52 protein-coding genes and 6 pseudogenes (2 of these 58 cut by a window edge) are annotated in these 57,516 nt (G+C 59.6%); 20 read left to right on the forward strand and 38 right to left on the reverse strand.

Going from position 1 to position 57,516, the window contains the following annotated elements:
* The 7 genes from NN484_RS21540 to NN484_RS21570 all read right to left on the reverse strand — a co-directional run.
* Positions 1 to 97: the 5' end (the start) of a sigma-70 family RNA polymerase sigma factor gene (locus NN484_RS21540; RefSeq protein ID WP_215500102.1), read on the reverse strand. It extends 419 nt beyond the left edge of the window; only the first 97 of its 516 coding nucleotides appear in the window; it begins with the start codon at positions 95 to 97; its stop codon lies beyond the left edge, outside the window.
* A gap of 91 nt (positions 98 to 188) precedes the next feature.
* A complete protein-coding gene (locus tag NN484_RS21545) occupies positions 189 to 1,367 on the reverse strand; it encodes an aminotransferase class V-fold PLP-dependent enzyme (protein ID WP_274657834.1) in 1,179 nt (392 codons plus the stop codon).
* A gap of 14 nt (positions 1,368 to 1,381) precedes the next feature.
* The gene (locus NN484_RS21550; RefSeq protein WP_274657835.1) at positions 1,382 to 2,626 is read right to left on the reverse strand and encodes an MFS transporter; all 1,245 of its coding nucleotides are present in this window, start codon (positions 2,624 to 2,626) and stop codon (positions 1,382 to 1,384) included.
* 13 nt (positions 2,627 to 2,639) lie between these two features.
* Positions 2,640 to 4,490: an IucA/IucC family protein gene (locus NN484_RS21555; RefSeq protein WP_274657836.1), complete on the reverse strand. Its 1,851-nt coding sequence runs from the start codon at positions 4,488 to 4,490 to the stop codon at positions 2,640 to 2,642.
* 36 nt (positions 4,491 to 4,526) lie between these two features.
* Entirely contained in the window at positions 4,527 to 5,687 is a 1,161-nt protein-coding gene (locus NN484_RS21560; RefSeq protein ID WP_215500106.1) for an NAD/NADP-dependent octopine/nopaline dehydrogenase family protein, read from the reverse strand.
* 28 nt (positions 5,688 to 5,715) lie between these two features.
* Positions 5,716 to 6,759 (reverse strand): PLP-dependent cysteine synthase family protein, encoded by a 1,044-nt coding sequence (locus tag NN484_RS21565; protein ID WP_215500107.1) that lies wholly within the window; start codon positions 6,757 to 6,759, stop codon positions 5,716 to 5,718.
* A gap of 14 nt (positions 6,760 to 6,773) precedes the next feature.
* Positions 6,774 to 8,168, reverse strand: coding sequence for a Y4yA family PLP-dependent enzyme (locus tag NN484_RS21570; protein WP_252191448.1), 1,395 nt, complete (start codon positions 8,166 to 8,168; stop codon positions 6,774 to 6,776).
* Positions 8,169 to 8,784: 616 nt separating this feature from the next.
* Between NN484_RS21570 and NN484_RS21575 the strand changes: the two genes are divergently transcribed.
* From NN484_RS21575 to NN484_RS21600, 6 genes and pseudogenes are all read left to right on the forward strand, one after another.
* Positions 8,785 to 9,675 (forward strand): HpcH/HpaI aldolase/citrate lyase family protein, encoded by an 891-nt coding sequence (locus NN484_RS21575; RefSeq protein WP_274657837.1) that lies wholly within the window; start codon positions 8,785 to 8,787, stop codon positions 9,673 to 9,675.
* A gap of 25 nt (positions 9,676 to 9,700) precedes the next feature.
* Positions 9,701 to 10,102, forward strand: a complete 402-nt coding sequence (locus NN484_RS21580) for a ParB N-terminal domain-containing protein (RefSeq protein ID WP_215500109.1) — start codon at positions 9,701 to 9,703, stop codon at positions 10,100 to 10,102.
* Between the two features lie 110 nt (positions 10,103 to 10,212).
* Positions 10,213 to 12,453, forward strand: coding sequence for a TonB-dependent receptor (locus NN484_RS21585; RefSeq protein WP_127647403.1), 2,241 nt, complete (start codon positions 10,213 to 10,215; stop codon positions 12,451 to 12,453).
* A gap of 66 nt (positions 12,454 to 12,519) precedes the next feature.
* Positions 12,520 to 12,888: a fe2+ zn2+ uptake regulation protein gene (locus NN484_RS21590; protein ID WP_127647401.1), complete on the forward strand. Its 369-nt coding sequence runs from the start codon at positions 12,520 to 12,522 to the stop codon at positions 12,886 to 12,888.
* 81 nt (positions 12,889 to 12,969) lie between these two features.
* Positions 12,970 to 14,829, forward strand: a complete 1,860-nt coding sequence (locus tag NN484_RS21595) for an ABC transporter ATP-binding protein (RefSeq protein ID WP_274657838.1) — start codon at positions 12,970 to 12,972, stop codon at positions 14,827 to 14,829.
* A gap of 31 nt (positions 14,830 to 14,860) precedes the next feature.
* Positions 14,861 to 15,061: pseudogene (locus NN484_RS21600) on the forward strand (winged helix-turn-helix transcriptional regulator); the annotation flags it as partial.
* Here NN484_RS21600 and NN484_RS21605 read toward each other — a convergent pair.
* Positions 15,041 to 15,916 carry a LysR family transcriptional regulator gene (locus tag NN484_RS21605; protein WP_274657839.1) on the reverse strand — a complete coding sequence of 292 codons (876 nt, stop codon included), beginning with the start codon at positions 15,914 to 15,916 and terminating at the stop codon, positions 15,041 to 15,043. The pseudogene NN484_RS21600 and the gene NN484_RS21605 sit on opposite strands and share 21 nt — an antisense overlap.
* A 102-nt stretch (positions 15,917 to 16,018) precedes the next feature.
* On the opposite strand from NN484_RS21605, the gene NN484_RS21610 reads away from it, so the two are divergent.
* From NN484_RS21610 to NN484_RS21620, 3 genes are all read left to right on the forward strand, one after another.
* On the forward strand, positions 16,019 to 16,954 hold the full coding sequence (locus NN484_RS21610; protein WP_274657840.1) for an NADP-dependent oxidoreductase: 936 nt from the start codon (positions 16,019 to 16,021) through the stop codon (positions 16,952 to 16,954).
* 32 nt (positions 16,955 to 16,986) lie between these two features.
* The gene (locus NN484_RS21615; protein WP_274657841.1) at positions 16,987 to 17,856 is read left to right on the forward strand and encodes an NmrA/HSCARG family protein; all 870 of its coding nucleotides are present in this window, start codon (positions 16,987 to 16,989) and stop codon (positions 17,854 to 17,856) included.
* A gap of 468 nt (positions 17,857 to 18,324) precedes the next feature.
* Positions 18,325 to 18,759 carry a GNAT family N-acetyltransferase gene (locus NN484_RS21620; protein WP_274657842.1) on the forward strand — a complete coding sequence of 145 codons (435 nt, stop codon included), beginning with the start codon at positions 18,325 to 18,327 and terminating at the stop codon, positions 18,757 to 18,759.
* 114 nt (positions 18,760 to 18,873) lie between these two features.
* Here the strand turns inward: NN484_RS21620 and NN484_RS21625 are convergent, their stop codons facing one another.
* The gene (locus tag NN484_RS21625; RefSeq protein WP_274657843.1) at positions 18,874 to 19,494 is read right to left on the reverse strand and encodes an NADPH-dependent F420 reductase; all 621 of its coding nucleotides are present in this window, start codon (positions 19,492 to 19,494) and stop codon (positions 18,874 to 18,876) included.
* A gap of 15 nt (positions 19,495 to 19,509) precedes the next feature.
* Positions 19,510 to 20,475, reverse strand: coding sequence for an SDR family oxidoreductase (locus tag NN484_RS21630; RefSeq protein WP_274657845.1), 966 nt, complete (start codon positions 20,473 to 20,475; stop codon positions 19,510 to 19,512).
* Here NN484_RS21630 and NN484_RS21635 point away from each other — a divergent pair.
* A complete protein-coding gene (locus NN484_RS21635) occupies positions 20,474 to 20,629 on the forward strand; it encodes a hypothetical protein (protein ID WP_274657846.1) in 156 nt (51 codons plus the stop codon). The genes NN484_RS21630 and NN484_RS21635 overlap by 2 nt on opposite strands.
* 47 nt (positions 20,630 to 20,676) lie before the next feature.
* Positions 20,677 to 21,129 (forward strand): winged helix-turn-helix transcriptional regulator, encoded by a 453-nt coding sequence (locus NN484_RS21640; RefSeq protein WP_274657847.1) that lies wholly within the window; start codon positions 20,677 to 20,679, stop codon positions 21,127 to 21,129.
* Between the two features lie 101 nt (positions 21,130 to 21,230).
* Here the strand turns inward: NN484_RS21640 and NN484_RS21645 are convergent, their stop codons facing one another.
* The 5 genes from NN484_RS21645 to NN484_RS21665 form a co-directional block, all read right to left on the reverse strand.
* Positions 21,231 to 22,133: a bestrophin family protein gene (locus NN484_RS21645; RefSeq protein ID WP_274657848.1), complete on the reverse strand. Its 903-nt coding sequence runs from the start codon at positions 22,131 to 22,133 to the stop codon at positions 21,231 to 21,233.
* A gap of 180 nt (positions 22,134 to 22,313) precedes the next feature.
* On the reverse strand, positions 22,314 to 23,270 hold the full coding sequence (locus NN484_RS21650; protein ID WP_127647389.1) for a 2-hydroxyacid dehydrogenase: 957 nt from the start codon (positions 23,268 to 23,270) through the stop codon (positions 22,314 to 22,316).
* Between the two features lie 31 nt (positions 23,271 to 23,301).
* A complete protein-coding gene (locus NN484_RS21655) occupies positions 23,302 to 24,066 on the reverse strand; it encodes an SDR family oxidoreductase (protein WP_127647387.1) in 765 nt (254 codons plus the stop codon).
* A gap of 45 nt (positions 24,067 to 24,111) precedes the next feature.
* Positions 24,112 to 24,804: a fumarylacetoacetate hydrolase family protein gene (locus tag NN484_RS21660; protein ID WP_274657849.1), complete on the reverse strand. Its 693-nt coding sequence runs from the start codon at positions 24,802 to 24,804 to the stop codon at positions 24,112 to 24,114.
* 99 nt (positions 24,805 to 24,903) lie between these two features.
* Complete coding sequence (locus tag NN484_RS21665; protein ID WP_127647383.1) at positions 24,904 to 26,253, reverse strand: MFS transporter; 1,350 nt, start codon at positions 26,251 to 26,253, stop codon at positions 24,904 to 24,906.
* Between the two features lie 592 nt (positions 26,254 to 26,845).
* Between NN484_RS21665 and NN484_RS21670 the strand changes: the two genes are divergently transcribed.
* Complete coding sequence (locus NN484_RS21670; RefSeq protein WP_215500382.1) at positions 26,846 to 27,778, forward strand: helix-turn-helix transcriptional regulator; 933 nt, start codon at positions 26,846 to 26,848, stop codon at positions 27,776 to 27,778.
* Between the two features lie 93 nt (positions 27,779 to 27,871).
* Here the strand turns inward: NN484_RS21670 and NN484_RS21675 are convergent, their stop codons facing one another.
* From NN484_RS21675 to NN484_RS21735, 13 genes and pseudogenes are all read right to left on the reverse strand, one after another.
* A complete protein-coding gene (locus NN484_RS21675; RefSeq protein WP_274657850.1) occupies positions 27,872 to 29,161 on the reverse strand; it encodes a carbohydrate porin in 1,290 nt (429 codons plus the stop codon).
* A 104-nt stretch (positions 29,162 to 29,265) separates the two neighbouring features.
* Positions 29,266 to 31,674 (reverse strand): glucose/quinate/shikimate family membrane-bound PQQ-dependent dehydrogenase, encoded by a 2,409-nt coding sequence (locus tag NN484_RS21680; RefSeq protein ID WP_274657851.1) that lies wholly within the window; start codon positions 31,672 to 31,674, stop codon positions 29,266 to 29,268.
* 188 nt (positions 31,675 to 31,862) lie between these two features.
* Positions 31,863 to 31,967 (reverse strand): annotated as a pseudogene (locus NN484_RS21685) (sensory protein TspO); the annotation flags it as partial.
* A 75-nt stretch (positions 31,968 to 32,042) separates the two neighbouring features.
* Positions 32,043 to 32,195 (reverse strand): annotated as a pseudogene (locus NN484_RS21690) (DUF3833 family protein); the annotation flags it as partial.
* Positions 32,196 to 32,280: 85 nt separating this feature from the next.
* A pseudogene (locus NN484_RS21695) lies at positions 32,281 to 32,967 on the reverse strand (oxidoreductase); the annotation flags it as partial.
* A 145-nt stretch (positions 32,968 to 33,112) separates the two neighbouring features.
* Positions 33,113 to 34,018: an amino acid ABC transporter substrate-binding protein gene (locus NN484_RS21700; RefSeq protein WP_274657852.1), complete on the reverse strand. Its 906-nt coding sequence runs from the start codon at positions 34,016 to 34,018 to the stop codon at positions 33,113 to 33,115.
* Positions 34,019 to 34,066: 48 nt separating this feature from the next.
* The gene (potE, locus tag NN484_RS21705; protein WP_274657853.1) at positions 34,067 to 35,407 is read right to left on the reverse strand and encodes a putrescine-ornithine antiporter; all 1,341 of its coding nucleotides are present in this window, start codon (positions 35,405 to 35,407) and stop codon (positions 34,067 to 34,069) included.
* Between the two features lie 164 nt (positions 35,408 to 35,571).
* On the reverse strand, positions 35,572 to 36,492 hold the full coding sequence (locus NN484_RS21710; RefSeq protein ID WP_252191449.1) for a cation:proton antiporter domain-containing protein: 921 nt from the start codon (positions 36,490 to 36,492) through the stop codon (positions 35,572 to 35,574).
* Between the two features lie 62 nt (positions 36,493 to 36,554).
* Complete coding sequence (locus NN484_RS21715) at positions 36,555 to 37,256, reverse strand: VIT1/CCC1 transporter family protein (RefSeq protein WP_274657854.1); 702 nt, start codon at positions 37,254 to 37,256, stop codon at positions 36,555 to 36,557.
* 3 nt (positions 37,257 to 37,259) lie between these two features.
* Complete coding sequence (locus NN484_RS21720; RefSeq protein WP_215500383.1) at positions 37,260 to 38,258, reverse strand: FAD:protein FMN transferase; 999 nt, start codon at positions 38,256 to 38,258, stop codon at positions 37,260 to 37,262.
* Positions 38,248 to 40,428 carry a PepSY domain-containing protein gene (locus NN484_RS21725; RefSeq protein ID WP_215500124.1) on the reverse strand — a complete coding sequence of 727 codons (2,181 nt, stop codon included), beginning with the start codon at positions 40,426 to 40,428 and terminating at the stop codon, positions 38,248 to 38,250. Before NN484_RS21725 ends, NN484_RS21720 begins: the two co-directional genes overlap by 11 nt.
* Positions 40,429 to 40,453: 25 nt before the next feature.
* The gene (locus NN484_RS21730; protein WP_215500125.1) at positions 40,454 to 40,924 is read right to left on the reverse strand and encodes a DUF2271 domain-containing protein; all 471 of its coding nucleotides are present in this window, start codon (positions 40,922 to 40,924) and stop codon (positions 40,454 to 40,456) included.
* Between the two features lie 86 nt (positions 40,925 to 41,010).
* Positions 41,011 to 41,334 (reverse strand): PepSY domain-containing protein, encoded by a 324-nt coding sequence (locus tag NN484_RS21735; RefSeq protein ID WP_215500126.1) that lies wholly within the window; start codon positions 41,332 to 41,334, stop codon positions 41,011 to 41,013.
* 131 nt (positions 41,335 to 41,465) lie between these two features.
* On the opposite strand from NN484_RS21735, the gene NN484_RS21740 reads away from it, so the two are divergent.
* From NN484_RS21740 to NN484_RS21760, 5 genes are all read left to right on the forward strand, one after another.
* Complete coding sequence (locus NN484_RS21740) at positions 41,466 to 42,125, forward strand: response regulator transcription factor (protein ID WP_274657855.1); 660 nt, start codon at positions 41,466 to 41,468, stop codon at positions 42,123 to 42,125.
* Positions 42,122 to 43,453, forward strand: a complete 1,332-nt coding sequence (locus NN484_RS21745; RefSeq protein WP_127647355.1) for a sensor histidine kinase — start codon at positions 42,122 to 42,124, stop codon at positions 43,451 to 43,453. The genes NN484_RS21740 and NN484_RS21745 overlap by 4 nt, the downstream gene beginning before the upstream one ends.
* A gap of 141 nt (positions 43,454 to 43,594) precedes the next feature.
* Entirely contained in the window at positions 43,595 to 44,218 is a 624-nt protein-coding gene (locus NN484_RS21750) for a Spy/CpxP family protein refolding chaperone (protein WP_274657857.1), read from the forward strand.
* An 81-nt stretch (positions 44,219 to 44,299) separates the two neighbouring features.
* Positions 44,300 to 44,662, forward strand: a complete 363-nt coding sequence (locus NN484_RS21755; RefSeq protein ID WP_274657858.1) for an ABC transporter permease — start codon at positions 44,300 to 44,302, stop codon at positions 44,660 to 44,662.
* Between the two features lie 68 nt (positions 44,663 to 44,730).
* The gene (locus tag NN484_RS21760) at positions 44,731 to 47,013 is read left to right on the forward strand and encodes a heavy metal translocating P-type ATPase (RefSeq protein WP_274657859.1); all 2,283 of its coding nucleotides are present in this window, start codon (positions 44,731 to 44,733) and stop codon (positions 47,011 to 47,013) included.
* A 9-nt stretch (positions 47,014 to 47,022) separates the two neighbouring features.
* Here NN484_RS21760 and NN484_RS21765 read toward each other — a convergent pair whose 3' ends face one another.
* From NN484_RS21765 to NN484_RS21775, 3 genes are all read right to left on the reverse strand, one after another.
* Positions 47,023 to 48,231: an acetate/propionate family kinase gene (locus NN484_RS21765; RefSeq protein WP_274657861.1), complete on the reverse strand. Its 1,209-nt coding sequence runs from the start codon at positions 48,229 to 48,231 to the stop codon at positions 47,023 to 47,025.
* An 89-nt stretch (positions 48,232 to 48,320) separates the two neighbouring features.
* Positions 48,321 to 49,286 (reverse strand): ribose-phosphate diphosphokinase, encoded by a 966-nt coding sequence (locus tag NN484_RS21770; RefSeq protein ID WP_274657862.1) that lies wholly within the window; start codon positions 49,284 to 49,286, stop codon positions 48,321 to 48,323.
* Positions 49,287 to 49,324: 38 nt separating this feature from the next.
* Positions 49,325 to 49,891 carry a phosphoribosyltransferase family protein gene (locus NN484_RS21775; RefSeq protein WP_127647343.1) on the reverse strand — a complete coding sequence of 189 codons (567 nt, stop codon included), beginning with the start codon at positions 49,889 to 49,891 and terminating at the stop codon, positions 49,325 to 49,327.
* On the opposite strand from NN484_RS21775, the gene NN484_RS21780 reads away from it, so the two are divergent.
* The 3 genes and pseudogenes from NN484_RS21780 to NN484_RS21790 all read left to right on the forward strand — a co-directional run.
* A complete protein-coding gene (locus NN484_RS21780; protein ID WP_274657863.1) occupies positions 49,884 to 50,081 on the forward strand; it encodes a hypothetical protein in 198 nt (65 codons plus the stop codon). The two genes, NN484_RS21775 and NN484_RS21780, sit on opposite strands and share 8 nt — an antisense overlap.
* Positions 50,082 to 50,246: 165 nt before the next feature.
* Positions 50,247 to 50,954 carry a phosphoribosyltransferase gene (locus NN484_RS21785; protein WP_274657864.1) on the forward strand — a complete coding sequence of 236 codons (708 nt, stop codon included), beginning with the start codon at positions 50,247 to 50,249 and terminating at the stop codon, positions 50,952 to 50,954.
* A 7-nt stretch (positions 50,955 to 50,961) separates the two neighbouring features.
* Positions 50,962 to 51,104: pseudogene (locus NN484_RS21790) on the forward strand (alpha/beta hydrolase); the annotation flags it as partial.
* Here the strand turns inward: NN484_RS21790 and NN484_RS21795 are convergent.
* The 7 genes and pseudogenes from NN484_RS21795 to NN484_RS21825 form a co-directional block, all read right to left on the reverse strand.
* Positions 51,086 to 51,634: pseudogene (locus NN484_RS21795) on the reverse strand (erythromycin esterase family protein); the annotation flags it as partial. The pseudogenes NN484_RS21790 and NN484_RS21795 overlap by 19 nt on opposite strands.
* Positions 51,635 to 51,654: 20 nt before the next feature.
* Entirely contained in the window at positions 51,655 to 52,647 is a 993-nt protein-coding gene (locus NN484_RS21800; protein ID WP_127647335.1) for a LacI family DNA-binding transcriptional regulator, read from the reverse strand.
* Positions 52,648 to 52,722: 75 nt separating this feature from the next.
* On the reverse strand, positions 52,723 to 54,225 hold the full coding sequence (locus NN484_RS21805) for a glycoside hydrolase family 32 protein (RefSeq protein ID WP_215500136.1): 1,503 nt from the start codon (positions 54,223 to 54,225) through the stop codon (positions 52,723 to 52,725).
* On the reverse strand, positions 54,222 to 55,367 hold the full coding sequence (locus NN484_RS21810) for an ABC transporter ATP-binding protein (protein WP_274657866.1): 1,146 nt from the start codon (positions 55,365 to 55,367) through the stop codon (positions 54,222 to 54,224). Before NN484_RS21810 ends, NN484_RS21805 begins: the two co-directional genes overlap by 4 nt.
* A gap of 27 nt (positions 55,368 to 55,394) precedes the next feature.
* Complete coding sequence (locus NN484_RS21815) at positions 55,395 to 56,237, reverse strand: carbohydrate ABC transporter permease (RefSeq protein WP_274657867.1); 843 nt, start codon at positions 56,235 to 56,237, stop codon at positions 55,395 to 55,397.
* Positions 56,234 to 57,196, reverse strand: coding sequence for a carbohydrate ABC transporter permease (locus NN484_RS21820; RefSeq protein WP_215500139.1), 963 nt, complete (start codon positions 57,194 to 57,196; stop codon positions 56,234 to 56,236). Before NN484_RS21820 ends, NN484_RS21815 begins: the two co-directional genes overlap by 4 nt.
* A 21-nt stretch (positions 57,197 to 57,217) precedes the next feature.
* Positions 57,218 to 57,516: the end of an ABC transporter substrate-binding protein gene (locus NN484_RS21825; protein WP_215500140.1), read on the reverse strand. Its footprint extends 976 nt past the window's final position; only the last 299 of its 1,275 coding nucleotides appear in the window; its start codon lies off the right edge, out of view — the gene reads right to left on this strand; the stop codon is at positions 57,218 to 57,220.

Consider the following 57,516-nt stretch of genomic DNA (forward strand, 5'->3'; position numbering starts at 1 on the left):
TTCTCAGCGTCGCGTACAGCCAGCCGTGATGGCCGCTGTACAGGGCTTCGATCGCGCGCAGGTGATTGTCGTTATTCGCGGGAAGGGTTTGGCTCATGGCTGCAGATTTTCATGCAATTGAGAAGTATTCCCAATGCTAGTTTACAAACTGGCTATGACGCAAGCGCCGATTGGTGTCCTGTTCAGACTCATGGCCGTTGGCGCAGGGCGGCAATCATCACGTCGATTTCTGCCTCGGTGTTATACGCATGAAGGGACGCGCGACTGACTGCCAGCAAGTCTCGGTGTTGCATGTCGAGCAGGGTTGAACGAAAGGTCGAGGTTGAGACGTTGATGCGTTTCCCCTGAGCCGCCAACCATTGCTGTACCTGCAGCGCGCTGCTATCGCGATGAGTGAAGGTCACGATGCCGGATTTGACCGCGCCCAAGTCTCGCAGCGTGACGCCCGGAATGTCCGCCAGTCGCTGGCGCAGATATTGCGCCAGATGCTGAATCCGCAACCAGATTGGTTCGATACCTTGAGCCAGCGCATATTCCACCGCGGCCCCCAGGCCCAGCTTGGCGGCCACATTGCATTCCCAGTTTTCGAAACGCCGCGCGTCGGGGCGGATATTGAACGTATCAGCGGTTTGCAAAGACGCCGCATGCAGATCGAGAAACGCCGGTTCCAGGCTTTGACACAGCGCTCGTTCAACATACAGAAATCCCGCACCGCGCGGCCCGCGCAAGTATTTGCGGCTGGTGGCTGCGAGCATGTGACAACCGATTTTCTGCACATCGATCGGCATCTGCCCGACACCCTGGCAAGCATCCAGCAGAAACAGCACGCCGGCAGCGCGGGCGAGGGCGCCAATCTGTTCGATGGGTTGCACTGGCCCGCCGTTAGTGGCGATCACGGGCAGAGAGATCAGTGCAACCCGATCATCGTCGAGCATCTCCTTGAGGGCCGATAACGAGACCTGGCCGTGTTCGTCATTGGCAATGACGCGAATCTCGATGCCGCGCTGCTGCTTCAATTGCAGGTAAGGAATGTAATTGCCGGCGTATTCGGTGGTTGAGGTCAGCACCACATCACCGGGTTGCAACGGCAGCGAATAGAACGCCATGTCCCAGGCACGAGTGGCGTTTTCGATCACCGCGATTTCATCGGGTTGCGCGTTGATCAACCGCGCAATGGCGCCATAGACATTGTCCACTTCGGTTGACCGCGCTGCGGCCGCTTCATACCCGCCCAGGCTCGCTTCGAGCTGAATGTGGCGGGTCATGGTCTCGATGACCGGCGTGGGCATCAGCGCCGCGCCCGCATTGTTGAAGTGGATCAGTTGCGCGACGGCGGGTGTATCGGCACGCAGTTGTTCAATGTTCAAAGGCTACTCCTTGATCAGTCCCCGGGCGGGGCCGGACTCGGTTGCAGGACCGCAGGCCGGTAACGCAGCGCGACAATCGGGATCAGCGCCACCACGTAGGCCAGGCAAACGAAGAGATAGGTGTACTGCAAGCCGTAGACCTGACTGAGCAGACCACCGGCTGAAATCCCTGCAATGGAAGCAAATTGCGCCGTGCCCTGGGCAATTCCCAGTACGTGACCTTGCTGTGAGCTGTCAGCGGTTTTCGAGATCAGCGCCATCAACACCGGCGTCGTCGCGCCCAGCAATACGCCCCAGATGAAGTAGACAGTGACGAACATCACCGGATTGCGCGTGATGCCCGCCACGCCCGTCAGGGCGATGCAACCCAGTACGACGTAAGTCAGGCGATGCAGGGTTTCCTGTTGGCTGCGGTGTTCGAAATAACGCGACCAGGCCGTGGCTGACAGAATGAAACCCAGCGCCAGCAGGCCGTAGCACAAGCCGACCACCGAGTTGCTGACCTCGAACACCGAGCTGACATACAGCGAGAAGGAGGTCTGCGGCAGCATCCGCGCGAGCAACAGAATGCCCATCACACCGAGCAGCGGCAGCAGCGGCGAGCCTTGCCAGGGGCTGCCTGAACGGTCGGCAGGGATGGCCTTGTCGGTGACCGGGGTTTTCTTCACCGGCGGGACGTCCGGCAAGGTCACGGCGGCGATCACGGTGCACACCGCACACAGCGCCGAGGCGATGATGTTGATCCAGAAGAACGTCGCGTAATCAAGGATCAAGCCGCCGACCACGGCACCGAGCAACGAGCCGACGTTGGTCGAAATCTGCAGGATGGCAAACAGTCGAGCCCGCCGCGAAGGGGCTTCGATGCTCACGCCATAGGCCTGCGCCGGGGCGATGTAGCCGGCGAAAGCGCCTTGCAGGAAACGCAGGATCAGAATGACCCAGATGTCACTGAACAAGGCCAGCCCAAGTTGGGTCAACGACAAACCGGCGAGGGCACGGATCATCATCAACTTGTGGCCGTAACGGTCACCGATACGGCCCCAGAGTGCACTGGTCAGAATAATGCCCAGCATCGGCCCGACGTACACGGCAATGCTGGCGAAGCTGAAAAGCGACTCGGACGTCGTCAGCCCACGCAGGTGGACAGGCCAGAACGGCCCGCTCATTTCCATGGCGCCCATCGATACCAGCTGGATCGCAAATAGAAGATAAATCAGGATTCGTACGCTTGAACCCTGGATGACACCTGCATGGGACATGAGTCTGCCTCGGTTAAATGCTAGCGAGCGGGTTGGTCAGGGTGTGTTGCAAACGATAGTTGCTGTATTGCATCAAGTGCATGCGCAGCAACGAGCGGGTTGGCCATGGATCTTCGACGAACGCCTGGTGTTCGGCCTCCCACAACGTCGGCGAGACACGATCGCGCACAGCCTCGAAAGCCAGGTCGGTTTCCTCGCGCAATACTTGCCACAGCCGCGCATTGTTCAAGTCGTATTCCTTGGTCAGCCACAGCGCGATCTCGTGCAGATGCGTGAGGAACGCGGCATCGAGCACAAACATGCGCACCGGCTCGATATCCCCCGCGAACACCGTTGGCAGAATACCCGGCTGTACATGCGGTTGCAGGCTGTAACCCCGGCCTTCCAGCAATGGCGCGTACGTACGGCCATCACCGAAGTCGCGGATCAGCAGGCTGCGTGCCATGCCGTCGGGGGAGAACAGCACCATGGTGTTCTGTTGATGGGCTTCAAGGCCGATGCCATACATCAGGTAGATCGCCACCACCGGGTGGGTGACCACTTTGGCATATTCGCGGAACCAGTTTTCCACCTGGATCGCGCTGGCCCGCACGCCGTCACGTTCGATCAGATCAGTGAACAACGGACGACCGCTGCCCGGCAAACGGGTGAACAATGATGCCACGGTAATCGGCAGATAATCGTCGTTGCGCTCGAACGCAGGTTTGCTGGCGCGATAGACCACCGACAGATGGCGGCCCGGATGATCGTCTTGAGTGACCGCGTTCTTGTAGCGCACGCCGATTTCTTCCGGGAAGATTTCCAGTCGCTGGTCAAAGCCGTTTTCAGTTTCCAGAATCCGCGTAATCACCGTGCTGATGCGCGGCCCCATGTGAATCGACTTGGCTTGCAGGCTGCGCAGTTCGCTGGTCATCCACACGGCGATTGGCAGTTTGATCAGCGGTGCACAGTCGTCCAGCAGCGGCATCATGGTGCGATAGGACATGGTCGGCAGGGTGGTGATGTCCGGGCCGTCGGTGATCAGAATGCCTTCTTCGATTTCCGTCGCGAAGGTCTTCAGCACGTAGGCTTGCAAGTGCCAGCCGTGAATCGGCAACGGTAGCCACTGGCGCTCGTCCAGGCCTTTGCGGTTGAGCGAAGCTTTCCATTGTTCCCATTGCGCCGGGAAGTTGCTGGCGAACCAGTCGTGATAACTGGTCACGTGCGGCATGCTCTCGCTTTTGGCGTGGTCGGCACGCAACGAGGCGATACGCAACGGCACTTGCGCGTTGAACTCGGGCGACAGTTGTTCGACTTCCTCATCGCCAAGGCCAGGCCGGGCTTTCCATGTCGGGTAGTACGGATGACCTTCCAGCGAACCCCACTGATCAAGCAGGATCGCCGCATCTTTGGTTTTGGCGTGCTGGCGCAGGTAGTCAGTGAAGCTGTCGAGGCCCTGTTCCCGGGCGGCCTGTTGCAGCCGGGCATTCCAGTGCTGGCGATGCTGACGGGCGTGCGCGTCGTTGGTCAGGCTGTTTTCCATGTCTGACTTGAGCCCGGCCACACCTTCGTCGGTGGGCTCGAAGTCGAAACTGTCACGCAGCACATCGAGCATGTCCTGGTGACTGGTGATGATCTGGCGTACGCCTTCGTCGGTGACCAGCACCACGTCGCCGTCGTTGACCACAGTCTCGGCCGGGCCTTTGGCGATATCGGAAAAAGCCAGATGCGCGCGGCCGCCCTTGAGCGGGTAAGTGGCCTGGTTGCCCTCCACGGAGAAGCTCAGGGCCGAGCGGTCGAGAATGTTTTCTGCAAAAAGGCAGCGGATCAAGCGGCGCATGGCGTTTTTGCGCGAATAGGCGATCAGTGTCTTGAAGTCATCCATATCAGTGGTCTGCTCGTCGAAAAGTGAATAAAGAGATCACGCGGCGGCGTTTGTCATGCGTGGCCAGTGGCTCGGGAAGTAGTCGAGTGCCGAGTCGCGCAGGCCTTGCATGTAATCAACGCTCCACTGCAGGACTTCTTCGATATAGGGCACCTTGAGGTCGAAGCGCCTGGCCATTTCCACCAGTAGCACCAAGCCGTAGGCGACGTCTTCGTTGAAGGCACGGCTCTCGCGTTCGATCACATAGCCGGCGCGGTTGTCGGCAGCGGGCACCATCGGTGCGAGGATGTCGTTGTAAGCCTGATTGGTGCGCAGAATCGAGAGCATGCTGCTCGGGTCGCGGATCTGCTCGCCGTAGGCTTCGACGATTTCCTGTTTCAGCGATTTGACCGAGGACAGGTCAATGCCCATGCGCTGGCTGATGACTGCGCACAGGTCCTGGCTTTCCTGATCCATGCGTTCGAGGAAATAGGCGCCCAGTTCCGGGCACTCGGTCCACCAGCACATGCGCTGCGGGAAAATCTTGCGGTGCCATTGGCCGTAGGGACCGATCAACCCATAGATCACCGAGCTGTGCATGATCGGGTTGCCCGGCGTCAGGGTGATTTCCAGATAGTTTTCCAGCAGCGTCACGCAGGGGCCGTACAGCCGGGTGAGTATTTTCTCCAACTGACGTCGGGCGGTTTGCGGCTCCCGGGCATGGGTGGCCACATACAGTTGGCTTTTGCCGCCGCCCATTTTGATCGACCGCCCCGGCGTCAGCTCGAACGCGGTGTGCGGCACATCCTTCATGCCCCAGATCACCAGGTTGGGGCGGTCGGGCAGGGTGGCTTCGGCCAGCCAGTCGAAACCGCAAAAGCCCGGAATCGCACCGATGTACACCGGTTTGCTGGCATTCAGATGCGGTGCAATATCCCTGAGGGTTTGCGGTCGGGCATGGGCTGGCACGGTGATGATGACGATGTCGGCATCTTCAACGGCGATCCTTGCATCGGTGGTCACCCGATCCAGTCGGGCCTGCAGTGTCGAACCGTCGGGCAACAGCGCCTGCATCGGCGTCTGACGGGCGTGTTGTTCGATGATTTCCAGATTGCTGGTGAGCATCGAAACCTGAACATCGGGCAGCTGCTTGAACAGGATGGCGTTGAGATGGCCGGTCCTGCCGCCACCACAAATGGCGACTTTCAACAGATTCATCGTGAGGCGTTCCTGTGTGTAGGGAGGGTCATGCGACGCTCAGTTGCAGGGGTGCGGAAGCAGATTCCAGCCATTGTGTCTTGCCCAGCCAGATGTCCAGTTGGGGGGCGATGCCCGGATCAATCAGATCGCGCTCCTGCAGCCATTTGTCGTCGAACACCGTGTGCAGGTACTTCTCACCGCCATCGGCAATCGGTACGACGACGTTGCCGGTCAGCACGCCTTTGTGGATCAGTTCCAGTGCCTTGAAAATCGCCCCTCCGGTTGAGCCGCCGACCAGCAGGGCGAAGTTGCGCGCGATGTAGCGAGCGGTTTCGAACGCCTGAGAATCGGTGACTTGCACACCCAGATCGATGCAGCTGTAGTCGAGCACCAGACCCACGGTGTCGCCGGCTGGCGTACCGGTGCCCGATTGATAGTAGGGATAGCCGGGATGGCCGAAGACGATCGATCCGGCCGGTTCCACCGCGACGGTAACGGTGTCCGGGTTGTGCACTTTCAAACCGCGAGCGATGCCGGTCATCGAACCGCCGGTACCGACACAACCGACGTAGGCGCCGATAACGCCTTCGGCCTGGCCAATGGTTTCGCGCACAAAATCACTGTAGCCACCTGCATTGGCCGCGTTGTCGGACTGGTTCATGAACACCGCACCGGGGATCTCGGCCGCCAGTTCGGCTGCCATTTGCTGGCGCTCGACCACCGCGACTTCATCTTCGCGATAGGTACCTTTGACGAAACGAATGTCGGCACCCAACGCTTTCATTACGGCGATCTTGTCCTGGGCGGCGTGATGATCAACCACCGCGATGAAATGCAAACCGAACTCCACCGCAGCCATGGCCAGCCCGATACCGGTGTTGCCTGAGGACGATTCGACAACCACGCCACCCGGTTTCAGCCGGCCGGACTTCAGCGCGGCCAACACCATGTTGCGCGCCATCCGGTCTTTGATACTGCCGCCGGGATTGTTCTTTTCAATCTTGAGTAACAAGCGCGCATCGGTGTCGGGAATATCGATGCCCAACATTGGCGTATTGCCAATAAGATCCGAGACTTTATTCAATATCATTTCAATGATTCCCTTTAGTAGTCAGGTGAAAACCTATAGTTACCTTCCGTACAACAGGTCGCCGTCAGCCGCCGGGGCAGGGGATGGCGATGAAACTCGTTCTCCAGCAAGTCCATTTGATAACCGGCGGTATTGACGTAAATCAGCAAGTCACCGGGCTGTGGTGCAGTCGCAAAGTTAATCAGGCGATGAGTAATCACATCGTCGTCCAGGCAGCTGTGGCCTGCGATATACGCTTGAGTCGGAATACGCGGCGAATCTTGCGAACTGATCAATATTGGATCAATCAGGTATTCGGAGGCGAACCAGGTTTCACATGCGCTGAAACTACTGCCTTCAACAAAAATAACGCTTTTGCTGTCCGCGAGTTGCTTTATACGGGTGACCCTGAATACTGAAATCGCCGCTTGATCGACAAGACTTCGACCGGGTTCCAGGGCCAGGGTTATGTTTTGCTGCTTCAAATAGCTGGCGATGGACACCCCCGGCGAATGTTCGGCGCCGAGCAATAAGTCGAGCCATTGTGATGCTGTCAGTTCGCCGCCGTACGGGTAATAAGCCTCGGGAACTTTGTGGTTGTAATAATGGCTCGGCTTATTATCGTGTTCGAGAAAATGCGCATAACTTTGCGGCTCGACATAACGTATCGGCAAGCCGCCACCGATATCGATCATCCGCGGACTCAAGCCCATTTCCCGAGCGGCTTCGATGAATCCGCTGACCTCACGTAACGCTTGTGCGCGGGACTCGAATCCATAGCCGCCCAGGTGAAAATGAACCCCTTCGAAATGGAAAATATCCGTGCGTCTGGTCAGCCTCTGAAGCGCTTCGAGCATGCCGTCCGAGCCCATCCCGAAGCGGCTCTTAAGACTGTTTTTCGGTCTGTAACGCAGTAAAACCCTGGCTTTTCCGGGGGGGGATTGCGCGTCGATCACGCGTTGCAAGTGATCGAACTCTTCCAGCGAGTCGACGCAAATCAGTGAACCTGCAGTGATCAACGCCTGATGAAACACCGCGGTCTTGGCCGGGCCTGTGGCACATATTTTTGCCCCGGGCGTACCGGATCGTAACGCCGCTTGCAGTTCATGGATGCTCGATACATCGACGCCGATAGCCGAGCTGACTGCCGCACCCAACAGGCTGTGTGACTTGTTGGCCTTGGCACCGTAGAAAATTTCGCCCGGCAGATGGTGCTGATTCAACACGGTCAGCAAGGCCTGTGCATTTAATTCAAAGGCATGGGGCCAAACCAGATTCAAGGGTGATCCGTGTTGTTTGACAAGTTCAACAAGTGTGTCCGGGAAATTATTGATAAATGTAGAAATTATCGGGTCGATCAGCGGTTTTAACATGCAGGGTTGATGAACTTTTGCTGCTTGTTCGTCGGCACGTGAATTTGTCGTAGGCATAGTTAACCCTTGGCGTCGAAAACAGTTTCGCCATTGATGTTCTCGACAACTGATCGTTATCGACGGATGCAGTATTTTTTTGCTCGCTAGAAACGAGGGTTTAAACAACTCGGCGGCGGATGCCAGGCAATGTCTGAAGTTGGATAGGTGGCACTTATCGTAATAAATGGTTCACAAAGCAGTGGCATGAGAACCCCGTTTCATAATGGTTTGTACGAATGTTCCGATTGACCCTTAGTTGATGGTCAATCCCCTGTGCATGACCCGTGACTGGCATTCAAATGACATCACTGACATGTATTTCCCGAAGTGCTGATTGCGTGCTTTGAAGCGAGGATAGTTCCTCTTGGTGGCGTGAACCATATTGCGAACACGAACGATTATCAAGTAAGGTTTTCAAATATTTTTGAATAAAGACCTGTGAACGGCGAATCAATGAACGTGTATTTACACGCTCAAGGACGCGTTCGCCCCGAGATAAAAAACGCCTCAATACCTTGATCAACAAGGCTTTGGAGATTGTTTAGCGAAGGCCCGCAAAGGCACGCCAATGGGCTGCCTGAGGCGCCGGAAATGTTTCAGAAATCACGACGGGTTCACGTCTAGGAGCTATGCCATGCAATCCGAACGATTCAGCAGCAAAACCCCACTCGCGATCAGCTACCTGTTTGTGCCGGGCAACCGGCCCGAGCGGTTTTCCAAAGCCGTGGAGGCAGGGCCCGATGCGATCATTCTCGATCTCGAAGACGCCGTGCACCCGGACAGCAAAGCGGCTGCCCGCTCGGGTATCCGGGCGTGGCAGGAGAGCACGCCGAAGGTTGCCTGCGAGCGTTACATCCGCCTCAACAGCGTCAGCAGCCCACTGTTGCGCCAGGACCTGGCCTGGCTCGACGAGTTGCGCTATCCCGAGCGATGCGACGGTATTTTCCTGCCCAAGGCCGAATGCCCAGAGGCCCTGGCGCCGGTGGTCGAGCGCCTGCTCGAGTGGCAACCGGCACTGAAAATCATCGCCATCATCGAAACCGCCAAGGGGTTGCAGCAGGTCGAGTCGATTGCGGCGATTGCGGGGGTGACGCGGCTGGCTTTCGGCTCGCTGGATTTCTCGCTCGATATCGACTGCAGTCAGACCCCCGAGGCGTTTCTGTTCGCCCGTAACCGCATCGTGCTGGCTTCGCGCACGGCAGATCTGCCGGCGCCGATCGATGGGGTCACACCGGCGATCAATGATTTGGCGGTCGTCACCAAGGATTCGCACTACGCACGTTCGCTGGGGTTCGGCGCCAAGCTGTGTATCCATCCCGCGCAGCTGGATTCGGTGCAGCGCGCCTTCCTGCCGGATTCGCACCAACTGGCCTGGGCTGACCGGGTGATGAGAGCCGTGGCCACCGGCAGTCATGCGGTGCAGGTGGACGGTGAAATGGTCGATTTGCCGCTGATCGAACACGCTCAGCGCCTGCTCGATCTGGCCCGTCAGCACGCGCCTGTTGTCCGCGCCGATGCTTGCTGAAGCGCGGCGAATCAGGAGTTCAACCATGGAACACGGTTATCAAATTGCGTTGCGGCCGCTGTGCGAAGTGCTGCAATCGGAGCACGTCGACCCGGCCAATGTGACGCGCCTGCGCGAGTCGATCATTCGGGTCGGGCATTGGCTGGAGCCGATCATCGTCGAGCGCTCGAAAGGTATCGTCATGGACGGCAATCACCGCTTCAACGCGGCGTTGCAACTGGGCTTGAAACGCGTGCCGTGCATCCAGCTCGATTACGGCGATCCGCGGGTGTGCGTACGGCACTGGCGAACCGGGCAGGCGTTCGAAGTGGCGCAGATTTTCAGCACCATCGCCCGGGGCGAAATCTTTCCGTACAAGACCACCCGGCACGCGTTTGACCCCGCGTTGCCGGTGCTCGCGATCCCGTTGGAGCACCTGTACGACTAGGTTTGGCCTGGGCCGATCAAAAATATCTCATCGAGGGTGATACTTTTTCGCAGATCGACTGGCAATAGGAGTGATTACCATTTTCCCTTGTTGAAAAGGATCCTCACGTCATGCCTGTTGTCAGTCGTCCATGCGGTGAGCGCGTGTTAACACTCGCCATTCGTACCGCCATGTTGAATGTTGTTCTGGTCGCAGCAAGCGCCAACGCCTGGGCAGCGAGCCCCGAGCAACAGGACGTTGCCGCCGACAAGACCCCGAATATTCCAACGACGACGTCGGCCGCTGACAGCCTCGATGCGCTGACGCTCGACACCACCAACATCAACGCTCGCTACAGCGGCCCGACCGCATTGCCGGAGGTACTCGCCGGTGGCCAGGTCGCGCGCGGTGCACGGCTCGGCATGATGGGCAACAAGGATGTGATGGACACGCCGTTCAGTGTCACCAGCTACACCGCCAAGACCCTGGCCGACCTGCAGACAGTGACGGTGGCCGATGCGCTGGAGCGCGATCCGTCAGTGCGCTCGACCGGTCAGACAGGGGGGATCGTCGATTCGTTTTTCATTCGCGGCTTCCCGATTGGCGAGGGCAACCTGGGTGAACTGGCGTTCGACGGCGTGTACGGCGTTGCGCCCAACTATCGGGTGTTTACCGAGTACGCCGAGCGTGTCGAAGTGCTCAAGGGGCCGGGCGCGCTGATGTACGGTATCTCGCCGAACAGTGGTGTAGGCGGGGTGATCAACATCGTTCCCAAGCGTCCGCTGGACGAAGACCTGACGCGGGTCACCACCACTTACGCCTCGGATTCCCAAGTGGGCGGTCACCTGGATCTGAGTCGTCGCTTCGGTTCGGAAAACCAGTTTGGTGTGCGCTTCAACGGCAACCTGCAAGGCGGCGACACCGCGATCGATGATCAGCACCGCGACCTGGGCATTGGTGCCATCGCGCTGGATTATCGCGGTGAGCGTTTACGCCTGAACCTGGATTACATCAGCCAGAAAGAAAGCTGGGAGGGCGCATCACGACCGTTCACTGTTGCGCCGGGCGTCGATATTCCATCCGCACCGAATGGCCGCACCAACCTGTCGCAGGACTGGGGTTGGTCGGACACCAAGGAGCAGTCGGCATTGCTCGGCGGCGAATACGACCTGAGCGACACGCTGACCGTGTTCGCCCATGCCGGTGGCGGCAAGTCCGACGTCAAACGCATGTCCGATCAGGTGCCAAGGATCCTCAACGAGGCGGGGGATACCAGCAACATACCGGGTTACTACAAATTCAACGTCGATCGTTCGACCGCCGATGTCGGGATCCGAGGTGTGTTCGCCACCGGACCGATCACCCATACAACCACACTGATGGCGACCCAGTACCAGGATGAGTTGTCTCGCGGGATCAACAACGGCACTGACATCCGTTCCAACATCTATCACCCGATCGATGCGCCCAAGCAATACATCAGCTCGCCAAAGGTACTGCGCGTTTCCGAGTCGCAACTGTCGGGTGTTGCGTTCACCGATACCCTTTCCATGCTCGATGATCGCTTCCAGCTGACCCTCGGCGTGCGTCGCCAGGACATCGAGTCGCGTAACTACAACGCGACCGGTTCAGTCAGTTCGAAGTACAACGACAGCGCCACGTCCCCGCTGGTCGGCGTGGTGGTCAAGCCCTGGGAAGACGTTTCCCTCTACTACAACTATGTAGAAGGCTTGAGCAAAGGTGACATTGCCCCAGGCACAGCGGCCAACGCCGGCGAGACATTCGCACCTTACGAATCGAAGCAGCATGAACTCGGTGTGAAGTACGAACACGGCACATTCATGACCACTCTGGCGTTATTCCAGATCGAGAAACCGAGCGGTGAGATCGGTGCCGGCAACGTGTTCTCGGTGCAGGCCGAGCAGCGCAACCGCGGGATCGAATTGAGCATGTTCGGTGAAGTGGCACCGGGTACGCGTTTGATGGGGGGCGTGACTGTGCTCGATGGCGAACTGACCGATTCGGCCACCGCCGCCAACCGGGGCAACAAACCGGTCGGTGTGCCCGATGTGCAGGCCAATCTGTGGGCCGAATGGGATACCCCGTGGCTGGAGGGTTTCACCCTCACAGGTGGTGCGATTTATACCGACAGCCAATACGTCAATCAGGCAAACACTCAGGAGCTGGACTCGTGGACGCGCGTCGATGCCGGCGCACGTTATGCAACGAAAATCGAAGGCCGGCCGACGACATTCCGCGCCACGGTGCAGAACGTGTTTGACCGTGAGTACTGGTCGGGCGTCGCTTCGTACGGTGCGTTCTCACCGGGTTACCCGCGCACCCTGCAGTTGTCGGCAACAGTCGATTTTTGACGTGCAAGGGCAGGCACGGCCCAATGGCTGCTGCCTGTCCGCTTCATTGGCGACAGGAGTATTCGCATGCTGGACAACCAGGGATTCACCTCGACTGGCAGCGGCCGTCGGTTTCAGGCCGCGCGCCATCAACTTGCGCTGGAGTTTGCATACAGCGCGAACCGTCCTATCCGCGAGATGTTGCATGTTTACGGTTTGCGTACCAGTCTGTTCCGTATAAAGGTGATCACTGCACTGGTCCTGGCGACCCGGGAACAGCGTCTGATCGGCGTGCAGGGCGTGCATGCTTATATAGAAGCGTCTTTTTCGCAGCTGACGATCGTCGGCGTCCGCGAAGTACTCAAGCGTCTTGCCGAAGTGGGGGTCATCAAGATCCAGTCGGACAGAAGCTACCGCTTTACCCCCGAGGCGTGGGACATGCTCAAGTCGTCTTGATGAACACACACTTTTTCACAAAGACCTCCCGGGATTCAATCGGTGGCAGAATCTCCTGACTTGACTGTTTTGGAGATCACCATGCTTCGTGTGTTTGAACGAAGACTCGACCCTTTCCCGCCTGACGAGGTGCCGCCGCCGCCCAACGGCCTGGCGAAATTTCTGTGGGCCTGCACTCGTGGGGCCCGCGGTTACATCCTGGCGCTGGCGCTGCTCAGTGCCGCCGTGTCGATCTATGAAGCGTGGCTGTTTTCCTTCCTCGGCCAGGTCGTGGATCTGCTCTCGACCTGGCAGGCCGGAGGGGAGGCGGCTGTGCAGGAGAGTCGCGTGTTGTGGGGGATGGGCATTGTCATGGTGTTCAGTGTCGGGCTGGTGGCGTTGCGCACTATGGTTCAGCATCAGATCCTGGCAATTAACCTGCCGCTGCGCCTGCGCTGGGACTTTCACCGGTTGATGCTGCGGCAAAGCCTTTCGTTTTTCTCCGATGAGTTCTCCGGCCGCGTCACTACCAAAGTGATGCAGACGGCGCTGGCAGTGCGTGACGTGCTGTTCACCCTGATCGAGATCCTGCCCGGGATCGGCGTGTATTTCATTGCGATCATCGCCCTGGCCGGCGGCTTTGCGCTGAAACTGATGCTGCCGTTTCTGGCGTGGGTTGTGCTGTTCGGTCTGGCCATGGCGTACTTCGTGCCGCGCCTGGGCAAAGTCGGGCAGGAACAGGCCAACGCGCGTTCGATGATGACCGGGCGTATCGCCGACGCGTACACCAACATCACCACGGTCAAGCTGTTCTCCCACTCCAACCGCGAAGCGCACTTCGCCCGGGCGGCGATGGAAGATTTCAAGCTGACCGGCTTCCGCCAGATGCGTCTGGTCAGCCTGTTCGAGATCGTCAATCAGGCCCTGGTTGTGGGGTTGATCATGTCGGCCGGGGGGTATGCCCTGTGGCTGTGGCATCAGGGCGATGTCGGCGCCGGTGCCGTGGCGGCGATCACCGCCATGGCGTTGCGGATCAATGGCATGTCGAACTGGATCATGTGGCAAATGACCTCGCTGTTCGAAAGCATCGGCACCGTCCAGGACGGCATGGCCACCCTGACCCAAGGCACCAAGGTCCAGGACGCGCCGGATGCCGGGGTGCTGGTCACCACTGGTGGCGCAGTGACTTTCGACAAGGTGAGCTTCAACTACGGCGGCGAACGTCAGGTGCTCGACGGTCTGAGCCTGAGCATCCGTCCCGGCGAAAAGATCGGTCTGGTGGGCCGCTCGGGCGCCGGCAAATCCACGCTGATCAACTTGCTGCTGCGCTTTTATGACGTCGACAGCGGGGAGATTCGCATCGACGGGCAAAACATCGCGCACGTCACGCAAGACAGTCTGCGCAGTTGCATCGGCATGGTCACTCAGGACACCTCGCTGCTGCATCGCTCCATTCGCGACAACATCGCCTACGGCCGGCCGGATGCGACCGACGCACAAATCCGCCGCGCTGCGGCCAACGCTCAGGCCGATGAATTCATCCGTCAACTCAGCGATCGCCAGGGCCATACCGGCTACGACACGATGGTAGGCGAGCGGGGGATCAAGTTGTCCGGTGGCCAGCGCCAGCGTGTGGCGATTGCGCGTGTGATGCTGAAAAACGCGCCGATCCTGCTGCTGGACGAGGCCACCAGCGCGCTGGATTCGGAAGTCGAAGTGGCGATTCAGGAAAGCCTCGATGACATGATGCAGGGCAAGACCGTGATCGCGATCGCCCATCGGCTGTCGACGATTGCGGCGATGGACCGCCTGATCGTCATGGACGACGGCCGCATCATCGAACAGGGCACCCACGCTGAATTGCTGGAGAAGAACGGCGTGTATGCGCGACTCTGGGCGCATCAGAGCGGCGGCTTCCTTGGGGAAGACAAAGGCGTGGTGGAGGCCTTGGATCAGGCGTAAGCGAGGAGGGCACACGGCGGGGGCATGTTGAGTGCCTCCGCGTGTCGAGTATGAGCTGACGCCGCTGGGCATGGAGCTGTTGTTTCGTATGTCGCCCATCTGGACCTGGGTAGTCGAGAACGTCGAGGACTTGCGCAAAGCGCGCCGCGCTTTCGACAGTCAGGACGGCAACAAACCTTCATGGCAAATTCCCACGCCGGTACCGGTCGGTCTATCCCGTCAGAACAAGTGACATGTCTGAATACTTGTCACACATGAAGTCGACGAATGCGCGAACCTTTGGCGCTGCGAGCCGCCTGGAGGTGTGCAAGACCCAAAGCGCTGGTTCTACACCTGACACCGTCCCCCACTGAACCAAATCACCACGAGCGAGTGGGTTCCAGGCGATGGACTGGGGAATGAGCGCTGCTCCGCCACCGGCGATAGCGGCATCGCGGACCATCAGCAGCGAAGAAAATCGCATCTTCGGGATCGGCTCCAAGACCAACTGCCCGCCATCAAGACTCCATTGCGTTGGCTGGAAAGTCGAGGTCACGATAGCGGGAACGGGTCTGATCGCGCCGGCCATCGGCCTTGGAATCTGAGGCGCCGCGACCACGATCAGCCGGTCCTTGGCGAAGCACCGGCCGACCAGGCTGCTGTCCGGGCTCGGGTTGATTCGAATGGCGACGTCAAATTGTTCCTCGACCAGATCCACCATGCGATCTTCCGACACGACCTCGATGAAGACTTCCGGATAGGCCGCACAGAACTCGGCGCCGATACGTCCCATTGCGAGCTGCGAGAACAAGATCGGAGCAGCGACTCGCAGGCGTCCGCGAGGCGTTGAAACCCCTTCACGTGCTGCTGCCATGGCATCGGTCACTTCACTCAGCGGGCCTTCGGTTCGAGACATCAGCGCCTCACCCGCTTCGGTCAGCTTCAGACCCCGTGCGCTGCGCTCAATCAGCCTCACGCCCAGTTGATCTTCAAGGTCGGAGATTCGGCGTGACAAAGTGGCTTTGGAAATGCCGCTCGCACGGCTTGCCTTACCCAGCCCTTCATTGGTGGCGACGAGGATGAAATCAATCAGCGCATTAAGGTTCATGGTGTTCCATATCTGAAACGAGGTGTTTGGATTTTGTGGTCTTCGTTTTGTATGTGCAACGGATTAATTTCTTGTCATCGGAACACGATATGAGGAATTCCCATGAACACCCTTCAACGTGCTGTATTGATACGCGCCTACGGTGGCGCGCAAGCCGCGACAATTGCCAAGATCGAGAAGCCAGCCCCCGAGCAGGGCCAGGTTCTGGTTCGGGTTCGGGCCGCGGGCGTGAATGGCATCGACTGGAAGGTTCGCGAAGGACATGTGCGCAACGCGTTCGCGCTGCCATTGCCCATCGTATTGGGCGCCGAGATGGCCGGAGTGATTGAGACGGTCGGGCCCGGAGCCTCTCGTTTCAGTGTGGGCGACCGTGTCATGGGCGCGATGGGCGCATTGGGCGCTTACGCTGAATTCGTGACCGTTGATCAAGCGAGTCTTTCCCTGACGCCTGAGAGTCTGGAGGACGTCCATGCGGCCGCCATGCCTGTAGCAGCCGTTGCGGCGTGGAACAGTCTTCATCACGCGGGGCCGATCCTCGCGGGTCAGCGAATCCTGATTCATGGCGCCGCCGGTGGGCTCGGTGCTTATGCCGTGCAGTACGCCAAGCGGGCGGGCGCAGAGGTCTTTGCAACGGCAGGCACTGCGGACCTGGATTACGTGCGAAGCCTCGGCGCCGATTTTGTCTTTGACTACCAATCGCAACGTTTCGAAAACATCGTCCGCAATATTGACCTGGTGCTCGATTACGTCGGTGGTGAGGTTCTGGATCGGTCATGGCAGGTGTTGGCGCCGGACGGTGTGATTGTCGGCACGTCCTCTCCCGACATTCTTGCCCGAACGCCGGCGGGTCGCCGTGGCCTCTGGTTCATGAACACGCCTGATCCTCAATTGCTGGAGAAGCTCGCCACGGAAGTCGCCAACGGCACGCTTCAGTCGAGGATCGGCGACGTTGTTGGCTTTTCTGATATTCCCACGGCGATCGAACGCAATCGCACCGTTTCACGGACGGGCAAGGTTGTTGCCGATTTCACTCGCTGATCCACTCTAAATCCCACGCAGGAGTTTTAAACATGAGCATTCTGGTTATTGGCGCCACCGGCACCATCGGTTCACTGATCACTCAAGGCCTTGCAGACGCGGGCGCCGAGGTCAAAGCCCTTGTGCGCCAAGCGGGCAAGAGGGCGTTTCCGGCTGGCGTGACTGAAGTTGTCGCAGGCCTCACTGACGTCGCGTCGATGCGCGTTGCGCTTGCGTCGGTGCGTACCCTGTTCCTGCTCAATGCCGTGACGCCCGACGAGGTCACTCAAGCCCTCATTACGCTAAACCTGGCTCGTGAAGCGGGTATCGAGCGCATCGTTTATCTCTCGGTGATTCATGCCGACAAATTCACCAATGTCCCGCACTTCACTGGCAAATATACGGTTGAACGCATGATCGAGAGTCTGGACATGCCTGCCACGATTCTGCGTCCGGCGTACTTCATGCAAAACGACCGCATGGTCCAGCAGACTATTCAGAACTACTCGGTTTACCCCATGCCGATCGGCGCGGCGGGCGTGTCGATGATTGACGCGCGCGATATCGCTGATGTCGCGGTCGCAGAACTGCTGCGACGCGATAAAGCGCCCACTGCACTGCGCCGTGAAACGCTGGAATTGGTTGGGCCGCACGTGCTCACCGGTGCGTCAGTGGCAAATATCTGGAGCAAAGCACTGGGCCGCGAGATCGCCTATGGCGGTGATGACGTGGCCGCTTTCGAAGGACAGCTGGCTTCGTATGGCCCCACCTGGCTGGCTTATGACATGCGTCTGATGATGTCGGGTATCCAGAACTTCGGCATGCAATCAGTTGAAGGAACTGTAGAACAGCTTCAGACCCTCATCGGGCACCCACTGCGTACCTATGAAGACTTTGTGCGCGAGGCCATTTCCGAGGCATAAACCGTCCACGGTGAGTATTGCCTGGCTCAATCGACCGAGCATTTGCGAGCTGGGCAAGACCTTGGAAGCTGCTGGAACCCGTCGTGCGGCGTCAGGAGTAATTTCCGTATTTCGCCGAGGGCTTGTGACCTTAAACAGTTGATAGTAGCCGGTGTTGAGCGGCCGCTTCTCACCGATAGCCACCATTCGTGACCGGCAGTCATCCGCCAGCAGCGGACGTTCATATGAATGATCGCTATCGACTCAAGGCAGCTTTTCCGGTAGTCATCAGGTAAGGAGTTTTTGAGCAGATTGTCGGCACTGATCTGATCATGCAGGCACGTGAAGGGTTATGCATCAGTAGAAGATTTCCCAGAAAAATGGAAGGCGATTACTGAGCTAGCCTTCCCAGACTTCAGCACCTATCAAGGGCACGCCGACATAGCGCCGCACTTGAGGGCGTGCGTTAGCAGAGATCGATAAGTGACTATGACGGTACGTCCCGCAACCGACAGTGACCGAACAACCCTGTTTAACCTGCATCGAGCCGTTTTCTACGATCACATCGAGAAAATATGGGGCTGGGAGGAAAATTGGCAGCGTTCTAACTTCGCTGCAGAATTTGCATGCACAGTCACTTCAGTTATCGAGTTCAATGGCCAGATGGTTGGTTACGTTCAAGTTCTGGACAAGGAGGATCGAATCCATGTTCAGAACATCGCTGTTTCACCCAAGTTCCAAGGCAAGGGCATTGGCACCCGCATTTTGAAGGAACTCCAGTTGCAAGCCTCAGCGCGCCATGTGCCTTTGCAACTGGGGGTTTTCCGAACGAACGCATTGGCGCGCAAACTCTATGAAAGCCTGGGCTTTCGCCAGACTGGTGAAACCACCACTCACATCGAAATGGCCTGGACAGCGAGCTGAAATATGGCCTGAGATGCGCCGGGGGCAAGTAATGGGTTGAATACAGAACCCAAAACGACCCCCAGCGTGGCGAGTTGTATGGCGCGTGGAGCAGCCGGTGAGGGGGGCGTCGATTCAACCAATATCGACGTGCAAAGCGAGGTCCCAAGAGGCCGCGCCATTTTTTGCCAGGCCGATCATCATCAGGCCAAGCGCCTCGAGCGTCTGGGCCATGTACAGGCCACCGACATCCAACGGACGTAGCCCGAGACTTTCGATGAACGTCGAGACGCGCGTCTTGGCCTCTTGATTGTCGGCGGCGATGAACGCGTCGAGGGCGCCGCCCCTGGCAAGCACGTGGCCGAAAAGGGTGTTGAATGCCTTCACCACATGCGCGTTGGCGGGGGCGATCCTGGCGATCTCCTGCGCCCCCGAACTTCCGGCGGGGGAGACGAGGCCCTTGAGGTCCGGAGCCGCGGTGTTGGTGATGTCGATGATCACCTTGCCGTCGAGCGCGGCGCCGTAATCGGCCACCACCAACGCCGCAGCGGTGTACGGCACGGCGAGGATGACGATGTCGCCGGCCGGCGTGGCGCCGTACGTCCCGGTGATCGCGCCGGCTGCGAGCTTGTCGGCCAACGCCTGCGCCTTGGCGGGCGCGCGGTTGATCACCTCAACGGTGTATCCAGCCTGGGCGGCACGACGGGCGATCGCCGTCGCCATGCCTCCTGTTCCGATGATGCTGATAGTGCTCATGGGTTATCTCCAAATTCAGGCGGCAGGGAAGTAGTGGCCATTGTCCATATCGGCAAACAGGCCGGGCTGCGTGGGTGTCCAGCCGAGCATCTGGCGCGTGATGTCGTTCGACGCCGGGGTGTCCAGCGTCACCAGGTTGGCGAGGAAACCGAAGAACCCCGGCCCCATCATCACGTCCACGGGAATCGACACGACGGGCAGGTTCAGACGGCTGCCAATGGCCTGCGCGAGCTCGCGGTAGGGGATAGCCCCTTCGGCAACCGCGTGCCAGTACCTGCCCGCGGGACTCTTCTCCAGCGCCAGACGGAACAGGGTCGCGAGGTCACGGGCATGCACGGCCGCCCACCGGTTGGTGCCGTCGCCGGGGAAGCCGACCACGCCCTTTTCCTTGGCTTGCCCGATCAGGACCTGCAGGAAACCGGCCTTGTCGGCTGCGCTGTGCATGATTTCGGCAATGCGCACCACGGAAGTGCGCACGCCGCGCTCGGCGAGACCGATGGCGGTGAGCTCGACGATGTTACGAACCCGTAGCGAGCCCTTGTATTGATCGCCAGCCGCCGAGAGCGCCGGATCCTCTTCGGTCGCCGGTCGGTTCTGGAGCGGCCCGGGAACCGGCCAACCCTCGTTGGTTGCCGAGCCGATGCTGCCCGACACGACCAGCGGCTTTCCGGTTCCAGCCAGCGCATCACCGTAGGCGAGCATGATCTGGACTTCCGCTGCGGCAACAGCGTCGATCCCGCCGACCGGAAGCAGGTCTTGCCGGTGCGCGACGTGGATCACGCCGTCGGCGGCTGCAGCCGCCTCCTTGAGACCATCGAGATCATTGAGATCACCGCGACGCACCTTTGCGCCGAGCGCAGTGAGCACCTGCGCCGAGCTGTCAGATCGGGCCAGCGCGGTGACCTCGTGGCCGGCGGCGAGAAGGTCGGAAATGATGTACGGACCGGAATGGCCGGTCCCGCCAGTGACGAATACGTGCATGTTGAAGCTCCAGGTAAGTGATGTGCTACAGGCGCACTCAGCCGAAGAGACTGACGCCGATGGAGAAATGGGTGTGCTTGACGGAGTGGGCGTTCCGGCGATTGCGTTCAACCTGCGAGCCATGCTGGTCTTTTCACTTTTAAAAAGCAAGTGATCTGCGTAAATTTACTTGCACGCTGCAAGTAATGCTAAGATCCGGCCATGAAAAAACTATCGAAAGAAGACATTCGCTCCCATTGCGCTGTGAACTATGGCGTTGAGATTTTTGGCGACCGATGGTCGCTGCTGATCATTCGCGACATCGTTTTCGTGGGTAAGAAAACGTATGGCCAGTTCCTGAAATCGGAAGAGGGCATCGCGTCCAACGTCCTTGCTTCCCGCCTTGCCTTTCTCGAGGGGCAAGGCGTTCTGTCGAAAGCACCCAACCCCGACGACCGGCGCAAGGATTTCTACACGCTGACGGAGAAAGGCCTGGATCTCATTCCCATCGTCCTCAACATCGTGCTTTGGAGCGCGAAGCACGATTCGAAGTCATACGCACGGGACCTCGGTGAGTTCGTGACTCGACTAAGTCAGAACCCAACGCAGGTGAGTGAGGAATTGAAGGCGCTGGTGCGCAATGGCGGATGCATGTTTCCTGAGAGCCAGGCGTGAGCTAGACGGCGGGCGCTGTCCTGTCGTGTTGCACGCCAGAGAAAAAGTGATCGCTGCCACTCGCCAGGGCTTTGCGCCCTGGCGTCCCTCAGAGCGTGTCTTCAAGCAGTCTCTACAACCCTGCGCACATCCCCCAACGAATCGCGCTGCATCGACTGCAGGTTTTTCTCGATGGTTTCGCACAGGGCTTCCATCTGGATCTGGTGTTCGCTATGGCGAAACGGGCTTTGCAGGTCGGTGCCGATGCGTTCGATGGCCAGCAGCATAAAGCCCACCACCGTCGAGGCGAGCGGGGTGAACCAACCCAGCGATTCCACCAGGCCCACCGGCACAATCAGGCAGAACAGCGAAATAAACAGGCGCGGGAAATACACGTAAGGGTAGGGCAGCGGGGTATTGGCGATGCGCTCCATCCCGCCCTGGCTGTTGGACAGATCGACCATCGTCGATTCCAGCCGTGCCAGACGAATGCTGTCCAGGCGCCCGGCCTTGTATTCCCGGGCCAGCAAGGACGCAGAACCGGTGAGGATGTCGTTGGAAAAGTTGTTGGTGGTGCCGCTGCGGGCGAACTCATCCGCCGGGATGAAGGCGCGGACTTCCTCCGGGCAAGGCTGGCCTTGCAGATGCGCCGCGAGGCAATTGACATACGCTACATGGCGGCGCAACAGCGTCGCCTTGAGCGGATTCACTTCGCTATCGGGGTCATCCAGCAGCGTCAGCACCTGCCGGGCGAAGCTGCGGGAGCTGTTGATCATCGTGCCCCACAACGTTCGCGCTTCCCACCAACGGTTGTAGGCACTGCTGTTGCGGAAACTGATCAACACCACCAGCGCCGACCCGAGCAATGTCAGGGGCATCAGCGGCAGATTGATCTTGGCGTTGAGAAACAACATGAAGTCGACGGTGACGGCGATGTCCCAGAGCAACAACCAGAACAGCGACCAGCCGACATAGCCCATGGTTTTGATGATCAAACGGTATTTTTTGGCGATGGCAGCTTTCAAACGGAAACCTCGTGGCGAGCGGTAAGCAATAACGTCTTAGCTCGGACGGTGTTTTCGGTGTAAAGGTTCGATGGCTGGCTGCATACGCCAGAGCAGGGCTACGCAGGCCACGCTGACAGGCCTGCTGCCTGGGCGCGCCTGCGGCGCTTTCAAGAGGAGCGAGAGGGTGTCTGACAATCGCTAGCCGGTGACACATCCTTTTGGCGTTTTTCCGGCAAAGCTGTCCAGCAGGCTCGCCACGACCATCTCGCCCATTCGCGTGCGTGTCTGCAGCGTCGCGCTGGCGCGATGGGGTTGCAACACCACTTGTTCGTTGGCAAAGAGGGCCTCTGGCACGTTCGGCTCGTCGACAAACACATCCAGCGCCGCGCCGGCAATCTCTCCGGCCGTCAGTGCTGCCACCAGATCCACTTCGTTGACCAGTTTGCCTCGCGCCACGTTGATCAGGTATCCATCTTTGCCCAGTGCCTGCAACACGTGTGCGTCGATTATCGCCTCGGCTTTGTCGGCGGCGGCTGCCAGTATCAAGGCATCGCTGTCGCGGGCCAGTTGCTTGAGGTCAGCCACGAAGGTGTGGCTGACGTCGCTCATCGGTTGCAGATCGGTGTAACTGATCGGGCAACCAAACGCAGCAGCCCGCACCGCCACGGCGCGGCCGACCCGGCCCATGCCAACGATACCGATGCGCATGCCGCAAACCTGCCGGGCCAGTGGCAGCGGGGCCAGCGGCGTCGGGCTCTGCGGCCACTGGCCGGAGCGCACATAACGGTCGCTGGTGCACAGACCGCGACACACCGCGATCAATAAGCCGATCGCCAGATCGGCCACGTCTTCGGTCAGCGCGCCGATGGTTGCAGTAACACGAATTCCGCGATCCCGGGCGTAGGCCAGGTCCACCGCATCCGTGCCGACGCCATTGACGGCCACCACTTCCAGTTTCGGCAGCTGTGCCATCAGCGCCTGGCTGATCCCTGTATGGCCACCCGTGATCACGCCACGGATATTGGCTCCGTGCTCATGCAAATACGCCGCTTTGTCAGCCTGCTCGAAATAACGTCGGACCGTAAACAGTTCGCTGAGACGAGCGTTGATTTCAGGAATCAGGATCGGGCTGAGCTGCAAGACTTCTGGCTTCATGTAAACCTCACTTACTCAATAAAAGGCCGGCTTAACCACGGCCGGCAAAAGGCATGGCCGTGGCCATGACCGTCATGTTCAGGACGTTGGCCGACAGTGGCAGGCCAGCGATATAGCGCACGGCATCGGCGACATGCTTGACGTCGACCATCGGCTCCACGGCGACAGTGCCGTTGGCCTGTCGCACGCCCTTGGTCATGCGCACCGACATTTCGGTCAGAGCGTTGCCGATATCGATCTGGCTGCAGGCGATGTTGAATTCTCGACCATCCAGGGCCAAGGACTTCGTCAGCCCGAGAACAGCGTGTTTGCTGGCGGTGTAAGCGCTGCTGAACGGCCGTGGCGTATGGGCCGAGATTGAGCCGTTATTGATAATCCGACCGCCCTGCGGTTGTTGCCGGCGCATCAGCCCGAACGCACCACGGGCGCAGAGAAAAACACCGTTGAGATTGGTGTCGATCACGTTGCGCCACTGTTCGAATGTCAGTTCATCCAGGGGCACGGCAGGGGCGTTCACCCCGGCATTGTTGAAGACGACGTCAAGGCGTCCATACACTTGGGCTATGGTTGCAAACAGCCCATCGACACTCGCCGGGTCGCGCACATCAGTGGGCACCGCCAACGCCTGGTGTCCTTCCACTGCTGCCCTCTCGACGAGTTCCTGCAGCGGTTCCGGTCGGCGTCCGGCGAGTACCACGGTGTAACCGTCGGCCATCAGGCCAAGGGCCACGGAGCGGCCGATTCCGCTACCGGCACCGGTCACCAAGGCTACTTTCAGAGGTTGAGCGCTCGACATCTTATTGTTCTCCTGTCTACGAATCGCTTTGGGCGTGGCCAGGGATCAAGTCCGCGGGCCGACGCGCATTTCGAGTTGGCCGATACCGTCGATGCCGGCGTTGATGATGTTGCCCGGTTGCAGCACATCGACGCCAGCCGGGCTGCCGGTCATGATCAGATCGCCGGCCTTCAGGGTCACCGATTGGGAGATTCGGCTGATCACTTCACTGACCGACCAGATCTGGTTGTCGAGGCTGTCGCGCTGACGCTCCTGACCGTTTACCGTCAGCCACAACTCTCCGTCGGGACGTCCTGCCCGGTTGGCGGGCACGATCGCGGTCATCGGTGCGGCACCGTCGAAAACCTTGGCACCTTCCCACGGCAAACCGTTGCTTTTGGCAAGGCGCTGCACGTCGCGACGGGTCAGGTCGAGGCCGGCGGCGTAACCCCATACATAGGCCAACGCTTCGCTCTCTGGAATATCCGCGCCACCTTCACCGATGGCCACGACCAGTTCGATTTCGTGAACAAACTCTTCGGTCAGAGGCGGGAATGGCACTTCACCAACGGCGTCCACCACGTTGCTCGCCGGCTTCATGAAAAATACCGGAGGCTGACGGGATTGCCCCTGAGTGTCTGGCCAGGGGTAATTACGGCCGACGCAAAACACCCGGCCGACGGGAAAACGCTGGTCACTGCCGACTACCGGCAAGGTCACTGGCAGATCCGGGGTAAAAACATACTCGGTCATGTTCATCCTGTTAAAAGTCCTGTCAGAAGCTGCAGCGTACGGCGGCGGTCGTTGGCAAAGTTGGACGAATGCCGCCTCTTGTTGGAGAAAACGGTGCTTTGCGGTTCAGCTCGCCTTCAATTCGATGCGGTACAACCGGCCGAGCAGTAGCGAGTAGGAAAGGGTACCGATCAGTGCGACACCACCAATGAACCAGAAGGCCCAGGCGAACGAACCTGTGGCGTGGACGATCGCGCCAATCACGATCGGCGTGACGATGCCGCCGATATTTGCGGCCAGACTGGTGATGCCGCCGGTGAGTCCAATGAGTTCCTTGGGCGCCACTTCCGACACCGCAGCCCATGAAGACGAAGCGATCCCTTGAGCGAAGAAAGCAACGGTCAATACGGCAATGCAGATCACGTTGGAGTCAGTGAAATTCACCAGAACGATGGACATTCCCAGCATCGAGCCAATGACCAGGGGCAATTTGCGCGCGAAGGACATCGAATAACCGCGACGGATCAGCAGGTCGGAAACGATACCGGCGAGAAGGATGCCAACGGTCGCGCCCACGAAAGGCATCACGGCAAAAATCCCGGCCTTGATCATGGTCAGCTTGCGTTCTTCGATCAGGTAGGTCGGGAACCAGGTGAGGAAAAAATACAGTGCAGAGGTGCTGGCAAATTTGCCGATGCAAATCGCCCAGATCTGCCGGTAGCTGAACAGCTCGGCGATTTGCCGCCAGTTGAAGCGGGTGCGTTCCTGACTGCTCTTGACCAGTCCACCGCCGGCTTCGATATAGGTCAGCTCTTCTTTACTGACTTTCTTGCAGTTCAGCGGATCGCGATACAGATAAAGCCACAGCACACCAAAGACAACACCGAGCGCGCCAGTGCTGTAGAAGACGTGGCGCCAGTCAAAGGTCGTGGCCAGCCATAACAGCGCACCGGTAAACAACGCCGTGCCCAGGTACTGGCCGCAAACATAGATACTGCTGGCCAAACCGCGCTCGCGTGCCGGAAACCACACGGTGACTGCACGACTGTTGGCCGGAAACGCCGGAGCCTCCATGGCGCCGACGGCCAGTCGCAGGCCGAACAGTGAGGCAAACCCCGTGGCAAATCCCTGGCAGACGGTGACCGTCGACCAACTGATCAGCGAGACACCGTAGGTGAAACGTGAACCGAAGCGGTCGGCTATAAAACCTGCCGGCACCAGGGCCAGAGCGTACGTCCAGGCGAAGGCCGAAAAAATCAGGCCCATTTCGATCTTGTCCAGGCCCAGGTCCTTGGCCATGAACGGTGCTGCAATCGAAATGTTTACCCGGTCGATGTAATTGATGATCGTCGCAATCAGCAGCAAAGAGAGCATGAACCAACGGCGCCGCGACGGCAGCCGCTGAGGCAGTACGCTGTCTCGCGCACCGGCAATCAACGGCGCAGCGGTGGTCTGGGAGGTGTGGGTGTTCGACATGAGCGTGCCTCGTTTTATTGTTAGAAATGTCGAGATGTTTTCGAGCAGCCGAAGCCGTGCCCGCAAAAGCGGGGCGTGAGTCATCGAGTGCTGAAAAAAGGACAGTGAGCGTTAGCCGCAGACGTTCAGGTCCGTCGTGCGCCACGCGCTTCAGGCGTGAGTTCGGGAGGGTCAGCGGGGAGCAAAAGCAGAGTCATGACGTGCGCACCTTTGATTGTTTTTGATAGAAGTCGGGCTGCGTGGTTAATTACAGTGGTCGTACAACATCGCTAAATCAATCCAGGTGTTAGATCGTTTTTTTGTTGAAAAGCCGATTGGACAAACCTGTCCAAGAACAAGCCAAGATAGAAATCTTCGAAATCAATGCGTGATATTCGTCTATCTGTCTGTTTTTAAATAACTAAATGAAATCACCTTGAGGTGGTTTTTTTGGACAGCCAGAATCGGCACGCATTGCTGGAAAAACTGCTCACTCGCGAAGACATCGTATGACTTCTTGAAGGCATGGCCCTGATGTTTCAAGATGAATGCCGCCACTTGCCCGGCAACGCCAGGACAACCTGCCAACGTACCTGTCGAGGATTCTCGAAAAATGTCGTCACCCAGCCGTGTCCCCACCTATGTCATGCAGCAACGTAGTGAGCTCACCGACTTTTACATTCGCGACAAAAAGGGTCGACGCGCCGAGACCAGCCCGCATCGGCATGAGTACTTCCAGATTCAGATCAACCTAGGCGGCGACACCGTGCAGCACATTGGTAACGCTGTGCGACCGTTTCCGCGCAATACCCTGGCCTTTATCCTGCCGCATCGCGTGCATGTGATCCCGCATCCGGCGGACAGCAACTTCATCGTGATCAACTTTTCCCAAACCTTCCTGTTGCCACATTTGCAGTGCGACCCGATGGACCTTGAGGAGGTGTCGATTCTTCTGGCACCTGAGTTGTCACCGTTCCGCTTTCAGGAGCATCTGGACTTTATTCTGGGGGATGAGGATTTCAGCAGGCTCTGTCTCTTGATCGAACAAATGCGCACCCTGGATGAAAACCGTCAGTTCGGTACGCGCGAAATGCTCAAGGGTTTGTTATTGCAACTGATAGGCCGCGTCTGTTTTCTGTATGCCGAGCCGCTCAAACGCCTGGCAGAGGAAAATGCGGCTGAAGCCAGTCGACGCGATGCGCTGAGCCGCATGTTTGAGTATCTGCGCAAGAACATTGCCGATCCCGATCTCAACCTGATCAAGGTGGCGGCTGCGACCTATCTGTCACCAACGTACCTGACCCACTGGTTACGCAAGGAAATCGGCAAGACGTTTACCGAACTGGTGCTTGAACGCAGGATGCACACGGCGCGTAATTACCTGCTCAATGGCACACGCCCGGTGGGTGAGGTGGCGAGGTTATGCGGCTTCGCGGATGAAGCTTATTTTTCCCGGCGCTTTCGTCAGATTCATGGACAGCCTCCCGGGCAATTCCGACGCCGGCAACTCAACCCTGACACGCCGCAGTCAGCCTTGAACACCTGATGAGGGAACCTGCCGAGTCGAGATAATCGAGCAACAAAAAACCCGGCGCTGTGCCGGGTTCATTGATATCTGCAGTCCCTTCAAATCGAGGGATCAGAGCGCAGCTTTCACCTGCAAACCAAACACCAACGCGTTGTCGATGTCCTGCCCGGAAAACGCACCCGGTTCGATGATGTATTGCATGTTCGGGCGCAATGTCAGCCAAGGTGTGGCCTGATAGCCGTAGCCGAGTTCGATCAATTGCTCGCCACTGTCCAGATTTGGCAACTGCGTACCGTTGGCCAGCGCGGCGTCCTGCTGCACATCGCGGCTGCGCGGGTTGGGCACAGCGCGGCCGTAGCCCAGCGCAACGGTGTCACGCGGGCGACCTTCGAACGGTTTGTACAACACCAGACCGGTGCCGTACCACTTGCTGAACGGCGACGCCGCTTCGCTGGCCGCCGAGTACTGGCCGAAGGCGTGCAGACTGCGGCCCTCGGACGACGGCGAACGCCACACCGCCTGGTCGATCAGCAGGTAATGACCGCCACGGCCGGAGACGTCTTTGTCGCTGCCGATGCGTTTCACATCAGAGCTGTCGTAGTAGTAACCAACCTTGTACTCACCGGGCAACTCACCGGCGTGTTTGTACACCAGCTCGATCGGCACCACGGTCCCGGTGGTGTGTTTCGGGCCCAGATGCCAGGCGCGGCTGGAGTTGCCGTTGCTCTCGGGATCGACATTGAACGCGGCCACACGCAACTGCCAGGACGGCGACAAGTCGTACTTCACGCGCACGCCCAGGTGGGCGTTGGGGTAGTTGGTCCAGCCGCTGCCGCCGGACATGTTCAGCGGATGGCCGCAGAAACCGGCGTTCATGAAGTTGCACAGAATGCCGCTGTCGAGGCCGCCGAGGTCATTGCCCATGGCCATGTAACCCAGCTTCACGTTGAGCGCCGGGGTGAACAGGCTGCGCTCGTAGCTGAGCTCGGTCAGGCGGGTGTAGAGGCCGCCGTAGTTTTCCTGGATCGGCAGACGGTTGCCGACCAGATCTTCGGAGGCACTGTTGCCGCGTCGGTCGTTGATGGTCAGCTGCACTTTGCCGGCGTTGTCCACGCCATACAGTTTGCTCAGGTCGAACTGCACGCCGAGCTTGATGTTCTGCGAGTAGCGCGCTGAACGGTGCAGGCCGCCGTTGGCGTTGTAGGCCATTTCACCGGTGTAATCGCCGGTGAACTTGATGCCGTCTTCGTCCATCTGGTGGCGCAGGCCGCCCCAGTCGCCGGTCAGGGTATTGCGGGTCAGCAGGTTCGAATCAGTGTCGGCGAAGGCGGGCAGAGCGGCGCTGCAAGTCAGGCCCAACAGCACGCCGTTGAACCAGCCGGATTGAGTAAAACGAAACATGGAGATCTTCCTGCACAAATCTTTAGCGATATCGGAAAGCGGCGCGGCACCCTCAGGTGCCGCGCTCAAATGGAAGCGCCCGTGGTTGACACGGGCACAGCGGCTTACGGCAAGGCGTAGGCCATCACGTAGTCGCCGCGATCGGTCGACTGACGTGCACCACCGGCGGTGACGACGATGTACTGCTTGCCGGTTTTCGGCGAGACGTAGGTCATCGGGCCGCCCTGACTGCCGACGGGCAGACGCGCTTTCCACACCTCTTCACCGTTGCCGCTGTTGAAGGCGCGCAGGTAGAAGTCCTGAGTACCGGCGATGAAGATCAAGCCACCTTGGGTCGACAGGGTGCCGCCGAGGGTTGGCAGACCGATCTTGATCGGCAGGTGCATGCGGATGCCCAGTGGACCGGTGTCTTCAACGGTGCCGACCGGCACCTGCCAGGCGACTTTCTGGGTCTTCATGTCGATGGCGGTCAGGGTGCCGAACGGCGGCGCCTGGCAAGGAATGCCGGCAACCGACAGGAAGCGGTTCTTGTTCACCGCATACGGCGTGCCTTTGAGCGGCACGGCGCCCATGCCGGTGTTCAGCGCTTCACCACCGGAAGACGCTTGAGCCTTGTTCTGCGACGGGATCATCTGAATCCACAGACCCAGGCGCATGTCGTTGACGAAGATGAAGCCGTGGACCGGGTCAGTGGAGATGCTGCCCCAGTTCATGCCACCCAGCGACCCCGGGAAACTCAGCGATTTGTCGGTACCCGGCGCGGTGTACAGGCCGTCATAACGCATCGATTTGAAATCGATCCGGCACAGCAACTGGTCGTACGGCGTTGCGCCCCACATGTCGGATTCGGTCAGGTGCTGAGCACCGATCTGCGGCATGCCCACCGATTTCGGCTGGGTTGGCGAGTACGGTTCGTTCGGGATGTTCGCGGCTTTGACCGGTACTTCTTTAACCTCGGTCAGTGGCTTGCCGGTGGCACGATCGAGCACGTAGATCTGCCCGGCCTTGGTGCCGATGACCAGCGCCGGAACGGTTTTACCGTCCTTGTCGAAGTCGATCAGGCTCGGCTGCATCGGCAGGTCGAAGTCCCAGAGGTCGTTGTGCACGGTCTGGAATACCCAGCGCTCATCGCCGGTGGTGGCGTCCAGCGCCAGGATCGAAGCGCCGTAGGTGTGATCGAGTTTGCTGCGCTCGACACCGTAGATGTCGGTGGACGAGCTGCCCATCGGCAGGAACACGGTGTTGGTCGCCGGGTCGTAGGACATCGGCGCCCAGCTGTTCGGCGTGCTGCGCACATAGGTGCTGCCGTCGGCCGGGGCCTTTTTGTCCTGCGGGTTGCCCGGGTCGAATGCCCAGCGCATGGCGCCGGTGATCACGTCAAAACCACGGATCACGCCGCCCGGCATGTCGGTTTGCACGTTGTCGGCCACGCGACCGCCCACCACCACGGTGGTGCCGGCCATCAGCGGAGCGGAGGAGAGCTGGTAGTAGCTGTCCGGGACATCACCCAGACCGGCCTTCAGATCGACCTGACCGTTGTTGCCGAAACCCTGGCAAAACTCGCCGGTGTCGGCATCGACCGCGATCAGGCGCGCATCGATGGTGTTGGTCAGCAGACGGCGCTGGCAGTTGGCGGCCGGTGGTGCAGGTTTGGCTTCGATGATGCTCGAGTTGCTCGGCTGAGCGATGGCCTTGGTGGCATCGAAATAAGCCATGCCACGGCAACGCTGCCAGACTTTGGACTGGGCGTTGATCGCGTTCTTCCACAGCTCTTTGCCGGTGTCGGCATCCAGTGCGATCAGGTTGTTGTGCGGGGTGCAGATGAACACCTTGTTGCCGATCTGCAGCGGGGTGAGCTGGTCTTCCGCGCCGTTGCCATCGCTCTCGGCGATGTCACCGGTGTGGTAGGTCCACGCCACTTTCAACTTGTCGACGTTGTTACGGTTGATCTGGTCCAGCGCAGCAAAGCGGCTGCCGCCCTCGGTATTACCGTAATGTGCCCAGTCCTTTTGCGCGTTGGCTGGCTCGACAGGTGTCAGGCCCGGGCCCGTGCCGGTAGCAGCAACCGTCGGGTGCGCCACGAACATATTGCCTGCTGCAACGGCCAGCGCCACGGCCAATGCGGCGGCAACGCCATAAGCGCCGCGCCCCGGCACGCCACCGGTGGCACGCTTGAGCAGTGGGTAGACCAGCGTCACCGCCAGGCCAACGGCGCTGAACATGAACAGGCGCGAGAACACCGGCCAGAACACCAGCCCGGCATCACTCACTGCCCAGATCGCCGTGCCCACCAGGAAGGCTGCGAACAACCACGCGCCGGCCGTTTTGAAGCGAGCGATCAGCAGACCGGAAACGGCCATCACCAGCCCACCCACCAGGAAGTACCAGGACCCTCCCAGGCTGACCAATTTCACGCCGCCAGCAGCAAGTGCCAAGCCGAGCAGGGCGATGATCACGCCCAGCCCGACCAGAATGAATGTTGATATGCCTGAGAGGCGTTGACTCTGCTTCACGTTGAATGTCCCGTTGAAATGAGGCGTGCATTATATAGATAGGTAACTACCTAGTTAAATCACTAATTCAGTAATGAACTGTTGTTCATTGCGAAATCCCCTTTCTAAGCGGGGACTTGCGCTTTCAGCGGGCTGCAAAGATATTTTGAATGCCTTGAAAAGGGGCTTTTTGTCAGGAAAAATGTGAGTTATGACAGCTGTCGGTTATTGCGCAGAATCGAGAAACTCAACGCGGCAGCAACACATAGCCAGGCCAGATAAGGAAACAGCACCAGCCCGGTGATCACATCCAGGCACAACCGACGGTTCTGGTTCATTCAGTGCAATCCGGCAGTATTCGTTTCATAACGCCGTGGTCAGCGTCAGATTCATTGGCTTGCTCCGGCAGACTGGCGACGGAAGAACAATGTCACCTGGCCGACCTCTACCCCGAGCTTGGACATGCTGGTGCGGTTGATCAGCGTGTCCTCGTCCATCAAGTACATCCAGTCGTCGATGCTCATTTCGTAGGTCGAGTCATCACCGCTGCGCTTCTGGAACATGCCCCAGGCTTTGACGGGCTGGTGCGCTCCCGGGGAAGCGGGAGCGCTGTGCGAACTCGATGATTTATTCGCTGTAGATCGGGTAATCCACATAGCCTTCAGCGTTGCCGCCATAGACCGTGGCGGGATTCAGCGGATTGAGCGGCCAATCATTGGCAATGCGCGCCGGCAGGTCCGGGTTGGCCATGAACGGCCGGCCGAAAGCCACCAGATCAGCCAGTCCCGATTCAAGCAATTTCGCACCGGACTCGGCGTTGTAGCGCCCGGCATAGATGATCGCGCCACTGAAAGTGTCACGCACGGCACGGCGGAAGGTCTGCGGCATCACGGGGGCGTCGTCCCAGTCCGCTTCAGCGATGGACAGGTAGGCAATGCCCACGTCCTCAAGCACCTTGATCGCTTCGATGTAGGTGGTATGCGGGTCTTCCTCGACCATGCCCAGATAGGTGCGCGCTTCATCGGTGGTGGTGAACAGCGGCGCGAACCGCACGCCGACTTTCTCCTTGCCGATGCACTCGGCGACACCCGACACCACTTCGCGCAGAAAACGCAGGCGATTGTGCAGCGAGCCACCGTACTGATCGGTGCGCACATTGCTGTGGGCAGAAATGAACTGGTTCACCAGATAGCCGTTGGCACAGTGCAGTTCGATGCCGTCGAAGCCGGCGTCCATCGCATTGCGCGCGGCCTGAATATAGAGCTGAACCAGTTCCTGGACTTCATCGGTACTCAGCGCTCGCGGCGCAGATTTGGTTGGGGGCGAGTTTGTTGAACAAGCTGCAGCGCACCGGGCAGTCGTTGCAGACGTCGATGGTGATGACGAAGCGGCTTTTGCAGCGGCCATCAAACTGAAGCGCTACGCGTGTTGATCGCGCCGGGTCATTCTGGCCTGGCACTCAGGGTATCGCGTAGATCTTGAACAGCTTCTTCGCCGTGGCGCCGGCGCCATCCAGGTATTTGTCGTACGCCTGCTCGATCTCGCCGGAGCGGTATATTTCGCTCAGCGCGGTGTCGACCAGCAAACGGAAATCTTCGTCGTTTCGATCCAGCGCCATTGCCGTCGGTGCGTACTCGAAAATCCGCTCCAGCACCACCAGGTGGGCTGCGGGGTAATTGCTGCCCAGCAGGTGCTTGAGCACCATGCGTTCAGCGAAGAACGCATTGGCTTTGCCATCGGCAACCAGCTTGAGACCTGCCTCGGCGTTCTCTACGGTGACCAGAGTAGCCACCACCCCGAGCAATCGCATCTGCTGGTGTATCCACGTCTCGGTGACACCGCCCGCGATGGCAGCATACGTTTGATTGGACAGGCCAAGGTTCGCAGTGGCGCGCCACGTTGGCCCGGTATGAGCCACCTTGCCATTGAGCACATTGAGCAAAGCCTCGGATGCATCCTGGCGCACCACTGCCGAGAGACCGGCGGTGTAGATCGGCACCGAGTAGCTGACCTGCTTGCGCCGCGCCAGTGTCGGTGGGGTCGGTGTACAGAGAATGTCGACCTGCCCCGAGTTGACGGCATTGATTTCGTCATTGAGAGACACAGGCTGGTACTGAATCTTCAACGCGGGCAAAGCCAGTTCGCTCTTGACCTTCTCGGCTATTTTCAGACAGAGATCGATGGCATATCCGCTGGCTTTATCGGCGGCCTGATAGCTGAACGGCGCGAAGTCAGGCAAGTAACCGAGGGTGAAAGTATTGCTCGTGCGTATGCGCTCAAGCGTGCTGCCATGAGCCATTACCGGCAGCAGCGCCAGTATGCAGACGAGTAGCAGAGGGTTGGACTTGATCGGTTTCACGTTCATGCGCGGGTTCCCCGAATTCAGATGTCTGAGCGGTCCTGAAGACAGCGGTCAAGGGTTGTCGGCCCGGGGGTGAACGGGCACAGACACGTCGATAAAACGTTTGGCGAGGAAACCGTAGAGCAGGTAACCGAACACCAGGACCAGGATGCCGCCGAACACGGCATCTTTGCCGCAGGCATACAACGCGTAGAGGGAGTACGCCACGGCCACCACCAACAGCAAGGCATTGCGTGTGTACACACCTGCACTGACTTTGGCTTTGTACATCATGACCAGCAGCCCGGTTGCCGCCGTCACATAGGGAATCAGGTTGGTTACTGCGGCGAGGCTGACGAGTTTGCCGAACTGCGCACTGGCATTGGGCGAGATGGTCGACAGTGCCATCAAGGTCTGCAGCACACCGCAGACCAGCATCCCGACGATGGGGGCATTGCGTGCGCTGACCTTGCTGAACAGTTTGGGGAACATGCCCTGGTCAGCCGTCATCTTGGCGGTTTGCGCCAACGTGAACTGCCAGCCCAACAGCGAGCCCACGCACGCCATCACCGCCAGCGCCATGATGATGTGGCCGACCGTGGGGTTGAACATATGGGCATAAACGAGCGCGAAAGGGGCTGACGAGTTGGCCAGCTCAGCATTGGGAATGATGCCCTGAATGACCGTCGTCGAGAGCACATAGACAACGGCTGCCCCCAGTGTGCCGAACAGGCAGGCCAGCGGCACCGTGCGCGTGGGGTTCTCTACTGCATCAGAGGCCTGGGCTGCCGACTCCATGCCGAGAAAGGCCCAGAGTGTCAGGGGAATCGCTTTGCTGATCGCTTCGGAAATGGGCAGGTTGTAAGGGTTCCAGGCGGCGATCAGCAGATCGGGTTTGAACCAGAACCATCCGATGAGGCTCAAGCCCGCTACCGGGATGATCACTCCCCAGACAGTAATCGCACCGATCCTGCCGGTAATGCCGGGGCCGCCAAAATTTGCCACGGTGGTTAGCCAGAGCAAGCCGACCGTTCCGATGAACAAAGGAATGGCGCCGCTTCCAAGCCAAGGCATGAACGAAGTCATGTATCCCACGGCGGAGATGGCCACCGCCACGTTGGCGATGGCCAGCGACAGGAAATACAGATACGAACAGAGGAAAAATCCCGACTTTGCGTGCGCTTCTTCGGTGTACGCGGATAACCCGCCCGAGCGCAGACAAAAGATGCCGCACTGGGAAAAACAATATGCGATGGCCATGGAACCGACAGCGGTGACGATCCATGATAACAACGAGACAGCCCCGAGTTGGGCCATGCTTGTCGGCAACATGATGATGCCTGAGCCCATCATGTTGACTGTCACCAGTGTGGTGAGCCCCATGAGGCTCATTTTCTTGTTTGAGTCGGTCATCGAAATCACCTCGATTTGCGAAACGCATCACCGCTCAGCCATCGACTATTGGCAGGCGTGCAGTGGGTTCTTTGCCGCAACTGACAAGCAGACTCAGGCACCCGACAAAAATGGCGATGGGCAAGCCGACAAGCTCCCTGACAACACTCGTGTTGCTGCCCATATCAATGAGCACGATTTGCCAGGCGCGAGACCCAAGGATTGGCACTCAAGCCATGTAGCAGCACGCTGAGTAAAACGGTGCAGGCGGCTACAGCCACCAACGTACGACCGGCTTGCAGAGGGTAGTCCAATATCATTACGGCGAAGACGATGGTTGCCAGACCTCGCGGGCCGAACCAGCCGATGAACAGCCGGGTTTCGAAATCGAAATCGGTCCCTGCCAGACTGATGAGTACTGGCAGTATGCGAATCACGGTCAGGCTGAGCACTGCATACAGCCAGATATTCAGAGTCAAACTGCTCCAGGCCCAAGGGATCACCAGCGCGCCGAATACGACCCAGGTAATGACGGATAGCAGGCTGGCGAATTCTTCGCTGGCCTTGAGCAGATCGTGCTTTTTCTCAGTAAACAGGTAGCTGGCGAGCAACCCGCCAACGAACGCGGCGATAAACCCGCTACCGCCTAGTGTCTGCGCGGTGGCAAAGCAAAGCAGGGCTAATCCGGGCAGCGTCAGCTGCGACCACATGGGTGTTTGCCAATGATGTTTTGCAGAGTAGCGCTGCAACAGCCAGGCAATGAAAGTAAGGGCGGCGCCGACGAGTGCGCCGATACCAAGCGCCTCGAAAACCAGCTCTACCGCCAGCAAGACGGGAGACTGCGCCTGCTCTTCGATCAACAGGGCCAGGAACATCAACAACACCGGTACGCAGATGCCGTCATTGAGCCCGCTCTCCACGTTCAACCCTTCACGCACGGACGCTGCAACCTTTGGATTGCTCACTACAGCCTTACCCAGCGCTGCGTCGGTGGGCGCCAGAAGGGTCGCCAGTATTGCCAGTTCTATCGCAGGTATCTGCGGGAACAACCAGATGCCAACCAGCCAGCCACTTAACGTGGTCAGCGGCAGTCCGATCAACAACAAGCGCAGCGGTAATCCTTCCTGCACTCTTCGTGCGGGTCACTGTGCGGCTCGCCAACAGCGTTCTAAGCCACAGCGCCAAACAGGGATCCCGCCAACGCCGTAATGCCCATGGCCAACACGCCCCACAGCGTCACGCGCCAGGCACCGGTCACCATACTGGCTCCCCCGGCCCTCGCCGCGACAGCCCCCAGACTGGCGAGAGAAACCAGCGACATGCCACAAACCCACGGCACAACGCTGTGGGTTGGCGCGACGATGGTCACTGCCAGCGGCAGGGCTGCGCCGACCACGAAACTGGCGGCCGAGGCGAGGGCGGCTTGTAACGGTTTGGCCGTGAGCGCTTCGCTGATCCCCAGTTCGTCCCTGGCGTGGGATCCCAAGGCATCATGGGTCATCAACTGGTCGGCCACTTGATGCGCCAGTTCGGGCGATACGCCGCGATGCATATAAATGTTCGCCAGTTCAATACGTTCGGCCTTTGGGTCGCTGGCCAGTTCGGCCCGCTCCCGCGCCAGATCGGCCTGCTCGGTGTCCGCCTGGGAATGCACGGAGACGTATTCCCCGGCGGCCATGGACATCGCGCCCGCTACCAGGCCGGCCGTCCCGGTGACCAGTAGCGTGGCGTGGCTGGCGTTGGCAGCTGCGACGCCGATCAACAGGCTGGCAGTGGAAACGATCCCGTCGTTGGCCCCCAGAACGGCGGCGCGCAGCCAGCCGATACGATCGCTGCGATGAGACTCGGTGTGTCTGTGCATGAATTTCATGGTTTAGCGGGACTCACTGTCGTTGGGTTGATCAGTCGGACGGTGTTCAATGTGCTCCTGCACCTGGCCACCGACTATAGAAATCTCCTTGAACTGCTCACCGTCGTGCAGCACGAACAACGCGTCCATCCCGCGCTCCTGAGCGAGGCGCGGGCCTTCGATTTCGCCCAGCACCAGCAGCGCTGTAGCCCAGGCGTCGGCGAGCATGCACGAGGCTGCCACCACGGTGACCGCCGCCAATGTGTTGCGCAGTGGGGCGCCGGTGGCCGGGTTCATGGTATGGGCGTAGGTCTGCCCACCCACATCGACCCACTGCCGATAGTCCCCGGAGGTCGCGATGGCGGCATCGCCCAGTTCCATCACCCCCATGACTTCACGCACACCCCGGCGGGGTTTTTCGATGGCCACGATCCAGGGTTGCGCATCAGGCTTGACCCCGCGGGCGCGCATCTCGCCATCGATGCCGACCAGGTAGCGATTGATACCAAAACCTTCCAGGCAGCGGGCCAGTTCATCGACCCCAAAACCCTTGGCGATGCCATTCAGATCAAGGTGCAACGGCGCCCGTTTGCGCACCTGATTGTGCAGCAGGTCAACCACCAGTGCCGCACCGGCGGACGGTCGTGTAGACAATGATGTTGCCGTCAGCGACTGTTCGGTGATCGTCTGTTCGCCGGGGCCGAACCCCCAGGCGTCGACCAGATCACCGACGGCGATGTCGAAGGCGCCGCCGGATTGCTGGTTGACCCGAAGCGCCGTCGCCAGCACTGTCGTCAGCTCTTTGGGCACGGGTAGCCATTGCTGTTCGGGCGCGGCGTTGAGACGGTTGAGATCGGAGTCGGCTCGCCAGGTCGACATTTGCTGATCCACACGCTCGACAGCCTGAGCCAGGCGCCGGCCTATTTCATCGGCATCGATGCCCGCAGCGGCATAGAAGAGCGCTGTGTAGCGGCTGCCCATGGTCTCGCCGTTCAGGCTGTAGCGTTGCCCATCAGTAGACATCTTCACGATAGCGTCCTTGTGTCTTGAGGGACTGCACACTCAGATTGAGCGGCGCCAACACTTCATCCAGGGCCTGCATCACGCCTTTGGCCATTTCACGGCTGCCACACACCAATACCTGAGCACCTTTTTCAATCAGCCGGCGCACGGCAAGGGCATCGCTGATCAACCGGTCTTGCACGTAACTGCGGTCCTGAACCTGGGAAAAAGCGGCGCGCAACGCGGTAAGGCGTCGATCCGCCAGATAACGGTTGAGCTCCGGTTCGTAGAGAAAATCCGACGCCGGGTTGCGCCCGCCCCAATACAAATGCATCGGGTGTCGGGCCTTGTTGTTCCGGATAAAACCGGCCAAAGGACCGATCCCGGTGCCAGCGCCGATCAGGATGACGGGGTGCGCGCCGGACGCGGGTCGAAATTGTGGGTTGGGCTGAATGAACGCCTCAATCGACTCGCCAATCTTCAGGCCATGCAGAAATTCCGAACATACGCCACCTTGGTGCTTGCGCACGCAGATCTCGAGAACACCGTCTGCGGACTGACTGGCCAGCGAGTAGAAACGCGGGACCGGACTCCGGGGAGGGACAACCCCCACCAGATCACCGACCTGAAAACCTGGCAGATCGCCCGGTGCCTTGAAGCGCAAGATGTGGGTCGGAGCATTCACCTCTTCACCGTAGGCGATGCATTCGGTCAATTCCAGTTGATGGGTGCGCGGTTGCTCCGGCGTGTGGACAAGGCTCAAGTCATGCCCCAGCACAGCAGCCAACCCGCGACCCCAGCGCGCAAACTCCTGGGTTGACTGGCGGTTGACGGTTTCCAGCCCCAGCAGTGGCAAACCACCGGCCTGCACCATTGCATCCTGTACCTGATGGGCGTACCGACAGAACTGCGAAAACTGTCGGTCGCCAAAACCCAGCACCGCGAATGGCAGGCCCGGTTCGACGCCGACCTTGTTCAGCCGTGCCAGGAACTGCGACGCCGAAGCGGGGGCATCGCCGTCACCATGGGTTGCGGTGAGGATGAACAGCCGCTGGACGCTGCGGTAATCGCCTGTCCATTCATTCATCGCCACGCTATGCACCCGATGGCCGGCCCGGTGCAAGGCATCGTGCAGGGTTTTGGCAAAGCCCCAAGTGCTGTTGTTTTCACTGCCCACCAGAATCACGCTGTCAGCGGCGTGGCCAGGGCTGTTGTGGCTGATGTTCGGGCCAGCCTTGCGACGACGCCACCAGAGCAGGAGGCCGGTCACGCTCATCAACGGCACGCAGAGGGCGCAGAACCCGAGCGGCAGGCCTAACCACCAAAGGCTTTCACCGGTGTGCAACCGATAGATCAGTTCGTATGCGTTATGCATAGAGTCATGGGCTTGCCAGGACAACAAGGTGCCGCTGACCGGGTCCACGTAACCGTCGCCTTGGGCGGTGCGCACGGAAAAGACGTCTTGCGGATTGCCGGGGCTCGGGTAAACCAGTTCGCGCAGATCATTCAGGTCGATGGCCTGCAAGGCTTGCAGGTTCGCCACCGGCAACGCCGGGCCAGCGCTGATCCGAGCGGGGAAGGGTGGCTCATTCTGACTGCCGTCAGCGATCAAGCCGAACGTAGTGGCGGACATGTACAGCCCGCTCAGGGCCGACAACAGCAGCCCAAGCAAGGCCAGACGACCGACTTCAGCGTGCCAGCGCTGGCTGAACGTTCCGCGCAGTGGCCGCAGCAGATTGCGCCATCCGCCCAAGCGACGAGCCAGCAACAATCCGCCGGACACCGACAGGATCAACATGAACAGCGCACCTGCGCCTGACACCGCGTGGCCTGGCGTGCCCATCAACAGCGAGCGGTGCAGGTCTTTGATCCAGCGAGTGACGGCGGACGGTGCATAGGGCGCAAGGCCCTGGCCGGTCAGTGGATCGACCGTTTGGGCCCCGGACTGACCGTCCTGGTTGTAGTAGACGATGACAGTCCCGGACGCGGTGCGCTGGACTTGCTCCGCGCCCGGAAAGTGCCTGGCAACCCGTGCGGCCAATTGACCGACATTCAGTTGGCCGGCAGCAACCGGTGTGCTGTGCAGGCGCTCCAGCGCTGGATTCACGGACAATATCGCGCCGCTGATCGCCAACAACATGACCAACAGGGCGGCAATCAGGCCGGGCAAAGAGTGGAACTGGCGAAGCATGTTCAGCCTCCAGTACGTGCCGGTGCTATAGGTCGTAAGTGAAGGAATCGACGTAGGTGCTGCCCGTCGCCGCTGCGCCCGAACCTTTGGAGGTCAGGGGGACGCTGATGTCGGCGCGGCCTTCACGTTTATCCTCCACGGCGCTGTCGATACGAATCTGATACCCGGCATCAATCAAGGTGTCTGCCAGTTCAACGCTGACTTTCAGCGTCTGCCCACTGCCGACACTGGCGCCGCTGACCCCGTCGAATTCGCTCCGGTTCATGCCGCTGCCACGGGCCCAGTCGGTCAAGTGCCGGTAGTACTTGGCTTTCTTGCCCGCCACCCAAAGCGTCTTCTGGTATTGACCGTTGGCGTCGGTGACGTAGATCGCCAGGTACGCATCGTTGCCGTTGTAGTTCTTCAGCTGGGTCGTCAGGGTCACTTCACGGGCCTGGGCCAGCGCTGGCAGGGCGATGGCCCCGACGAGACAGGTGGCGGCGATGAGCTTTTTCATGAGGGTGTCCTGTTTGAAAGGGTGTGGCCAGAGCCTGCACCTGCTGGCTGACAGCAACCTGAACAACCTGCAGGCTTCTGGAAAAATCATTGACGAGCAGGGCTGACGAGGTAGTCCCCGGCGTCGCCGTCGTTGCCGAAATCGATCTGTAATGTGCGCAGTCGCAGGGAGGCGGGTGCATAGCGGGCTTCGATCGCGTTGCCCTTGCGGTCGGCACCCTTGAGCTTGTAGCAACCGTCGTCGACCTTGATGCGTTGTACGCTCCAGCCCCATTGCTGCTCCACGTTCTGACGCAAGGTTTCGCGTGGCTGCCAGTCGCTGACGGGGTCGCTGCAGTCGTCATCGGCCAGGGCATAACCGCTGAGCAGCACGCTCAACAGGGCGGTACTGGCGATAAAAGCTGATTTCATGATCTGTCTCCTGCCGTGTCGGCGTCAGTGGCATACCCTAAGGTGCATTCCTGACAACCAGCTGAATCTTCAGATTCACGTCAGGTAAGGCGATTAAGGTGCTGCACGACAACGATCACAGGGGATGCCAGATGCGGGTTTTATTGGTCGAGGACGCACCGGGACTAGGGGAAGCGGTACGCGAGCAGATCGCCGATGACGGTCACGCCGTGGATTGGGTGCAGCGCCTGGACCATGCGCGCAACAGTGTGCACACCACGCCTTACGATCTTGTTTTGCTGGACTTGATGCTGCCGGACGGTCGCGGCCTGGACTTCTTGCGTCAGCTGCGTTCGGCCGGGAACGTAACCCCGGTGATCATCCTGACGGCCCAGGATCAGATCTCCGATCGCATCGCCGGCCTCAATGCCGGGGCTGACGACTACCTTGTCAAACCGTTCGACCTGTTCGAACTTTCCGCCCGGGTTGCCGCCGTGGCCCGACGTTACAGCGGCAATCCCAATCCGCAGATCAGGCTGGGCGAATTGCAGATCGACATGAGCGCTCGCTCGGTGCAGCGCGCCGGTGCCACCGTGGACCTGACAGCCCGTGAGTGGGCGCTGTTCGAAGCCTTCGTCCAGCGGCCCAATGCGTTGCTGTCAAAGGCGCAACTCGAGGAGCGCTTGTATGCCTTTGGCGCGGAGATCGAGAGCAATACCATCGAGGTCTACATCAGTCGCCTGCGCAAAAAACTCGGGCGCGAGCTGATCGAAACCGTGCGCGGCATGGGATACCGGTTGAGGCCGCTATGAAGTCTTCCAGTCTGCAAAAACGCCTCGGCCTCGGTTTGACACTGGGCATGACCTTGCTCTGGCTGGGAGCGACCGTCGGTGCCTGGCTGGTGGTGCAACACGAGTTGAATGAAGCCTTCGACAGCGCGCTGGAAGAGACCGCGCAGCGCATCTTGCCTCTGGCGGTACTGGAAATCAGTAACCGGGAAGAACCTGCAGAGGCGCAACACATTGCCACTCTGAAAATGCATAAGGAATACCTGACGTATCTGGTTCGCGATGCCAAGGGCGAGATTCTGATGCAGTCCCACGATGCCAACCCAAAGATCTTCAACCAACAACCGAGCGAAGGGTTTACCACCACCGAAAAGTACCGCTTGTACGGTGCTTCAGCGCTGCGCGGCACACTGTTTATCGAAATCGCCGAACCTCTCGGCCATCGTCGTGAAGCGGCGCGCGAAGCGCTGTTTGCCTTGCTGTTGCCGTTGTTGGCGTTGATCCCCATCAGCCTGTTGGGCACCTGGCTGTTTGTCCGCATCAGTCTGCGCAGCGTGTTGGCCTATCGTCGGGCCGTGGAAGCGCGGGGCGTGGGCGACCTGTCTCCGATCAAAGTGGCCCAATTGCCTGCGGAAATCGACCCGCTGGCCGATGCGGTCAACCATTTGCTCGAGCGTTTACGCAAAGCGTTGGAGGCCGAGCGCAGTTTCACGGCCAACAGCGCCCATGAACTGCGTACCCCGCTGGCGGCGACGTTGGCGCAGATCCAGCGGCTGCGCCACGAAGCGCCCGATGGCCCGCTGCAAGTGCGCGCGGCGAAGATTGAAAGCGCTTTAAGGGCGTTGGCGCGGCTCTCGGAAAAACTCATGCAACTGGCCAAGGCCGAGGGCGGCGGACTGTTGTCCGAAGCGCCCCAGGACCTGATACCGTTGCTGGCCCATGGGGTCGATGAGTGGAACCACAGCAGTGGGCATCGGGTCGAGTTGCAACTGCCAGCCCAGCCCCATGTTTACTCGGCGATTGATCCGGATGCTTTCGGCATTCTGTTGCGCAACTTGATCGAGAATGCATTGAAGTACGGTGCAGCAGATCAACCGGTCGAAGTCAGCCTTACCGGCGACGCGTTGCTGCGGGTCATCAATGGCGGCCCGGCGGTGCCTGAGTCGGTACTGCAGCATCTGACCGAGCGCTTCGTGCGCGGGCACAGTGAAATCAGCGGCTCAGGTTTAGGGTTGGCGATCAGCAAAACCATTGCACAAGGCGTCGGCGCCACACTGACTCTGGCGTCACCGGCGACAGGCAGGAAGGAGGGTTTTGAAGTGAGCGTGCAGTTCTGTGCGCATGGCCAATGAAGGCGGCAGACACAGCGGGCTGCCAATATCGACCGTCTAGCCGCATCGTCATTTGTCTGGCTGTTTTCTGATATGGATCAGATTATCCAGCTGCCCGGCTCCTAATCTCGAACCATCCCCCACGGTATGAGAAGAGCTGAAATGAACAAATCAAGCGTGATCGGCCAATGCATGTTGATAGCGGCGAGCGTTTTCTTGATGCCATCCAGCAACGTCTTCGCCAACCCAACCATGTCACCGCAAGGTGGCATGTACCATCATTCCCAGGACTTCGATTGGGTCAAACATACGCAGCAGAGCCTGGATGCACTGAAAGCCAAGCTCAATCTCAAGCCGGAGCAAATGCCCGCCTGGGAGACATGGGCGACCGGGGTCATCGCCGATGCCAATCAGCAACTGGAAAAAGACAAGACCCGGCACAACGAGATGGCGAGTGCGAAGCAAGCGCTGATTAATGAAACGACGCCGGAAAAAATGGCAAAAGGGATAGAGCGTCTGCGCGCAAAAACCAACTGGATGCAGGCGCAGTTGGTGCGTCTGGAGGCTGCTCAGGCGCGTACCAAAACGTTTTATGACGCACTGGGGACTGACCAGAAAACCATATTCGACCTGTTCTGGGCAGTGATGCATCACAGGAACGCTGGCTATGACGGTTCGCGGATGCCAATGCAGATGTCGATGCCAATGCAGATGCCAATGCCAATGCCAATGCACATGTCAAATCCGCAAATGGACGGTGACCAGGACCAGACAGACCAGAAGTAGACGCTGACTCACTCTTCGATTGGGTGAACATCATGAACCTGGACACGGTAAGACGTCGCGTGCTGACAGGGATATTCCTGATTGCCGCAAGCCTGGCCTTACCGGCCAACACCCAATCGCATCCATCAAACCGGGATGGGTACCCACATCCTGATGATGACCATCATCAGTTTTCTGGTCGGCCTATCGATATCCGGCCAAACGTTCTACACCTTCATGCTGGAAAACCTGGAAAAGTACGCCACCCTCAAGGCGATTGGTGCCAAGAGCCGTGAGCGGGTCTGGATGATCCTGTTCACGGCCACGACCGGTTATGGGCTGGCGTTTGGACGGGTGCGCTTGATCGCCGGTTTTTCCAGTTATCCGGGGATCCGCAAGGTTTTGAGGATCGAGCCATTCGGCATTTTCGGGGGGGGAGGCGCGGGGCGGATCGCTCGGTGGTAGATCGCCGGTACAGCGTTGAACCCCATCGGCCTTCACCCATGCGAATCGCTTATGAGGAACTCACTTAGATGCTCAGTAAGTGGCTGGACCCGGTTCTATTGTTGCTCACCGCACTGGCGCTGCTGGCCGGCGGCGTTGCGTATGTTGCGCAAAAGCCTGACTGGGCATCGATGTGCTGGGCCGCAGGAAGTCTGGTGATGTCTGCGGTACTGCTCGTTGAAATCGTCAGGCGCCTGGCCCGGCGTGAGGCCGGAGTAGATCTGATCGCGCTGCTGTCGATCACCGCCGCCCTGGTCTTTGAGCAGACACTCGTGGCGGCTGTGATTGCCTTGATGTTGGCGACCGGACGCACCCTGGAGTTTTTCACCAGGCAACGCGCCGACCGCGAGCTTCGTGCGCTCATCGACCGGGCACCACGTTTTGCCTGGCTGCAGGAGGAGGGCGGCTTGCGCGAGATCCCCGTTGAGCACGTCCAGCCGTATCAAACATTGCTGGTGCGGCTGGGGGAGGTGATACCGGTCGACGGCCGACTGCTCAGTCCCGTGGCCATTCTGGACGAATCGGCGCTCAGCGGTGAGTCGTTGCCCGTCACCCGTCGAGAAGGTGAGCAACTGCCCAGCGGCGTTTCCAATGTCGGTGCGCCCATCCTGCTGATCGCCACGCGAACGGCCGCGCAGAGTACCTATGCCGGCATCGTGCGCCTGGCCGAGGAGGCACGTCGTTCGCGCGCACCTTTCGTGCGCCTGGCCGACCGCTATGCCTTGTTCTTCATCCCACTGACATTGCTGATTGCCGGATTGGCCTGGCAATTGAGTGGCGATCCTTTGCGCGCGCTGGCGGTTCTGGTGGTGGCCACACCTTGTCCCTTGATTCTGGCCGTACCGATTGCCTTCATGTCGGGTATTTCGAGGGCAGCGCGACGCGGAATCCTGATCAAGGACGGCGCGACCCTGGAAGCACTGGCCGGGGTCAAACAGGTGTTTCTCGACAAGACCGGCACGCTGACCAGCGGCCATGCCCGTCTGCAGTCGATAGAGGTCAACGGATTGGGCGATCCGCAGCGCCTTCTCGCTCTCGCCGCATCGCTGGCGCAGGCCTCGACGCATCCTGTCGCCCAGGCAATTGTTGAAGCGGCGCATCAGCGCCAATTGCCACTCAGCGTCCCGCAGGCAGTAGAAGAAAGCCCAGGCTCGGGACTTTGTGGGCGCGTCGATGGCGTGCAGGTGCGTTTCGGCACGTTGTCTTTCGTTCACAAAGAAGTCCCGGAAACCGACTGGGTCGCCGCCATGTTGCGCCACATGGACTACCTGGCGTGCAGCGGAAGTTTCATCGATGTGGATGGGAAACTCGCAGGCCTGCTGGTTTTCTCGGACAAGGTTCGGCGCGAAACCCCACAGACTCTGCGTCGACTGCGCAACAGAGGCATCGAAAAGATCGTCATGCTCACCGGGGATCGCCTGGAAACCGCAGAGATGATTGCGCTCTCTGCCGGGATTGACGAGCTGCGTGCCGGGTTGACCCCCGAGGATAAAGTGCGCGCCGTGCAGCAAGGTTGCCTGCGCACTAGCACGCTGATGGTCGGCGACGGCATCAACGATGCCCCGGCGCTGGCGGCGGCCAACGTCGGCGTGGCCATGGGGGCGGGCGGTGCCACTGCTTCTGCGCAAGCCGCGGGCGTTGTGCTGCTGGTGGATCGTCTGGATCGCCTGGTCGAGGCGTTGGACATTGCCCGGCGAACCGGCTACATCGCGCGCCAAGGCGTGCTGGTCGGGATGGGGATGTCGTTGCTGGCCATGGCAGTGGCGGCCCTCGGTTACCTGCCGCCGTTGGTTGGCGCCGTGGTGCAGGAGGGCATCGACGTGGCGATCATCATTAATGCCTTGCGGGCATTGGGACCGTTATGGGCGCTGAGCAAACGAAAGTTTACCGCAGAGCATATCGATCGCCTGCAAGATGAACACCGGCAACTGTCCACCGTACTGAACGATCTGCACCAACTGGCCAATGACTTTGCCCAACGCCCACTTGCGCAAGCACAGGCTGACTTGCTGGAACTGGTCGACAAGCTGCAGACATCACTGGCGCAGCATGAACATGAAGATGAAAACACACTGTACCCGCTGCTGACGCGAAGCATGCCGGGCGAGGATCCGATGTCGGCAATGAGCCACGTGCACCGGGAGATTTTTCGCCTTATCCATTTACTGACGCGCATGAGCGGCGACTTCAGCGCCGACCCCGCAACGGCACCTGCTGATGAGATTCAGCACCAGCTGATTCGTTTGGATACCCTCGTGCGACTGCACTTTGATCAGGAGGAGGAACTGTTCCGTTATCTTGATGGACGTTAGAAATTCGGCTCAGCTCGAATGCAAGCGGGTGGTCAGGCGGAGCGCATCGAGCGCCGTGACCCATTCTTCGTTGGTGGGCTCGACCACCACCTTGACTCGGCTGCCCGGAGTCGAGATCACAGCGGCATTGGCCTGGTTGGCCGTTTCGTTCAGTTCCACGCCCAGGTACTGCAGGCCCGCGCACATACGAGAGCGAATCGCTGCGTTGTGTTCGCCAATACCTGCCGTGAACACCAGCATGTCCAGCCCCCCCAGTGCCGCGACGAGGGCACCGGCTTCGTGGATGAAGCGGCGCTGGTACAACGCAAGGGCCATGGCCGCGCGAGGCTCGCTGGCTTCGACTTTGAGCAATTCGCGCGGGTCGCTGGAAATGCCGGAAACTCCCAGCAGACCAGACTCGTGATACAGAATTTGGCTGACCCGCTCGAGGCTCAGCTTCCAGATCTCCATCAGGAAAATCACCGCGCCAGGGTCCAGCGCCCCGCAGCGCGAGCCCATCATCAAACCGTCCAGCGCTGAGAAACCCATGGTGGTGGTGACGCTTTTCAAGTCCCGCATACCGCACAGGCTGGCGCCGCTGCCCAGATGCGCGACCAGTGTCCGACCACGCGCCTGATCGCCATAGCGCTCGGCCAGCGCAATGGATTGGTAGCAATAGGAAAGCCCGTGAAACCCGTAACGACGCAAGCCGCTTTCCCAGGCCGACCAAGGCAGCGGCAGGATTTTCTCCACGTCTGGCAGGGTCTGGTGGAAGGCGGTATCGAAGCACACCACTTGTGGCAGGTCGGGGCGGGTTTGCAGCAGCGTTTCGATGGCCTCCAGGGCGAAGGGCTGATGCAGAGGGGCCAGCGGGATGTAGCTTTTAAGGTCGGCCAGCACCTGCGTGTCGATCAATACCGGTTTTGAGTATTTAATCCCTCCATGCACGACGCGGTGGGCGATGGCCCTGATCGAGCGGCCTGCCAGTTGAGTTTGCAGCCGCTCACGAACATACCCAAGGGCATCGTGATAAGGATGCTTTTCATCGAGCGTCAGTGGCTGATCGTCGCCGCCGTTTTCGCTGACCACCGAGTTTGGCCCCGTGATGCCGTCGACCTTTGCCCGCCACAGGGGCGTGCGAGCCAAAGGGCAGCAGGTGGCGTCGAACAGGGCGAACTTAATGCTCGACGACCCCGCATTGAGGACCAGGATCACTTCACCTTTGTCTGTGTCGTTCATGGCTGGTTTGCCCGTATTGATGGTCGGACGTGGCGAGCCGGGACGGGTATTGCCCCACTGACTTTGATCGGCATCTTCATCTGCTCAAATCAAACGGTATCGAATGCTCCATTTTCAGCCAGCAAGGTGGCTACCAGGGCGGTACTGTCGAGTACGTGCACGTGCTGCGTCACGCACTCGGGGAGCAGGCGAAATGGGGGCACGCTGTCAAAGATCGCAATGTGCTCGAAAAGCGGCGGGTCGAACAGATGGCTGCCCGCAGTGAACAACCCATGGGTCGCCGCAGCGAATAATCGTGTGGCTCCAGCCTTTTGGCAGGCAAGGCCCGCATGCTTCAGCGTTTCACCGGTACTGATCAGGTCGTCGAAAACAATGGCTGTCTTGCCCGATACGTCGCCAGCCAGGAGGGTGCCCGTCAACGTCGCATGAGCACGGTGCTTTTCCATCAGCGCGCTGCCCACTGAGCGTCCCAGTTGTCGTTCGAGGGCCTGACGAAACTGTTCGGCACGCTTGGCGCCACCGGAATCCGGGGACACCGCCACCACGTCGGCGTCGCCGACGAATCTGGCGAAATGCTCGGCGAATAATTCTGTGCACTGCACGTTCCACGCAGGAATGCGAAAGGCATTGTCGAACGCTGCCGGATTATGAACTTCCAGGGCAACCAGACGATCAACACGGCAGGCTTCAAACAAGGTCGCCAGGTAGCGGGTGATCGTGGGGTCTTGAGGTTGGCTGCGACGATCCTTGCGCCCGTAGCAGAGATAAGGTGTTACGACCTGCACATGGCGAGCGCCGGCATCCTTGAGTGCACCGCAAAAGAACAACAGGCGACACAATTTGTCGTTAGCGCTCTGCCGGTCATCCCCATACAAGGAATGGAACACCACGACCTCGCGACCGTTAACCGACGCCAGCGGTCGGCATTTATGTTCGCCATCTTCATAGTCACGCTCTTCATGCAAGGCCAGTTGGCAGCCAAGCCGTTGCGCAACACGGGTTGCATAGTGCTCACTGCCTTGCAGGGCAAAAAGAAGCGGGCGGTCGGTGAGCATGCGTTGGCTCCTTTGAGACTTATCGAAAGAGTGCGCCGTCATCGGGCAGCAGCATGACGCAACACTTCAATGCAGAACTCCATTTCATAGGGCGGGACATTGCATTCGACGATGTCATGGGCGGCAACTTGCAGATGCACGCCGATAATGTCGGCACGGATCGGTTGCTGGCAAACATGCCGGTCAACCAATACCGCAGTGTAGACCCGACGAGCCCCCAGCTGCGCCAAATAGGCACAGGTGCGCAGGAGTGAGTGGCCCTCAAACAGCACATCGTCGACAACAAGCAGGGTGGTATTGGCAAGATCCAGCTCTCCCAGAAGCGGGTTCTCGGTCAATTCCGTGTGTGCATGCAAGACCTTGAGGTCATCGGCATAGCGCTTGACCTTCAGGGGGTAAAGCGCCAGTTCTGGCTGACCGGTCTGACGCGAAAGATGCTGCCGCAAGCGCTGTGCCAGCGGCTCGCCGCGGCGCTGGATGCCAATCAGTGCCGCTTGAGCGGGCGGCAACAATATCGCCGCTTGGCGCGCCATCGCCTGCAGCACGCCATCGAGTTCATCGCTGTCATACAAGCGCAACCGCTGACTCGCAAGTGGAATGGACATTGCCATCTCCTGTCGGAAACTGCTGCGTTCGGGGCATGAAAACCTCATGGAACCGGCATATATCAACACCCAGAGCGCCATGAAAATGCTGCTCCATGTTGCCAACGTAATCCCGCTCGGCCCGATCCTGTTGATATTGATCAAGTATGGCGAAATGAAAGCTCAATCCATGAGCGGCGTTACGCCATAGAACGGCGTTACGCGCAGATTTGACATAAATCAACGCCCGGGCGGCATCAACGGAGGACGCTGAATCGACACGGGTGCCTGATCCACAGTGCAGCAATGGACGTCGAGTCCTCCTGTCTGGAGTCAGCTCTCAACGCTTGTTACTCATCATCCGGGGAGGTTCTTCATGACTCAAAGCCCCTCATTACAGACCACGTTGAAGGACCGTACGGACGCAGGTCGACGTCTGGTGGAACCCTTGCTCAAATACGCGCATCGACCCGATGTCATCGTCCTGGCCTTGCCCCGTGGCGGCGTGCCGGTTGCCTTTCAAGTGGTCAAGGCCCTGAGCGTACGCCTGGACCTGATGCTGGTGCGTAAACTGGGCGTGCCGTCCAACCCGGAATTCGCCATGGGCGCCATCGCCAGTGGCGGTATTCAGATTCGAAATGAAGAAGCGCTGCGGGCCCACCCGATTACCCCGGCTGCATTCGATGCTGTGGTCGCGCATGAAACACGGGAATTGCAGCGGCGCGAGCAGTTGTACCGGGGCGTCCGGCCACCCTTACAGCTCAAGGGGCAGGTGGTGATTCTGGTGGATGACGGGCTGGCGACGGGCGCCTCGATGATGGCGGCGATCCGTGCGGTGCGTATGCAGGCACCTGCTCGCATCGTCGTTGCCGTGCCGATTGCCCCGCTGGAAACGGTGAATACGCTGAGCTTTGAAGTCGACGAGGTGATCTGCCCGCTCGTGCCTGAATGGATGATGTCGATCGGGTATTGGTACTTGAGTTTCCCCCAGGTCCCAGACGAAGAAGTCATTGATTTGTTGCAACTGGCCTGGCAGCGAGAAGCCGCCACCGGCGCCTCGGTTCAGGGGAGCGTTGATGATTGAGTCGTACAAAGTCGTGGCGGGCGCAACCCATCTTTTTGAAGAACCGGGAGCCCTTGAAGAGGTCGCCAGACTCGCTGGAGACTGGTTCGAGAAGCATCTGCACGGGCCCGATTGACAGCGCCTGAGCGGCCTCACACGCCAAACGGATAGGTTTCGTCTTCCGGCTCGAGTCGCTGACTTTTCGGCAGCGCCAGTGCTGTCACGGGTTGGGTCTGTTCAATCCAGATCATGGCATCGAATTGATCGGCCAACATCGCTTCGAAGTAGTGACTGCCACGCTCGGTTTCAGGGCGGTAAATCACCCCGATGGCCCGTTCCAGCAAGGGTTTGGACAACACCCGGCGCAGCTCATTGCGCGCCGGGTCTCGCCAGTCGGTCAATGACGCCGGCACACCGGCCTTGAGGAACTGATGCTCCCAACTGTCCGGGCGGGAGGGCCGGATGTCCTTGATGAGCATGTCGCCGTCCCAGTCATCGGCCGCAGCCACCTTGCCACGGTCGGTACTCATACCGATCAGAACAGCATCGCGCCCATAAGCACTGCGGCACAGCTGACCGATGTTGAACTGCCCCTTCCAGCCCATTTCCGTCGCGGCCGCGTTGCCGATATGAGAGTTGTGCGCCCAGACCACGGCCTTGGCGTGCGGGCCCCGGTGTTCAAGCAGTGCCCGAAGCGTGTTTTCTCGGCACCGATTCATAATTACAGTGATGCCCTGACCACCAGTGGACAATCAACTGGTTGGGCGCCCGATACGTCGAGGGTCTCGATCAGGTGCCGTACAGCCTTGCGACCGATCTCGTAGTAGGGCAATTGCACCGTGGTCAGCGGTGGAATGAACAGCTCGGCAATACCGATCATGTTGTCATAGCCGAGCACCGCGACATCGTCGGGAATGTTCAGGCCACGGCCCAACAACAGCTGATAGGCACAAAAGGCAATGCGGTCGTTGCCACAGATCAGAATGTCAAATTGGGGACGCCCCTCAATGATGTGCCGGTCGAGGATAGCGGCTGTTTCACTGTAGGCATCGTGATCGGAAAGGTCGTATTGCAGGAGCGCGTCAGGCGCCAGACCGAATGCCTGGCAGGCACGCTGCAGGCCTTTTTGTCGCAGCCCCCAGGCCAGGCTTTGTTTGGGCAGGTTGATACACAGAGGGCGTGTATAACCGAGGTTCAACGCGTGGTGTACGGCCCGATACTGTCCCATTTCGTCGTCTGGTACATAGCTGACGAGACGGCTGTCATCTGCCAGGCAATTGGCGAGCACCAAGGGCTTGCTCTTCAATCGCTCGGGAATGGACACCTGGCGAAACCCCATGGCGCTGAAGATCAAGCCGTCCGGACGATGCGACAGCATCAGGTCGATGTTCTGGTCGGTGGGCGGGTTGCTTAGCAGGTTGAGGATAAAGACATTCCAGCCTGCTTGCTGCGCGGTCTGCTCAATGGACAGCAGCAACTCGACCGCGAAGGGTGTGGTCGCAGTGTCCAGCGCGAACACACCGATGGTTCGCGACTGCAGGTTGTCGCCGCGCATTTTGCGCGCTGACAGGCTCGGTACGAATTGCAGTTCATCAATGGCCCGACGCACCCGCAGAAGGGTTTCGGCGCTCAATTTTTCCGGCGTATTGAGCGCGCGAGAAACCGTCATCAGGGACACGCCGGCCAGCTGTGCAACGTCTTTCACTGAAGTCATGTGAGGCGAAATCGGTCAGGTTGACGCCGAATCATGACACATGGCCCCGGCTTCTCGCGACCCGCATGACGCCGCTCATAACCATCCAGAACCGAGAGACCACGCTTTGGCAATCGAGACACGCCCGCCACTCCCGTTAGCCAGAAGCTTCACGCCCAGACTGTCAGGCCGCGGATAGAGGCGACTGCTGAGGCTGAAGCGCCCGTTTTCGTCGAATACCTCGATGGACGAGCGATCGAGGAACACGCGCAGTTCAAGTCGCTCTTGTGCCCGGTCTATCGATACGCTGCGCTGGCCGGTGACTTGCGCACCCGAGCGGCTACGGTCAAGCACCAGGCGATGCAATGATGCATCGTAGTAGAGCAGGGTTTCTTCACGACCATCGTCGCTGCAACGCAAAGCAACACCCAAGTGGCCGTCGGTGCAACCGAGCAAATCCAGATGCACATGGATTTCGAGCATGTCGCCTTTCACGTCCGGCACCCACCGGGACCCCGTCCCATCCCACCAGAGCGTATTCGGCAATGGCGCCTTGCGTAGGGCGGTGAGCTCCCGCGCCGGATACACGCGAAGGCGATCGGCGCACAGTTCAAGTTCGCGCGGCAAACCGAGCATGCCGCACCAGTGATGGTCCTGGCTCGGCATCGGGCTTTCCCACATGTCGAGCCACGCCCACACAAGGCGCCGACCATCAGCGGCCAGTAGCGTTTGTGCCGCATAGAAATCATGGCCGTTATCCAGTTCGATAAAAGGCCCTCCCGTGAAGTGCCATTCGCTATCGAGTCGGCCCACTCGATAACCCGTCTGGTACTTGTTGAGCCGGTCGTAACCTTCGGCTTGCATGCCTTGGGGCGAGTACAGCAGTACATCGCGTCCACTCAGTCGAAACAGATCCGGGCATTCCCACATGTAGCCATCGCCCTCGCTGCCGCCGGACACATAGTCAAGGAACTCCCAGACGTGCAGATCCGTGGAACGGTACAACGGCAGCAGCGGCACATCGCCCAGACGTGCGCCGGCGATCAGGTACCAATAGTCATCTTCCTGCCATACCTTGGGGTCGCGGAAGTGCATGATGGTGTCTTGCGGCGCGGTGTCGATGACGGCGCCCTGTTTGACGAAGCGGATGCCATCGCTACTGGTGGCCAGGCACTGCACTTGACGGATGAAGCGCTCGTCACCCACTTCCCCCAGCCAGGTGTGCCCGGTGTAGATCAGGGCCAGGGTATCGCCACACACCACGGCGCTACCGGAAAAACAACCGTCACGGTCGAAGTCATCGCCGGGGGCCAGCGCAATGGGCAGGTGCTGCCAATGAACCAGATCGGCACTCTTGGCGTGGCCCCAATACATAGGGCCCCATTTCGCGTCGAAGGGGTAATGCTGATAGAACACGTGGTATTCGCCACGAAAGTACACGACTCCGTTAGGGTCGTTCATCCAGCCTGCCGGCGGGGCAATATGATAGCCGGGGCGATAATCGTGGATGACGCGAGACACGCCGTCACTCAGCGCACGCTGCGCAAGGTCAAGGGAAGAAGACATCGGGTCGCTCATGGTATTCAAAGACAAGGTCATAGGGCGCGTGCGCGGACTGAGCGCAGAGGAATGTCATCCGGCAGGTTTCCAATGGCGTGTGGGTGGCGTTTCAAGGCCGTACCGTCGGCGTCGAACAGGTGCAGGTGGTCTGTGTCCAGTTGCAGTTCGACCCGATCACCTGCCTGCCAGCCGGCGCTGACCTCGCAACGACAGATCAGTGGCTCGTCCTGACCTGTTTCGAGGTGCACATACGTTTCGCTGCCCAGGTATTCGACCCCGGTCACGACGATGCCGGCGGTTTCTTCCGCCGCTTTGAGCGATACGTGCTCCGGGCGAATCCCCAGGCTCATCAGCGTGCCCGCCGCCAGATCCGAGCTGTCGAAGGGCAGGGCGGCCATACCCAAAACGGGAGTATCGACCCGGCTGGTTTCGCCCGGGGCATGCAGGCGCGCCGGTAGAAAATTCATTCTGGGCGAACCGAGAAAACCGGCGACAAAGCGGCTGGCCGGGCGTTCATAAAGTTCGCGCGGTGAGCCGATCTGCTCAACGCGACCGCCATTGAGCACGACAATTTTGTCGGCCAGGGTCATCGCTTCCACCTGATCGTGGGTGACGTAGATCATGGTCGAGCCCAGTCGGTCATGCAGTCGGGCGATTTCGTTGCGCATCTGCACCCGCAAGGAAGCATCCAGGTTGGAAAGCGGCTCATCGAACAACAAAATGTCCGGTTCCCGCGCCATGGCTCTGCCCATCGCCACACGCTGACGCTGGCCTCCGGACAGTTCCTTTGGCTTGCGTTGCAGCAGGTTGTCCAATTGCAGAATCTGCGCAGTTTTCAGCACGCGCTCGCGCAGGCTGGTCTTTTCCGTCTTGGCCAGTTTGAGACCAAAACTGATGTTGTCGTAGACGCTCATGTGCGGGTACAGCGCATAAGACTGAAACACCATGCCGACGCCACGTTCGCGCGGCTCCAGGTCGTTGACCCGCCGCCCGTCTATCAGCAGGTCGCCGGTGCAGATCGAATCCAGCCCGGCGATCAGCCGCAGCAGAGTCGACTTTCCGCAGCCCGAAGGGCCGACGAACACCACGAACTCACCCGCAGCGATCTCCAGGTTGATGTCGCGAAGAATCCGCACGCCGCCCAGTTGTTTGTTCACGTTGTCCAGTTTCAATTTGATCACGATGCTGTTCCTTGTATTTGTTGGGCATCAACCCTTTAACGCGCCGGCAGTGAGACCGGAAACGATTCGGCGCTGGAAGATCAGCACCAGAATCACCAGTGGGACGGTGACCAGCACCGACGCAGCCATCAACAAGCCCCAAGGCAACTCATGGGGGCTGCCGCCAGAAATCAAGGCGATGGCGACCGGCACCGTGCGTTGGGTGTCGGTGAGGGTGAAGGTCAGGGCAAACAGGAACTCGTTCCACGCGGCGATGAAGGCCAATAAACCAGTGGTGACCAGGGCGGGCCAGAGCAGCGGCAACAGCACGCGGGTCAGCGTGACCCAAGGCGAGGCGCCATCCATGATTGCCGCTTCCTCCAGTTCATGGGGCAATTGCCCCATGAACGTGGTCAGCACCCAGACGGTGAACGGCAGGGTAAAAATCGTGTAGCTCAGGATCAACGCCCAGGACGTGTTGTACAGGCCCAGGGCACGGATCACTTCGAACAGCCCCGACAGCACCGCGACCTGAGGAAACATCGACACCCCAAGAACTATCATCAAGACCGTGCCACGCCCACGGAATTTCACCCGGCCCAAGGCATAGGCAGCGGTCAGGCTGAGGAACAGCGCCAGCGTCACCACGCACAGCGCAACCACCAGCGAATTACCAATTGCCCGCAGGAATGAGGCTTGGTGAAGGACCGCCGCGTAATTGGAGAAGTCCGGGTTTGCGATCCAGTAGCTCACCTCGAACAAGGCGCTCGACGGTTTCAGCGAAGTCACGATGGCGTAGTAGAAAGGGAAGACCGCATACAGCAGCAAAACTCCGATCAGACACCAGAATCCGAGGCGCAACAGCAATTTTTTCAGTAGGCGCAGGTTCATGACCGGACCTCCAGTTGACGACGTCCGAGGTAGAGATAAAGCATGGCGATCACCGCAACGACCAGAAACAGCAGCGTCGAGGCCGCGCTGCCGTAACCGACGTCCTGGAACTCCACCAGGTGCTGGCGGGCATACACCGACATGCTCATGGTGCTCGACGAGTTCGAGGTCAGCACATAAATCACGTCGAATACCCGCAGGGAATCGAGGATGCGGAAGATCGCCGCCACCAGCAGTGCAGGCATCAACAGGGGAAGCGTGACGCGCCAGAATACTTTCAGCGGATGAATGCCATCGACCCTGGCGGCTTCGTAGCAATCGCTCGGCAACATCTGCAACGCCGCCAACATCAGTAGCGTGACAAACGGGACGGTCTTCCACACGTCGACGATGATCACTGCCCACATCGACAGATCCGCATCTGCCGTCCAGGCCAGAGGTGCGTCAATCAGGCCGAGGCTCAGCATCAGGTGATTGATGATGCCGAACTGGTCATTCAGCATCCATGACCAGATCTTCGCCGAGACAATGGTCGGAATCGCCCAGGGAATCAGAATCAACGCGCGCACGAGGGAGCGGCCAGTGAACTTGATGTTCAACAGCAACGCCACCAACAGCCCAAGGACGACTTCCAGCCCCACCGACACCACAGTGAAATACAACGTGTTGCGCACAGCGTTCCACCATTGTGGATCGACGAGGATGCCCGACCAGCTGGAACCGTCGTGGAACAGATAATTGCTCAAGCCAATGAAGGTTGCGCCACCGGTGTCCGCCAGGCTGGCGTCGGTCAGGCTGAACCAGAATGTGCGCAGTAGCGGCCAGGCCGCCACCAGGGTCAGACACAGCAACATCGGTGTCAGAAACAGCCAGGCGGCACGTACTCGGCGACGCTGTATGGGCGTTTCCCTGGTGAGCAGGCGCTCGTCACAGGATGCATGGGTAGTAGAGACAGACATGGTGATTTCCTTCCTTGTGGCCTACCAGTTCCGGCGTTTGATGCGCGTGAGTTCGCTTTCCAGTTCGACCAGCGCCTGATCGACAGGCAACTCGCCCGCCAGCACCCCATGCACTCGATCGAAGAACGCATTGGAGACCCGTGGATAGCGATCGGCGGTGATCGAAGCGGGGCGCATGACCCCGTCGTTGAGAATGCTGTGCAACTGAGCGTAATAAGGCATGGCCGCGAGCAGCTCGGGATCTTGATACAGCGACTCGATAACCGGGTTATAGGCGCCTATCAGGGCGCGCCGTTTTTGCTCTTGAGCACGGGTCAGGT

This window comes from Pseudomonas serboccidentalis, from assembly GCF_028830055.1.
In the GTDB taxonomy this organism is placed as follows: Bacteria; Pseudomonadota; Gammaproteobacteria; order Pseudomonadales; family Pseudomonadaceae; genus Aquipseudomonas; species Aquipseudomonas serboccidentalis.

Coding starts and splice junctions, on each gene's coding strand:
- NN484_RS21550 (WP_274657835.1), bottom strand. CDS start 2,626: ATGTCCCATGCAGGTGTCATCCAGGGTTCAAGCGTACGAATCCTGATT.
- NN484_RS21555 (WP_274657836.1), bottom strand. CDS start 4,490: ATGGATGACTTCAAGACACTGATCGCCTATTCGCGCAAAAACGCCATG.
- NN484_RS21560 (WP_215500106.1), bottom strand. CDS start 5,687: ATGAATCTGTTGAAAGTCGCCATTTGTGGTGGCGGCAGGACCGGCCAT.
- NN484_RS21565 (WP_215500107.1), bottom strand. CDS start 6,759: ATGATATTGAATAAAGTCTCGGATCTTATTGGCAATACGCCAATGTTG.
- NN484_RS21570 (WP_252191448.1), bottom strand. CDS start 8,168: ATGCCTACGACAAATTCACGTGCCGACGAACAAGCAGCAAAAGTTCAT.
- NN484_RS21575 (WP_274657837.1), top strand. CDS start 8,785: ATGCAATCCGAACGATTCAGCAGCAAAACCCCACTCGCGATCAGCTAC.
- NN484_RS21580 (WP_215500109.1), top strand. CDS start 9,701: ATGGAACACGGTTATCAAATTGCGTTGCGGCCGCTGTGCGAAGTGCTG.
- NN484_RS21585 (WP_127647403.1), top strand. CDS start 10,213: ATGCCTGTTGTCAGTCGTCCATGCGGTGAGCGCGTGTTAACACTCGCC.
- NN484_RS21590 (WP_127647401.1), top strand. CDS start 12,520: ATGCTGGACAACCAGGGATTCACCTCGACTGGCAGCGGCCGTCGGTTT.
- NN484_RS21595 (WP_274657838.1), top strand. CDS start 12,970: ATGCTTCGTGTGTTTGAACGAAGACTCGACCCTTTCCCGCCTGACGAG.
- NN484_RS21605 (WP_274657839.1), bottom strand. CDS start 15,916: ATGAACCTTAATGCGCTGATTGATTTCATCCTCGTCGCCACCAATGAA.
- NN484_RS21610 (WP_274657840.1), top strand. CDS start 16,019: ATGAACACCCTTCAACGTGCTGTATTGATACGCGCCTACGGTGGCGCG.
- NN484_RS21615 (WP_274657841.1), top strand. CDS start 16,987: ATGAGCATTCTGGTTATTGGCGCCACCGGCACCATCGGTTCACTGATC.
- NN484_RS21620 (WP_274657842.1), top strand. CDS start 18,325: ATGACGGTACGTCCCGCAACCGACAGTGACCGAACAACCCTGTTTAAC.
- NN484_RS21625 (WP_274657843.1), bottom strand. CDS start 19,494: ATGAGCACTATCAGCATCATCGGAACAGGAGGCATGGCGACGGCGATC.
- NN484_RS21635 (WP_274657846.1), top strand. CDS start 20,474: ATGTTGAAGCTCCAGGTAAGTGATGTGCTACAGGCGCACTCAGCCGAA.
- NN484_RS21630 (WP_274657845.1), bottom strand. CDS start 20,475: ATGCACGTATTCGTCACTGGCGGGACCGGCCATTCCGGTCCGTACATC.
- NN484_RS21640 (WP_274657847.1), top strand. CDS start 20,677: ATGAAAAAACTATCGAAAGAAGACATTCGCTCCCATTGCGCTGTGAAC.
- NN484_RS21650 (WP_127647389.1), bottom strand. CDS start 23,270: ATGAAGCCAGAAGTCTTGCAGCTCAGCCCGATCCTGATTCCTGAAATC.
- NN484_RS21655 (WP_127647387.1), bottom strand. CDS start 24,066: ATGTCGAGCGCTCAACCTCTGAAAGTAGCCTTGGTGACCGGTGCCGGT.
- NN484_RS21660 (WP_274657849.1), bottom strand. CDS start 24,804: ATGAACATGACCGAGTATGTTTTTACCCCGGATCTGCCAGTGACCTTG.
- NN484_RS21665 (WP_127647383.1), bottom strand. CDS start 26,253: ATGTCGAACACCCACACCTCCCAGACCACCGCTGCGCCGTTGATTGCC.
- NN484_RS21670 (WP_215500382.1), top strand. CDS start 26,846: ATGTCGTCACCCAGCCGTGTCCCCACCTATGTCATGCAGCAACGTAGT.
- NN484_RS21675 (WP_274657850.1), bottom strand. CDS start 29,161: ATGTTTCGTTTTACTCAATCCGGCTGGTTCAACGGCGTGCTGTTGGGC.
- NN484_RS21700 (WP_274657852.1), bottom strand. CDS start 34,018: ATGAACGTGAAACCGATCAAGTCCAACCCTCTGCTACTCGTCTGCATA.
- potE (WP_274657853.1), bottom strand. CDS start 35,407: ATGACCGACTCAAACAAGAAAATGAGCCTCATGGGGCTCACCACACTG.
- NN484_RS21715 (WP_274657854.1), bottom strand. CDS start 37,256: ATGAAATTCATGCACAGACACACCGAGTCTCATCGCAGCGATCGTATC.
- NN484_RS21720 (WP_215500383.1), bottom strand. CDS start 38,258: ATGTCTACTGATGGGCAACGCTACAGCCTGAACGGCGAGACCATGGGC.
- NN484_RS21725 (WP_215500124.1), bottom strand. CDS start 40,428: ATGCTTCGCCAGTTCCACTCTTTGCCCGGCCTGATTGCCGCCCTGTTG.
- NN484_RS21730 (WP_215500125.1), bottom strand. CDS start 40,924: ATGAAAAAGCTCATCGCCGCCACCTGTCTCGTCGGGGCCATCGCCCTG.
- NN484_RS21735 (WP_215500126.1), bottom strand. CDS start 41,334: ATGAAATCAGCTTTTATCGCCAGTACCGCCCTGTTGAGCGTGCTGCTC.
- NN484_RS21740 (WP_274657855.1), top strand. CDS start 41,466: ATGCGGGTTTTATTGGTCGAGGACGCACCGGGACTAGGGGAAGCGGTA.
- NN484_RS21745 (WP_127647355.1), top strand. CDS start 42,122: ATGAAGTCTTCCAGTCTGCAAAAACGCCTCGGCCTCGGTTTGACACTG.
- NN484_RS21750 (WP_274657857.1), top strand. CDS start 43,595: ATGAACAAATCAAGCGTGATCGGCCAATGCATGTTGATAGCGGCGAGC.
- NN484_RS21760 (WP_274657859.1), top strand. CDS start 44,731: ATGCTCAGTAAGTGGCTGGACCCGGTTCTATTGTTGCTCACCGCACTG.
- NN484_RS21765 (WP_274657861.1), bottom strand. CDS start 48,231: ATGAACGACACAGACAAAGGTGAAGTGATCCTGGTCCTCAATGCGGGG.
- NN484_RS21770 (WP_274657862.1), bottom strand. CDS start 49,286: ATGCTCACCGACCGCCCGCTTCTTTTTGCCCTGCAAGGCAGTGAGCAC.
- NN484_RS21780 (WP_274657863.1), top strand. CDS start 49,884: ATGGACATTGCCATCTCCTGTCGGAAACTGCTGCGTTCGGGGCATGAA.
- NN484_RS21775 (WP_127647343.1), bottom strand. CDS start 49,891: ATGTCCATTCCACTTGCGAGTCAGCGGTTGCGCTTGTATGACAGCGAT.
- NN484_RS21785 (WP_274657864.1), top strand. CDS start 50,247: ATGACTCAAAGCCCCTCATTACAGACCACGTTGAAGGACCGTACGGAC.
- NN484_RS21800 (WP_127647335.1), bottom strand. CDS start 52,647: ATGACTTCAGTGAAAGACGTTGCACAGCTGGCCGGCGTGTCCCTGATG.
- NN484_RS21805 (WP_215500136.1), bottom strand. CDS start 54,225: ATGACCTTGTCTTTGAATACCATGAGCGACCCGATGTCTTCTTCCCTT.
- NN484_RS21815 (WP_274657867.1), bottom strand. CDS start 56,237: ATGAACCTGCGCCTACTGAAAAAATTGCTGTTGCGCCTCGGATTCTGG.
- NN484_RS21820 (WP_215500139.1), bottom strand. CDS start 57,196: ATGTCTGTCTCTACTACCCATGCATCCTGTGACGAGCGCCTGCTCACC.